The organism is Ancylobacter lacus (assembly GCF_018390635.1).
In the GTDB taxonomy this organism is placed as follows: domain Bacteria; phylum Pseudomonadota; class Alphaproteobacteria; order Rhizobiales; family Xanthobacteraceae; genus Ancylobacter; species Ancylobacter lacus.
The window spans coordinates 57,672-112,265 of sequence record NZ_JAHBGE010000078.1; the positions used below are offsets into that span (position 1 = coordinate 57,672).

57 protein-coding genes (1 of these 57 cut by a window edge) are annotated in these 54,594 nt (G+C 70.6%); 35 read left to right on the top strand and 22 right to left on the bottom strand.

Annotated features, from left to right (window positions below; translation table 11 throughout):
- Window positions 1–288: 288 nt before the first annotated feature.
- Window positions 289–1,536, top strand: a complete 1,248-nt coding sequence (argJ, locus tag KHC27_RS19305; RefSeq protein WP_213341273.1) for a bifunctional glutamate N-acetyltransferase/amino-acid acetyltransferase ArgJ — start codon at window positions 289–291, stop codon at window positions 1,534–1,536.
- A gap of 28 nt (window positions 1,537–1,564) precedes the next feature.
- The gene (gene mutT / locus KHC27_RS19310; protein ID WP_343210945.1) at window positions 1,565–1,978 is read left to right on the top strand and encodes an 8-oxo-dGTP diphosphatase MutT; all 414 of its coding nucleotides are present in this window, start codon (window positions 1,565–1,567) and stop codon (window positions 1,976–1,978) included.
- A gap of 25 nt (window positions 1,979–2,003) precedes the next feature.
- On the opposite strand, the gene KHC27_RS19315 is transcribed toward mutT, so the two are convergent.
- Complete coding sequence (locus KHC27_RS19315; protein ID WP_246520092.1) at window positions 2,004–3,017, bottom strand: methyltransferase domain-containing protein; 1,014 nt, start codon at window positions 3,015–3,017, stop codon at window positions 2,004–2,006.
- Between the two features lie 86 nt (window positions 3,018–3,103).
- Between KHC27_RS19315 and KHC27_RS19320 the strand changes: the two genes are divergently transcribed.
- From KHC27_RS19320 to KHC27_RS19335, 4 genes are read left to right on the top strand one after another with little or no spacing between them, the layout of a single operon-like run.
- Window positions 3,104–3,976 (top strand): ComF family protein, encoded by an 873-nt coding sequence (locus KHC27_RS19320; protein WP_213341277.1) that lies wholly within the window; start codon window positions 3,104–3,106, stop codon window positions 3,974–3,976.
- A 27-nt stretch (window positions 3,977–4,003) separates the two neighbouring features.
- Window positions 4,004–4,261 carry a glutaredoxin 3 gene (gene grxC / locus KHC27_RS19325; protein WP_213341279.1) on the top strand — a complete coding sequence of 86 codons (258 nt, stop codon included), beginning with the start codon at window positions 4,004–4,006 and terminating at the stop codon, window positions 4,259–4,261.
- 40 nt (window positions 4,262–4,301) lie between these two features.
- The gene (locus KHC27_RS19330) at window positions 4,302–5,219 is read left to right on the top strand and encodes a carbon-nitrogen hydrolase family protein (protein WP_213341281.1); all 918 of its coding nucleotides are present in this window, start codon (window positions 4,302–4,304) and stop codon (window positions 5,217–5,219) included.
- Window positions 5,216–5,680, top strand: coding sequence for a DUF1178 family protein (locus KHC27_RS19335; protein ID WP_213341283.1), 465 nt, complete (start codon window positions 5,216–5,218; stop codon window positions 5,678–5,680). The genes KHC27_RS19330 and KHC27_RS19335 overlap by 4 nt, the downstream gene beginning before the upstream one ends.
- 28 nt (window positions 5,681–5,708) lie before the next feature.
- Here KHC27_RS19335 and KHC27_RS19340 read toward each other — a convergent pair whose 3' ends face one another.
- The 3 genes from KHC27_RS19340 to KHC27_RS19350 form a co-directional block, all read right to left on the bottom strand.
- Window positions 5,709–6,296 carry a DsbE family thiol:disulfide interchange protein gene (locus KHC27_RS19340; RefSeq protein WP_246520108.1) on the bottom strand — a complete coding sequence of 196 codons (588 nt, stop codon included), beginning with the start codon at window positions 6,294–6,296 and terminating at the stop codon, window positions 5,709–5,711.
- A 92-nt stretch (window positions 6,297–6,388) separates the two neighbouring features.
- Window positions 6,389–6,562 (bottom strand): heme exporter protein CcmD, encoded by a 174-nt coding sequence (gene ccmD, locus KHC27_RS19345; RefSeq protein ID WP_213341287.1) that lies wholly within the window; start codon window positions 6,560–6,562, stop codon window positions 6,389–6,391.
- Between the two features lie 9 nt (window positions 6,563–6,571).
- Window positions 6,572–7,306, bottom strand: a complete 735-nt coding sequence (locus KHC27_RS19350; protein ID WP_213341289.1) for a heme ABC transporter permease — start codon at window positions 7,304–7,306, stop codon at window positions 6,572–6,574.
- A gap of 409 nt (window positions 7,307–7,715) precedes the next feature.
- On the opposite strand from KHC27_RS19350, the gene KHC27_RS19355 reads away from it, so the two are divergent.
- A complete protein-coding gene (locus KHC27_RS19355; protein ID WP_213341291.1) occupies window positions 7,716–8,300 on the top strand; it encodes a GNAT family N-acetyltransferase in 585 nt (194 codons plus the stop codon).
- Between the two features lie 66 nt (window positions 8,301–8,366).
- Here KHC27_RS19355 and KHC27_RS19360 read toward each other — a convergent pair whose 3' ends face one another.
- Both KHC27_RS19360 and KHC27_RS19365 read right to left on the bottom strand, forming a co-directional pair.
- Window positions 8,367–9,848 (bottom strand): GGDEF domain-containing protein, encoded by a 1,482-nt coding sequence (locus KHC27_RS19360; RefSeq protein WP_213341294.1) that lies wholly within the window; start codon window positions 9,846–9,848, stop codon window positions 8,367–8,369.
- Window positions 9,849–10,130: 282 nt separating this feature from the next.
- Entirely contained in the window at window positions 10,131–11,636 is a 1,506-nt protein-coding gene (locus tag KHC27_RS19365; protein WP_213341296.1) for a pyruvate kinase, read from the bottom strand.
- Between the two features lie 301 nt (window positions 11,637–11,937).
- Here KHC27_RS19365 and ffh point away from each other — a divergent pair, with 301 nt between their 5' ends.
- The 5 genes from ffh (at window position 11,938) to rplS (ending at window position 15,892) form a co-directional block, all read left to right on the top strand.
- Entirely contained in the window at window positions 11,938–13,485 is a 1,548-nt protein-coding gene (ffh, locus tag KHC27_RS19370) for a signal recognition particle protein (RefSeq protein WP_213341298.1), read from the top strand.
- Window positions 13,486–13,583: 98 nt separating this feature from the next.
- Complete coding sequence (rpsP, locus tag KHC27_RS19375; protein ID WP_213341301.1) at window positions 13,584–13,949, top strand: 30S ribosomal protein S16; 366 nt, start codon at window positions 13,584–13,586, stop codon at window positions 13,947–13,949.
- Window positions 13,950–14,075: 126 nt separating this feature from the next.
- Window positions 14,076–14,654, top strand: coding sequence for a ribosome maturation factor RimM (gene rimM / locus KHC27_RS19380; protein WP_213341303.1), 579 nt, complete (start codon window positions 14,076–14,078; stop codon window positions 14,652–14,654).
- A 5-nt stretch (window positions 14,655–14,659) separates the two neighbouring features.
- Complete coding sequence (gene trmD / locus KHC27_RS19385; protein WP_213341305.1) at window positions 14,660–15,379, top strand: tRNA (guanosine(37)-N1)-methyltransferase TrmD; 720 nt, start codon at window positions 14,660–14,662, stop codon at window positions 15,377–15,379.
- 102 nt (window positions 15,380–15,481) lie between these two features.
- Complete coding sequence (rplS, locus tag KHC27_RS19390; protein WP_213341306.1) at window positions 15,482–15,892, top strand: 50S ribosomal protein L19; 411 nt, start codon at window positions 15,482–15,484, stop codon at window positions 15,890–15,892.
- 161 nt (window positions 15,893–16,053) lie between these two features.
- Here rplS and KHC27_RS19395 read toward each other — a convergent pair whose 3' ends face one another.
- Window positions 16,054–16,293 (bottom strand): hypothetical protein, encoded by a 240-nt coding sequence (locus tag KHC27_RS19395; RefSeq protein ID WP_213341308.1) that lies wholly within the window; start codon window positions 16,291–16,293, stop codon window positions 16,054–16,056.
- A gap of 252 nt (window positions 16,294–16,545) precedes the next feature.
- On the opposite strand from KHC27_RS19395, the gene KHC27_RS19400 reads away from it, so the two are divergent.
- Window positions 16,546–16,722, top strand: coding sequence for a hypothetical protein (locus tag KHC27_RS19400; RefSeq protein WP_213341431.1), 177 nt, complete (start codon window positions 16,546–16,548; stop codon window positions 16,720–16,722).
- 99 nt (window positions 16,723–16,821) lie between these two features.
- On the top strand, window positions 16,822–18,243 hold the full coding sequence (leuC, locus tag KHC27_RS19405; RefSeq protein WP_213341310.1) for a 3-isopropylmalate dehydratase large subunit: 1,422 nt from the start codon (window positions 16,822–16,824) through the stop codon (window positions 18,241–18,243).
- A gap of 45 nt (window positions 18,244–18,288) precedes the next feature.
- Here the strand turns inward: leuC and KHC27_RS19410 are convergent, their stop codons facing one another.
- On the bottom strand, window positions 18,289–18,852 hold the full coding sequence (locus KHC27_RS19410; protein WP_213341312.1) for a hypothetical protein: 564 nt from the start codon (window positions 18,850–18,852) through the stop codon (window positions 18,289–18,291).
- 381 nt (window positions 18,853–19,233) lie between these two features.
- Here KHC27_RS19410 and KHC27_RS21930 point away from each other — a divergent pair, with 381 nt between their 5' ends.
- The 9 genes from KHC27_RS21930 to leuB all read left to right on the top strand — a co-directional run bounded on the left by KHC27_RS21930 (window position 19,234) and on the right by leuB (window position 25,325).
- Window positions 19,234–19,368: a hypothetical protein gene (locus KHC27_RS21930; protein WP_281417110.1), complete on the top strand. Its 135-nt coding sequence runs from the start codon at window positions 19,234–19,236 to the stop codon at window positions 19,366–19,368.
- 7 nt (window positions 19,369–19,375) lie between these two features.
- Window positions 19,376–19,792, top strand: coding sequence for a metallopeptidase family protein (locus KHC27_RS19415; protein ID WP_213341314.1), 417 nt, complete (start codon window positions 19,376–19,378; stop codon window positions 19,790–19,792).
- An 87-nt stretch (window positions 19,793–19,879) separates the two neighbouring features.
- Window positions 19,880–20,485, top strand: coding sequence for a 3-isopropylmalate dehydratase small subunit (leuD, locus tag KHC27_RS19420; protein ID WP_213341316.1), 606 nt, complete (start codon window positions 19,880–19,882; stop codon window positions 20,483–20,485).
- Between the two features lie 55 nt (window positions 20,486–20,540).
- Entirely contained in the window at window positions 20,541–20,927 is a 387-nt protein-coding gene (locus KHC27_RS19425; protein WP_213341318.1) for a RidA family protein, read from the top strand.
- Between the two features lie 80 nt (window positions 20,928–21,007).
- The gene (locus KHC27_RS19430; RefSeq protein ID WP_213341320.1) at window positions 21,008–21,352 is read left to right on the top strand and encodes a ribbon-helix-helix domain-containing protein; all 345 of its coding nucleotides are present in this window, start codon (window positions 21,008–21,010) and stop codon (window positions 21,350–21,352) included.
- A gap of 103 nt (window positions 21,353–21,455) precedes the next feature.
- A complete protein-coding gene (locus KHC27_RS19435) occupies window positions 21,456–21,851 on the top strand; it encodes a VOC family protein (RefSeq protein ID WP_213341322.1) in 396 nt (131 codons plus the stop codon).
- Window positions 21,852–21,920: 69 nt separating this feature from the next.
- Entirely contained in the window at window positions 21,921–22,454 is a 534-nt protein-coding gene (locus KHC27_RS19440; RefSeq protein WP_213341324.1) for a twin-arginine translocation signal domain-containing protein, read from the top strand.
- 12 nt (window positions 22,455–22,466) lie between these two features.
- Window positions 22,467–24,038: a GMC family oxidoreductase gene (locus KHC27_RS19445; protein ID WP_213341326.1), complete on the top strand. Its 1,572-nt coding sequence runs from the start codon at window positions 22,467–22,469 to the stop codon at window positions 24,036–24,038.
- A gap of 177 nt (window positions 24,039–24,215) precedes the next feature.
- A complete protein-coding gene (gene leuB, locus KHC27_RS19450) occupies window positions 24,216–25,325 on the top strand; it encodes a 3-isopropylmalate dehydrogenase (RefSeq protein WP_213341328.1) in 1,110 nt (369 codons plus the stop codon).
- Between the two features lie 182 nt (window positions 25,326–25,507).
- On the opposite strand, the gene KHC27_RS19455 is transcribed toward leuB, so the two are convergent.
- Window positions 25,508–25,798: a hypothetical protein gene (locus tag KHC27_RS19455; RefSeq protein WP_213341330.1), complete on the bottom strand. Its 291-nt coding sequence runs from the start codon at window positions 25,796–25,798 to the stop codon at window positions 25,508–25,510.
- Between the two features lie 93 nt (window positions 25,799–25,891).
- The gene (locus KHC27_RS19460; RefSeq protein WP_213341332.1) at window positions 25,892–26,803 is read right to left on the bottom strand and encodes a polyprenyl synthetase family protein; all 912 of its coding nucleotides are present in this window, start codon (window positions 26,801–26,803) and stop codon (window positions 25,892–25,894) included.
- 141 nt (window positions 26,804–26,944) lie between these two features.
- On the opposite strand from KHC27_RS19460, the gene mtgA reads away from it, so the two are divergent.
- From mtgA to KHC27_RS19475, 3 genes are all read left to right on the top strand, one after another.
- Complete coding sequence (gene mtgA / locus KHC27_RS19465) at window positions 26,945–27,619, top strand: monofunctional biosynthetic peptidoglycan transglycosylase (protein WP_343210946.1); 675 nt, start codon at window positions 26,945–26,947, stop codon at window positions 27,617–27,619.
- A gap of 158 nt (window positions 27,620–27,777) precedes the next feature.
- Complete coding sequence (gene rpmF, locus KHC27_RS19470) at window positions 27,778–27,963, top strand: 50S ribosomal protein L32 (protein ID WP_213341336.1); 186 nt, start codon at window positions 27,778–27,780, stop codon at window positions 27,961–27,963.
- A 492-nt stretch (window positions 27,964–28,455) separates the two neighbouring features.
- Window positions 28,456–30,129, top strand: a complete 1,674-nt coding sequence (locus KHC27_RS19475; protein ID WP_213341338.1) for a bifunctional diguanylate cyclase/phosphodiesterase — start codon at window positions 28,456–28,458, stop codon at window positions 30,127–30,129.
- A gap of 117 nt (window positions 30,130–30,246) precedes the next feature.
- Here the strand turns inward: KHC27_RS19475 and phaR are convergent, their stop codons facing one another.
- Window positions 30,247–30,840: a polyhydroxyalkanoate synthesis repressor PhaR gene (phaR, locus tag KHC27_RS19480; RefSeq protein ID WP_213341340.1), complete on the bottom strand. Its 594-nt coding sequence runs from the start codon at window positions 30,838–30,840 to the stop codon at window positions 30,247–30,249.
- A 211-nt stretch (window positions 30,841–31,051) separates the two neighbouring features.
- Between phaR and KHC27_RS19485 the strand changes: the two genes are divergently transcribed.
- The 3 genes from KHC27_RS19485 to yddG all read left to right on the top strand — a co-directional run bounded on the left by KHC27_RS19485 (window position 31,052) and on the right by yddG (window position 34,172).
- Complete coding sequence (locus tag KHC27_RS19485; RefSeq protein ID WP_213341342.1) at window positions 31,052–32,230, top strand: acetyl-CoA C-acetyltransferase; 1,179 nt, start codon at window positions 31,052–31,054, stop codon at window positions 32,228–32,230.
- A 164-nt stretch (window positions 32,231–32,394) separates the two neighbouring features.
- Window positions 32,395–33,120 (top strand): acetoacetyl-CoA reductase, encoded by a 726-nt coding sequence (phbB, locus tag KHC27_RS19490; RefSeq protein WP_213341344.1) that lies wholly within the window; start codon window positions 32,395–32,397, stop codon window positions 33,118–33,120.
- 161 nt (window positions 33,121–33,281) lie between these two features.
- Window positions 33,282–34,172, top strand: a complete 891-nt coding sequence (yddG, locus tag KHC27_RS19495; protein WP_213341345.1) for an aromatic amino acid exporter YddG — start codon at window positions 33,282–33,284, stop codon at window positions 34,170–34,172.
- 3 nt (window positions 34,173–34,175) lie between these two features.
- Here yddG and KHC27_RS19500 read toward each other — a convergent pair whose 3' ends face one another.
- From KHC27_RS19500 to thpR, 5 genes are all read right to left on the bottom strand, one after another.
- Complete coding sequence (locus tag KHC27_RS19500; protein ID WP_213341347.1) at window positions 34,176–34,631, bottom strand: cupin domain-containing protein; 456 nt, start codon at window positions 34,629–34,631, stop codon at window positions 34,176–34,178.
- 2 nt (window positions 34,632–34,633) lie between these two features.
- Window positions 34,634–35,407 (bottom strand): hydroxyacylglutathione hydrolase, encoded by a 774-nt coding sequence (gene gloB / locus KHC27_RS19505; RefSeq protein WP_213341349.1) that lies wholly within the window; start codon window positions 35,405–35,407, stop codon window positions 34,634–34,636.
- A 156-nt stretch (window positions 35,408–35,563) separates the two neighbouring features.
- Window positions 35,564–36,082, bottom strand: a complete 519-nt coding sequence (locus KHC27_RS19510; RefSeq protein ID WP_213341351.1) for an invasion associated locus B family protein — start codon at window positions 36,080–36,082, stop codon at window positions 35,564–35,566.
- A 202-nt stretch (window positions 36,083–36,284) separates the two neighbouring features.
- Window positions 36,285–36,665, bottom strand: a complete 381-nt coding sequence (locus KHC27_RS19515) for a YkvA family protein (protein ID WP_213341353.1) — start codon at window positions 36,663–36,665, stop codon at window positions 36,285–36,287.
- 74 nt (window positions 36,666–36,739) lie between these two features.
- Entirely contained in the window at window positions 36,740–37,273 is a 534-nt protein-coding gene (gene thpR / locus KHC27_RS19520) for an RNA 2',3'-cyclic phosphodiesterase (protein ID WP_213341355.1), read from the bottom strand.
- 372 nt (window positions 37,274–37,645) lie between these two features.
- On the opposite strand from thpR, the gene KHC27_RS19525 reads away from it, so the two are divergent.
- A complete protein-coding gene (locus tag KHC27_RS19525; RefSeq protein WP_213341357.1) occupies window positions 37,646–38,476 on the top strand; it encodes an MOSC domain-containing protein in 831 nt (276 codons plus the stop codon).
- Window positions 38,477–38,568: 92 nt separating this feature from the next.
- Here KHC27_RS19525 and KHC27_RS19530 read toward each other — a convergent pair whose 3' ends face one another.
- The 5 genes from KHC27_RS19530 to KHC27_RS19550 form a co-directional block, all read right to left on the bottom strand.
- Window positions 38,569–39,675, bottom strand: coding sequence for a DUF4167 domain-containing protein (locus KHC27_RS19530; RefSeq protein ID WP_343210947.1), 1,107 nt, complete (start codon window positions 39,673–39,675; stop codon window positions 38,569–38,571).
- Window positions 39,676–40,304: 629 nt separating this feature from the next.
- Entirely contained in the window at window positions 40,305–41,171 is an 867-nt protein-coding gene (gene prmC, locus KHC27_RS19535; RefSeq protein WP_213341360.1) for a peptide chain release factor N(5)-glutamine methyltransferase, read from the bottom strand.
- 64 nt (window positions 41,172–41,235) lie between these two features.
- Window positions 41,236–42,327 carry a peptide chain release factor 1 gene (gene prfA / locus KHC27_RS19540; RefSeq protein WP_213341362.1) on the bottom strand — a complete coding sequence of 364 codons (1,092 nt, stop codon included), beginning with the start codon at window positions 42,325–42,327 and terminating at the stop codon, window positions 41,236–41,238.
- 4 nt (window positions 42,328–42,331) lie between these two features.
- Window positions 42,332–44,596, bottom strand: coding sequence for a phosphoenolpyruvate--protein phosphotransferase (gene ptsP / locus KHC27_RS19545; protein ID WP_213341364.1), 2,265 nt, complete (start codon window positions 44,594–44,596; stop codon window positions 42,332–42,334).
- A gap of 83 nt (window positions 44,597–44,679) precedes the next feature.
- Window positions 44,680–45,930, bottom strand: coding sequence for an aspartate kinase (locus tag KHC27_RS19550; protein ID WP_213341366.1), 1,251 nt, complete (start codon window positions 45,928–45,930; stop codon window positions 44,680–44,682).
- 139 nt (window positions 45,931–46,069) lie between these two features.
- Between KHC27_RS19550 and ubiG the strand changes: the two genes are divergently transcribed.
- The 3 genes from ubiG (at window position 46,070) to clpB (ending at window position 51,072) form a co-directional block, all read left to right on the top strand.
- Window positions 46,070–46,834 carry a bifunctional 2-polyprenyl-6-hydroxyphenol methylase/3-demethylubiquinol 3-O-methyltransferase UbiG gene (ubiG, locus tag KHC27_RS19555; protein WP_213341368.1) on the top strand — a complete coding sequence of 255 codons (765 nt, stop codon included), beginning with the start codon at window positions 46,070–46,072 and terminating at the stop codon, window positions 46,832–46,834.
- A gap of 146 nt (window positions 46,835–46,980) precedes the next feature.
- Window positions 46,981–48,258 (top strand): MFS transporter, encoded by a 1,278-nt coding sequence (locus tag KHC27_RS19560; protein WP_213341370.1) that lies wholly within the window; start codon window positions 46,981–46,983, stop codon window positions 48,256–48,258.
- Window positions 48,259–48,450: 192 nt separating this feature from the next.
- Entirely contained in the window at window positions 48,451–51,072 is a 2,622-nt protein-coding gene (gene clpB / locus KHC27_RS19565) for an ATP-dependent chaperone ClpB (RefSeq protein WP_213341372.1), read from the top strand.
- A gap of 109 nt (window positions 51,073–51,181) precedes the next feature.
- Here the strand turns inward: clpB and galU are convergent, their stop codons facing one another.
- Window positions 51,182–52,072: a UTP--glucose-1-phosphate uridylyltransferase GalU gene (gene galU, locus KHC27_RS19570; protein WP_213341374.1), complete on the bottom strand. Its 891-nt coding sequence runs from the start codon at window positions 52,070–52,072 to the stop codon at window positions 51,182–51,184.
- Between the two features lie 338 nt (window positions 52,073–52,410).
- Between galU and KHC27_RS19575 the strand changes: the two genes are divergently transcribed.
- Together KHC27_RS19575 and KHC27_RS19580 are read left to right on the top strand one after the other, a co-directional pair.
- Window positions 52,411–53,793 (top strand): lytic murein transglycosylase, encoded by a 1,383-nt coding sequence (locus KHC27_RS19575; RefSeq protein WP_213341376.1) that lies wholly within the window; start codon window positions 52,411–52,413, stop codon window positions 53,791–53,793.
- Between the two features lie 92 nt (window positions 53,794–53,885).
- Window positions 53,886–54,594: the beginning of an SGNH/GDSL hydrolase family protein gene (locus KHC27_RS19580; protein ID WP_213341378.1), read on the top strand. It continues 1,247 nt past the right edge of the window; 709 of the gene's 1,956 nt are visible here — the first part of the coding sequence; its start codon is at window positions 53,886–53,888; the stop codon falls past the right edge of the window.

Consider the following 54,594-nt stretch of genomic DNA (forward strand, 5'->3'; position numbering starts at 1 on the left):
CGCCGGAAAGGCTTCGTAACGACGCAAGGAGGGGCCGCCCGCGAGGGCGGCCCTTTCGCGTCCGGCCCTCCCGGGTCCGGTCCTCCCGGGTCCCCTGCCGTCCGGCGTCTGTGTCGCCACGGCTCGCGGCCGGCCACGCGCGGCCGGGCCCCGGCGGCGGCGCGTGCCGGTGTGTTCGGCCGCGCCGTGCGACACCACCTTCGGCCTCTTGCGTGTGACGGCGCCTTCCGGCACACCCTTGGCGCCCTCCGGTGCCCTGGCGCCTTCCTGTCCGCAGAGACCTTTCCGATGGCTCACGACGCTCCGCTCTCCCCGCTCGCGCCCAAGCACACGCCCGAGGTCGGGCCGGTGGAAGGGGTGCGCTTCGCCACGGCCGAGGCCGGCATCCGCTACAAGGGCCGCACCGACGTGCTGCTGCTGACGCTCGACCCCGGCACCACCGTGGCCGGCGTCTTCACCCGCTCCAAATGCCCGTCCGCCCCGGTGGAGTGGTGCCGCGAGCAGCTCGGGCAGGGCACCGCCCGGGCGCTGGTGGTGAATTCCGGCAACGCCAACGCCTTCACCGGCTCGCGCGGCCGGGCGGCGACGAAGCTCACCGCCGAGATCGCGGCCCGGGCGCTCGGCTGCGCCGAGCACGAGATCTTCCTCGCTTCCACCGGCGTCATCGGCGAGCCGCTCGACGCCACCAAATTCGAGGGCGTGCTGAGCGAGACCGCGACCCGGCTGGCGCCGCTGCCCTGGCTGGACGCGGCCCGCGCCATCATGACCACCGACACCTTCCCCAAGGTGGCGACCGCCACGGTCGAGATCGGCGGCGTCGCGGTCACCATCGCCGGCATCGCCAAGGGCGCCGGCATGATCGCCCCCGACATGGCCACCATGCTGTCCTTCGTCTTCACCGATGCCCCGATCGCCGCGCCGGCGCTGCAGGCGCTGCTCTCGGCCGGTGTGGTGGACAGCTTCAACGCCATCACCGTCGACGGCGACACCTCCACCTCCGACACGCTGATGCTGTTCGCCACCGGCGCGGCGGCCAGGCGCGGGGCGCCCGCGATCGCGGACGCCGCCGATCCCCGCCTCGCCGGTTTCGCCGCCGCGCTGGACGGCGTGCTGCTGGACCTCGCCGAGCAGGTCGCGCGCGATGGCGAGGGCGCCCGCAAGCTGGTGCGCATCCATGTCACCGGCGCGGTCTCGAAGGAGAGCGCCCGCCGCATCGGCATGTCGATCGCCAATTCCCCGCTGGTGAAGACCGCGGTGGCGGGCGAGGACGCCAATTGGGGCCGCATCGTCATGGCGGTGGGCAAGGCGGGCGAGCCGGCCGAGCGCGATCTCCTCGCCATCCGCTTCGGCGCCATCCGGGTTGCCGCCGAGGGCATGCGCGACCCCGCCTATGACGAGGCCGAGGTTTCCGCCTACATGAAGAACGACGTCATCGACATCGGCGTCGACATCGGGCTGGGCGAGGGCGCGGACCGGGTGATGACCTGCGACCTCACCAAGGAATATGTCGCCATCAACGGCGACTACCGCTCGTGAGCGGCGGCCGGAGCGGGGAGACGGCACGGTGAAGCTGGTCCTGGTCGCCGCCGCGGCGCTGGTCGATGCCGACGGGCGCGTGCTGCTGGCCGAGCGGCCGGCGGGCAAGCAGCTCGCCGGCATGTGGGAGTTTCCCGGCGGCAAGGTTGAGCCGGGCGAGCGGCCGGAGGACTGCCTCATCCGCGAGCTGGCGGAAGAGCTTGGCATCGCGGTGAAGGAGGCGTGCCTCGCCCCTCTCACCTTCGCCAGCCACAGCTACGACACCTTCCAGCTCCTGATGCCGCTGTGGATCTGCCGGCGCTGGGAAGGCGTGGTGCAGGGCCGCGAGGGCCAGCGCCTCGCCTGGGTGAAGCCGGGCAGGCTGCGCGACTACCCCATGCCCCCCGCCGACGAGCCGCTGATCCCCGCCCTCATCGACCTGCTCGGCCCCGGCCGCGACTGAACCGCCCGGGCCGGGACTTCCGGCCTCAGCCCGGCTCGAAGGGCAGCCTGCGCTCGGTCGCCTTCAGCGCGTCCGCCAGCCGCGCCTTGGCCGAGCCCGGCCGCAGCGGCTGCTGCTGGCTCTCATGGGGCGCCCAACCGGAAATCCACGCGATCTCGAAGGTGGCCCGCACCCGCCCGTCCGGGTCGGCGAAGCGCTCGGCATAGACCTCGAGCAGCCGCGTCAGCGTGGCCCGGCGCAGCGGGGTGCGCAGCCGGTCGGCGAGCGGGTTGGTGGCGCCCATCCGGCGCAGATCGGCGAACAGCGCGAGCGGGTCGGCATAGCGCACCACGACGCGGTCGATATCGGTGACCGGCAGGGCGAGGCCGGCGCGCTGCAGCAGCCCGCCGAGGTCGCGCAGGTCGGCGAAGGGCGCGACCCGGGGCGAGATGCCCCCGGTGGTCTCGCTCTCGGCAATGGCGAAGGATTCGCGCAGCTCCGCCAGCGTGCCGGCGCCGAACAGCGCGGCGAGCAGCAGCCCGTCCGGCTTCAGCGCCCGGCGGATCTGGGCGAGCAGGCCCGGCAGGTCGTCGATGGTCTGCAGGGCGAGCGCGGACACCACGAGGTCGACCGAGCCCGGCGCCAGCGGCAGCGCCTCGCCCGCCATCACCGCGTCGATGTCCGCCCGCTCCGCCGGGCCGACGGCGACGAGCTGGTCGATGGCGGGGTGGCCGGCCAGCGCCCGGCGCAGCTCGCCGGAAGGGGTGCCGATGTCCGCCGCCAGCGCGAAGCGGCGGTTCACGGCGGAAAGCCGGTCGGCAAGGTCCTCCGCCACGCGCTCCAGCAGGAAGGGCTCCGGCCCCAGCGCCAGCGCACGGCGGCGGTGGGCCGCCAGCGCGGCGGCATCGAAGACGCGGTGGGGACCGTCCTCCGGCGCCACGCCGGACGCGGGGGATGCGGCCGCGAAGGGAGCGCTCGCGGCTCGGCCGGCGACGGCGACGGCGTCGGCCGGCGGCTCGGCGCCGGCAGGCATGTGGGGGCTTTGCCGCGTGTCCGGCATGGTGGCGTCTCCGTTCGTGGCCCGTGGCTCATGTAAGGCGTCGCGCGGGGAATGTCGCGGGGGGCCGGTCGTGCTAGCCTCGCGCCATGCACGCCTCGCCCACCGGTTCCCACGAGGAATGGCGCCCCGCCGAACCCGGCGCGGCCGTCACGCCGGTGCGCGCCGGCCGGCCGGCGGCGGCGCTGCGGCGGGTGCTGGCGCTGGCGGGCGGGCTCGGCCGGGCGCTGGTGGATGGGGTGCTGCCGCCGCTCTGCGTCGCCTGCCGCGCCGATGTCGACACCCCCGGCTGCCTGTGCGGGGCCTGCTGGAGCCGCATTCCCTTCATCGCCGCGCCGCTCTGCGACCGGCTGGGCACGCCCTTCGACGCCGGTCCGGCAACGGGCGGGCCGGGGCGGCCGCTGGTCTCGCCCCGGGCGCTGGCCGACCCGCCGGCCTATGGCCGGGCCCGCGCGGTCGCCCGCTATGACGGCGTGGTGCGCGACCTCGTGCACGGGCTGAAATATGGCGACCGGCTGGACATCGCGCCGCCGCTCGCCCGGCTGATGGCCGGGGCCGGCGCCGAGCTGCTCGCCGGGGCCGACGCGCTGGTGCCGGTGCCGCTGCACGCCCGGCGGCTGTGGCGGCGGCGCTTCAACCAGTCGGCGCTGCTGGCGCAGGGCATCGCGCGCGAAAGCGGGGTGCCGGTGCGGACGGGCTGGCTGGAGCGGCGCCGCGCCACGGCCCCGCAGGTGGGGCTGGAGCGCGGCCCCCGCGCCGCCAATGTCGCCGGTGCCTTCGCCGTGCCGGCGCCGATGGCGGCCGAGCTGCGCGGGCGCCGGCTGGTGCTGGTGGACGACGTGCTGACCACCGGCGCCACCCTCGACGCCTGCACCAAGGCCCTGCTGCGGGCCGGCGCCGGGGCGGTCGACGTGCTGGTGTTCGCGCGGGTTGTTGACGGGCCGCACCGGCCCATATCATAGGTTCGAGCCAACGAGCGGGTACGCGCCATGTCGACGGTCGAGATCTACACCACCTCCACCTGCCCTTACTGCCACGCCGCCAAGGACCTTCTGCGCCGCAAGGGCGTCGCCTTCGCCGAGATCGACGTGACGGGAAAGCCGGTGGAGCGCTCCGCCATGTCGCGGCGGGCGAACGGGCGGACCAGCGTGCCGCAGATCTTCATCGACGGGAATCACGTCGGCGGCTGCGACGACCTCTATGCGCTGGACCAGGCCGGCGAGCTGGACCCGCTTCTCGCCGCGTGAAGCCGTGCCGGGCGCCATCGCCGGCCCTTTGGAGAGTGTCATGACCAGCCCGTCCAGCTCCGCCACGCCCGCGCCGCTCGGTGCCCCCTTCCGCGCGGCGCTGGTGCAGATGCGCAGCGGCCGCGACGTGGCGGCGAACGTCGCCGCGGCCTCCGCTTTCATCCGCGAGGCCGCCGCGGCGGGGGCGAGCTATGTGCAGACGCCGGAAATGACCGGCACCATGGAGGAGAGCCGGGAGAAGCTGTTCGCCGTGCTGCACGACGAGGAGAGCGACCCCGCGCTCGCCGCCTTCCGGGCGCTGGCGGCGGAGCTGCGCATCCATCTCCACATCGGCTCGCTGGCGATCCGGGCGAGCGAGCACCGCGCCGCCAACCGCGCCTTCCTGCTGGGGCCGGACGGGGCGATCCGCGCCCGCTACGACAAGATCCACATGTTCGACGTCACGCTGCCCAATGGCGACGTCTACCGCGAATCCGAGGCCTACCGCCCCGGCGACCTCGCGGTGCTGGCCGACCTGCCGCAGATCAGGCTCGGCTTCTCGATCTGCTACGATCTGCGCTTTCCCGCGCTGTTCCGCGCGCTGGCCGAGAGCGGGGCGGGGATGATCGCGGTGCCGGCGGCCTTCACCCGCACCACCGGCGAGGCGCACTGGCACGTCCTGCTGCGGGCGCGCGCGATCGAGACCGGCAGCTTCGTGCTGGCCGCCGCGCAGGGCGGCGTCCATGAGAATGGCCGCCACACCTTCGGCCATAGCCTCATCATCGACCCGTGGGGCGAAATCCTCGCCGAGGCCGGCACCGAGCCGGGCGTGATCCACGCCGAGATCGACCCCGCCAAGGTTCTGGCGGTGCGCGGGCGCATTCCCTCGCTGCAGAACGGCCGCCGCTTCGAGCTGATCGCCCCGTCCGAGGTGGAGTATCTCCACCTCGTGCCGCCGGCGGCGGGGGATGCGGCATGATCCTTTACCGGCTGGTCTGCTCCGCCGAGCACGAATTCGAAAGCTGGTTCCGCGATTCCGCGGCGTATGACGACCAGAAGGCCCGCCGGCTGGTGACCTGCCCGGTCTGCGCCTCGCCCGAGGTGGAAAAGGCCATCATGGCGCCCCGGCTCGGCCGCGCCCCGGCGGAAGCGGCGCCGGCCGCCGCGCCGCCGCCCGCCGCCGCCGAGGCGGCGCCGGTGGCGCTGCTGTCGGAGCCGGAGCAGGCGATGCGGGAAGCGCTGCGGGCGCTGCGCCAGCACGTGATCGCCCATTCGGACTATGTCGGCGACGATTTCGCCACGCTCGCCCGCCGCATGCATGAGGGCGAGGAGGAGCGGCGCTCCATCCATGGCGAGGCCAGCGCCGAGGAAATCCGCGGCCTGATCGAGGACGAGATCGAGGTCCACCCGCTGCCGCATCTGCCGGACGAGCGGAACTGACGCCCGAGCCGGGCGCCGGCCGGGCGCCTCAGTTCGACGGGGCGGCGGCCGGCGCCGCGTTTTCCGCCGGGGCCTGCATCGCCTTCTGCACCTCCGGCAGCAGCCGGGTCGCCGCGCCCTCCGCGTCGAGCGGGCCGATATATTTGTAGGCGATGCGGCCGTCCTTGCCGATGACGAAGGTCTCCGGCACGCCATAGACCCCCCAGTCGATCGCGGTGCGGCCGGAGGTGTCGACCCCGACCGCCGCATAGGGATTGCCGAAGCGGCCGAGGAAGCGGCGGGCGTTCTCGGCGTCGTCCTTGTAGTTGAGGCCGACGAGGCGGAAATCCCCCGCCAGCTTCGACAGCTCGACCAGGACGGGATGCTCGTCGCGGCAGGGCACGCACCAGGAGGCGAACACGTTCAGCACCGTGACCCGGCCCTTCAGCTCCGCCGAGGTGAGGCCCGGCACCGGCTGGCCGCCGGCATCGAGCCCGGCGAGCGGCGGCAGGTCGAGCGGGGGCGCCGCGCGCCCGATCAGCGCGGAGGGCAGCCGCGAGGGATCGCCCGAGAACAGCCGGCCATAGAACAGCGCCGCGAGCGCGGCGAACAGCAGGAGCGGCAGCAGCACCAGCAGCCGCGGCCGCCGCGCGGGCGCCGCACCTTCCTGCGCCCCACCGGCGGCGCTCTCCTGCGTCCCACCGGCGGGCGTGGTCGGCTCCGGCGCGCTCACGGCCGTCCGCCCCGGCTGTCGGAGCGGCGCCGCACGCCGCGGGCCTCCATCTCGTCGAGGCTGCGACGCAGCAGCCGGCCATCGACCGCGATCCACAGCACCAGCCCCAGCAGGACGACGGCGCTGCCGGCATAGGCGGCAACAATGAAGGAGGCGTGGTCGCCGAGCATGGGCTCTCCTCAGGCGAAGGCGGCTTCGGCCGCGGCCCGCGCCTCGAGCGCCCGCAGGCGCCGGCGCAGGATCTCGTTGCGCATGGCGGCGAGATGCAGCGTGACCATAAGCAGGGTGAAGCCCACCGCGCTCAGCAGCAGCGGCCACAGCAGGCTGGGGTCGATGGTCGGCCCGCCCATGCGGAACACCGAGGCCGGCTGGTGCAGCGTGTTCCACCAGTCCACCGAGAACTTCACGATCGGCACGTTGACGAAGCCGACCAGCGTCAGCACCGCCGCGGCACGGCCGGCCTGGCCGGCATCCTCGATCGCCGAGCGCAGCGCCAGCAGGCCGAGATAGAGCAGCAGCAGCACCAGCATCGAGGTGAGGCGGGCGTCCCACACCCAGTAGGTGCCCCACATCGGCCGGCCCCACAGCGAGCCGGTCAGCAGGCAGAGAAAGGCGAACACCGCGCCGATCGGCGCCATCGCCTTGTGCGCGACATCGGCCAGCGGGTGGCGCCAGACCAGGATGCCGAGCGCCGACACCGCCAGCGCGGTGTAGCCGGCCATGGCCAGCCAGGCGAACGGCACGTGAATGTACATGATCTTCACGGTCTCGCCCTGCTGGTAGTCCGCCGGGGCCTGGAAGGCGAGCCAGAGGGCGACCAGCAGCACCGCGGCGGTGAGCGCGGCGAGCCACGGCAGCACGCGCCCGGCGAGGCCGAGAAAGCGCGTGGGATTGGCGTAGTCCATGATCGCCATGGCGGCCCGGTCCTCCTGCGGCGCTCGCGCGGCGCCGTCCGGCGGTTCTAGTCGTCGCGGCCGGCCGCCGCAACACGGCAGGGTGCGGCACAACGCTGATGTGAAACCGCCGCGGCCGCGGCGAAGGGTGGCGGCGTGCGGCGCGGCGCAGGGGGCGCGGCGGGCAGCGCGCGGCCTGCCGCTCGGTCACGGCACGGTTCCGTGATCGCCGGATCCGGGCCGGACCGACGAAAGCCCGATGAATGCCCGGTGAATGCCACGTTCAGCGCCGATTCCTCGGCTGTCACTAGAGTGCGATCCCATCGGGGCGTGCTCTCGCGTGCCTTCAGGAAGCGCGTCGCCGTCCGGGATGCGCATTGCCGCGACCAGGGCGCTCCGGGACCGGAGGCCCGTCCGAGGGAGGGACAGCATGATCGACGCCGCGCCCATCTACCCCGCCGTGCTCGCTTCGGCCGGTTTGCGCATCCGCCGCGCCACCGCCGGCGACCTCCCGGAAATCCGCCGCCTGCAGGCGGACGCCCTGCGCAGCGCCGCCATCCGCCTGCACGGGGCGGAGCTGGAGGAGACGCTGCCGCGGCTCGACGTGCTGGAACCGGAGCCGAGCGAGGCGGGCGGCTTCTTCATCGCCGAGATCGAGGGCGAGCCGGTCGCCTGCGGCGGCTGGTCGTGGCGGGCGCCGGCGGGCGGTGGCGAGGGCATCGAGCTTCCGGCGAAGGACGGCCGGGCGGTGTGCCGGGTCCACGGCTTCTGCGTGCACCCGCTGTTCATCCGTCACGGCATCGGCGCCACGCTGATGGCCCGAATCGACCGCGACATGCGGGCGAGCGGGGTGGTCCGGGCGCAGGCGGCCATCGCCTTCGGCGCGGTGGGCTTCTTCGCCGGGCGGGGCTGGCAGTCGCGCGGCGCGGTGTTCGGCATGCTCGACGGCGGCATGGTTTTTCTGGGCGTGCAGATGGAGAAGCGGCTTCCGGCCGCGAGCTACCAGGCGGCGTGAAGGCTGGCCTCGGGGGCGCGTCGCGGCGGGCGCCACGCCTCCCCGGGCGGCGGCCTCCGGGCGTTTCTAGCCGATCGAGCCGGCGGCGATGTAGTCGCAGGCCTCCCAGCGGTTGCGGCCGGACTGCTTGGCGCGATAGAGCGCCTCGTCCGCCACCATCAGCAGCGGCCCCAGCTCGGGCGGCGCCTGCCAGGCGGTGGCGACGCCGATGCTGACCGTCACTTCGAGGCGCCGGTCGTGGCCGATCTCGACCGGTGTCGTCGCGAACACCCGGCAAATGCGCTCGGCCACCGCGGCGGCCTCCGCCGCCGTGCAGGCGGACAGCAGGACGGCGAACTCCTCGCCGCCCATGCGGGCGAGGGTGTCGCGCTCGCGCACATTCTGCTCCAGCAGCCGGGCGAAGGCGACCAGCACCCGGTCGCCGGCGACATGGCCGTGGGTGTCGTTGATCGATTTGAAGCGGTCGATGTCCAGCATGAGCATCGCCACCGGGGCGCGCTCGATCACCAGCCGGTCGAGCGCCTGGGTGGCGCGCTCGCCGAAGGCGGTGCGGTTCGGCAGGCTGGTGAGCGGGTCGTGATTGGCGAGAAACCGCAGCCGCTCCATCAGCGCCACGTTGGACTGCATCGAGCTCGCCACCATCAGCGGCGCGAAGGCGATGAGGGTGACGCCGAGCCGGATCGACAGCAGCGCCTGCGCGCTGTGCACGTCCACCGTGATGTCGAGCCCGCCATTGGCGATGGCGATGAGGCTCGATGCGGCGAAGCCGAGCGTCAGCAGGCAGCTCGTGAACATGGAATAGCGGATGGCGCACCAGAGCAGCGCCGGCACCGGGAAGGCGACCGCCCCCGGGCCTCCCACGATCATCGCCCCCGCCCCGGACGCCGCCAGCGCGAAGGCGGGCAGCAGATCCCAGCCCGCCACCGGCCCCGCCGCCCGGCGGGCGCCGCCTTTCACCACCGCGCGCAGGCCGCGCGGCAGGGTGAGCATCACCGGCAGGATGACCATGTAGTTGAGCAGTTCCGTCAGGAACCAGAACACCCACGCCTCGCCGAACCCGCCGCCATAGAGCGCGATCGAGATCACCGCCCCGGTCAGCGCGGCGGCGGCCGAGGCGGCGGCGGCGACGAGGCCGAGATTGAGCACGGAGCCCGGCCGGGCAAGGCGCCGGTCCTCCTCGCCCACCATGCCGAAGGCGATGTAGCCCACCGCGACGCCGGACAGATTGGCGGCGCTGAGCAGCATCGTCAGGTGGAAGCTGCCGCCGCTCGCGAGGTCGGCGAGCACGAAGCCCAGCGCCGCGAACACCCAGGAGAGCGGGTTGGCCAGCATGGGAAACCGCACCATCGCCCCCAGCATCAGCGCATTGGCGGGCCAGAACGCGGCGAGATGGCCGGCGGTGCGGGTGACGATGCCGAACATCGCCCACACGAAGACGGCGAGCCCCAGCAGCGCGGCATAATAGAGGGTGTCGAGTTCGATCCATGACGCCGCGATGCGCCTGGCGGGCGCGGGCTCCCGCTCGGTGGTCAAGTGCCGATGTGGCATCGCGCGTCTCAAGTGTTCTGCGAGGCTGGAATATCCAGGGTGCGTGGCCAGTCGGCCGGTACACGAGAAAACCGCAACAGTAGAAAATTGCAACAAAATAGAAGTAATGTGCATGCATATTATGCGTAATGGCCTTTTCATTGGGCATCATGCCCACAGGTCATGGCGCAACGGCATACCACCCGGCGGTTGCGCCGGGTGGTCTGGGAGACCGGTCGGGTTGTCTGGCTGGACGGCGTGCATAGGCGCCGTGCGCGGCGCGCTGGCAGGGCGGGCCGGACCCTACCAGGACTGCAGCGCGCGCAGCGTCGGCGTCTTCTTGTCCAGATGCGCGCTCATGCGGCCGAGCAGGCGGTCCAGCAGGTCGATCGCCTCTTCCACCGCCGGGCCCTTGTTGAGCATCACGCATTCGGCCCGGGCCGCCATGGCGGCGTCGGTCATCTCGCCGCGCGAGGGGGTGCCGTCGCGCACGAGGTCTTCCAGCACCTGCGTCGCCCAGATCGCCGGAACGGCGGCGGCCTCGCAGATCCAGAGCAGTTCCTCCTGCATCTCCGCCATCCGCTCGAAGCCGATCTCGGCGGCGAGATCGCCGCGCGCGATCATCACGCTGAAGGGGCCGCGCCGGGCGGCGCGGGCGATGAGGTCCGGCAGGTTGGCCAGCGCTTCCGGCCGCTCCACCTTCGCCATCAGCCCCAGCGGGCGGCCGGTGCCGAGCCGCGCGATGGCGGCGTCGAGCAGGTCGATGTCCTCCGGCCGGCTGACGAAGGAGTAGCCGAGCAGGTCGGCGCATTCGAGCACGGTGGCGAGATCGTCCGTATCCTTCGCCGTCAGCGGGGAGAGGCCGAGCGCGGTGTCGGGCAGGTTGATGCCCTTCTCCGGCTTCAGCCTGGTGCCGTCGGCGCGGGCGTGGCGGATGCGGATGATGGCCTCGTCGCCGGAAACGCTCTCGACCACGCCCTCCACCTTGCCGTCGTCGTAGCGCACCCGGTCGCCCACCGTCAGCCGGGTGACGATCTCCGGCAGCGAGACGGCGGCGGAGAAGGCGGCGTCCTCGTCGATGCGCGGCGCGCCATGGGCGACGAGGCGCAGCGCGTCCCCGGTCCGCAGCCGTCCGTCCGGCTTGCCTTTCTTCATCGGCAGCACCGCGCCGGTGCGGATCTTGGGGCCGGCAATGTCCATCAGCACGGTGATGCGGCGGCCGAGCGCCTCGCCGGCGGCGCGGACATGCCCGGCCATGGCGCGCCACGCGGCGGCGTCGTCATGGGCGCAGTTGATGCGCGCGACATCCATGCCGTGGCGGGCGAGGGAGAGCACATAGGCGGGGTCGCCGGCCGCCTCGCTCGGCAGCGTCACCATGATGCGGGTGTAGCGGCCCGCCGGCTCGGCGCCGAAGATCGTCTCGCTGGCGGCATCGAGCCGGTTTTCCCCGGCAAAGAAGGTGGCGGCGTCCGGCGGGACGGTGGGGGAGGGGCGGCCTTCCAGCGCGCTCGCGGCGGCGATCACCGAGTCCAGCGTGGGCAGCACCCGGCCCTCCAGCCGGCCGAGGGAGGAGAGGCCGCGCCGCATGAGCTGCCGCTGCAGCGCGCGCAGGTCGTGGTGGCGCAGCGCGAGGTAATGGGCGAGATTGGCGAGGGCGTCGTCCTCCCGACCCGCCAGCGCGGCGAAGCGCGCCGCCAGCGGCGCCGCCTCGTCCAGCACCGCCCGGCGCAGCGCCTCCAGCGCCTCGCGCAGCGCGGTGTCGCCCACCGTGTCCTCGAATGCCGCCGGCACGCTGTCCTGAACGTTCATCATCGCCTCCGCAGATGTCGGCGCGAAGCTAGGGGCGCGCTGTTACGGCGCCGTGACCTGGGTCAAGCCGGCGCGGGCGGGGCCGGCCGGGCGCTCCTCGCGGCGGCGCCAAAGCCGGCCGGGGCCCGCCAATCTTGACTTCGCGGGGCGCCGCGCGTATCTCCCGCCCATCCTCGCACTCTCCGCGAGCCGTCCCGCCGCCCGGTCCCTGAGGCCGGAGGTCCACGCCCGACAGCGCTGAGCGCCCTCGGGCGCGTTCGGCATTGCGCAGATCGCAGGAACCGATGGAGCGAGCGAACGCATGTTCGATTCACTGAGCGACCGCCTTGGCGGGATACTCGACCGGCTGAAGCGGCGCGGCGCCCTGACCGAGGGCGACGTGAACGAGGCCATGCGCGAGGTGCGCCGGGCCCTGATCGAGGCCGACGTCGCGCTGGACGTGGTGCGCTCCTTCACCGACCGGGTCCGCGGCCGGGCGATCGGTGCCGAGGTGGTGAAGTCGATCACCCCCGGCCAGATGGTGGTCAAGATCGTCCATGACGAGCTGGTCGCCATGCTCGGCTCCGACGCCAAGCCGATCGACCTCGACGCCGCCCCGCCGGTCGCGGTGCTGATGGTCGGCCTGCAGGGCTCGGGCAAGACCACCTCCACCGCCAAGATCGCCAAGCGCCTCACCGAGCGGAGCAACCGCAAGGTGCTGATGGCCTCGCTCGACACCCGCCGCCCCGCGGCGATGGAGCAGCTCGCCACGCTCGGCAAGCAGGTCGAGGTCCAGACCCTGCCGATCATCGCCGGCCAGAGCGCGGTGCAGATCGCCCGCCGGGCCATGGACGCCGCCCGGCTCGGCGGCTTCGACGTCGTGATGCTCGACACCGCCGGCCGCGTCACCCTCGACGAGGCGCTGATGGCCGAGGTCGCCGAGGTCAAGCAGGTCACCCGCCCGCACGAGGTCATCCTCGTCGCCGACAGCCTCACCGGCCAGGACGCGGTGATCACCGCCAAGGCCTTCGACGAGCGGGTCGGGCTCACCGGCATCGTGCTGACCCGCGCCGATGGCGATGGCCGCGGCGGCGCCGCGCTCTCCATGCGCGCCGTCACCGGCAAGCCGATCAAGCTGCTCGGCACCGGCGAGAAGATGGACGCGCTGGAGGATTTCGATCCCCGCCGCGTCGCCGGCCGCATCCTCGGCATGGGCGACGTCGTCTCGCTGGTCGAGAAGGCGGTCGAGAACATCGACGCCGAAAAGGCGATGGCCGCTGCCGAGCGGATGCGCAAGGGCACCTTCGATCTCGAGGACCTGCGCATGCAGCTCGAGCAGATGGAGAAGCTCGGCGGCCTCGGCGGGCTGATGGGCATGCTGCCCGGCGTCGGCAAGATGAAGAACCAGATGGCCGCCGCCGGCCTCGACGACAAGCTGGTCAAGCGGCAGAAGGCCATCATCGATTCGATGACCCGCAAGGAGCGGCGCAACCCGAAGCTGCTCGACGCCTCCCGCCGCAAGCGCATCGCCGCCGGCTCCGGCACCAAGGTCGAGGACATCAACCGGCTGATGAAGCTGCACCGCCAGATGGCGGACATGATGAAGATGATGGGCGGCGCCGCCGGCAAGCGCGGGCCGATGGCCGGCCTCGCCTCCATGTTCGGCCTCGGTGGCGGGGGCGGCATGCCCAGCCCCGAGCAGCTCAAGCAGATGGCCGAAAAGATGCCGGGCGGGCTGCCCGGCGGCATGCCCGGTGGCGGGCTGCCCTCCAAATTCCCCGGAAACCTGCCCGGCCTTCCCGGCCTCGGCAAGCCGGGCGGGCTGCCCGGCCTGCCGGGCTTCGGCAAGGGCCCGGAGAAGAAGAAGTGACGACCGCCGGTCGTCATCCCGGACGGCGCCGCGGTGCCGCCCGGGATGACGGCGGGTGCCGACAAGCCGACTGACAGACTGTACTGAAAGGAAAGACCATGTCCCTGAAGATCCGCCTCGCCCGCGGCGGCGCCAAGAAGCGCCCCTACTACCGCATCGTCGTCGCCGACTCGCGCTCCCCGCGCGATGGCCGCTTCATCGAGAAGATCGGCACCTTCGACCCGCTGAAGCCGAAGGACGCCGCCGATCGCTTCACCCTCGACGCCGAGAAGGCCAAGGCCTGGCTTGAAAAGGGCGCCCAGCCGACCGACCGCGTCGCCCGCTTCCTCGACAGCCTCGACCTGGTGAAGCGTCCCGCGCGCAACAACCCCGAGAAGGCCGTGCCCGGCAAGAAGGCGCAGGAGCGCGCCGCCGCCGCCGCGAAGGCCGCCGAGGCCGCTGCCGCCGCCGCGTCCGCCGAGTGAGGTCCTGGCCGGGCGTTCGCGCCCGGCCTGCCCGTCGCGATGCCGGGGCGAGGGCGCCCGTGCCGGCGCCCCGCCGCTCTTCCCGCTTCCGAGCCGCTCGCGAGGCGTGCCGAGAGGTCGAACGCCATGCCCGCCGACCGCATCCTGCTCGCCCGCATCGGCGCTCCTCACGGCGTGAGGGGCGAGGTGCGGCTGTTCGTGTTCGCGCAGGACCCCGCGAGCCTGCTGGACTACCCCTTCCTCACCGACGAGACCGGCGCCCGCCGGCTGCGCCTGCTCGCGCTGCGGCCGGCCAAGGACCATTTCGTCGCGCGGCTCGAGGGCATCGCCACCCGCGAAGCCGCCGAGGCGCTCACCAATCTCGGCCTGCATGTCAGCCGCGATGCGCTGCCCCCGACCGAGGACGAGGACGATTTCTACCACGCCGACCTCATCGGACTGGCGGCGGTGACGCCGGAGGGCGCCGCGTTCGGCACCGTGCTGGCGGTGCATGATTTCGGCGCCGGCGACATTGTCGAGATCGCGCCGGAGGGCGGCGGCAAGACCGTGCTGGTGCCCTTCACCCGCGCGGCGGTGCCGGTGGTGGACCTTGCGTCCGGCCGCGTCGTCGTGGACGCCACCGGCTGGGTGGGCGAGGACGAGCCGCCGGCGGAGGCCGATCCCGACAGGGAGCCGGACCGCGAGGCCGGCGCCGGCAAGGACTGAGCCGCATGTGGCGTGCCGGCATCGTCACCCTGTTTCCCGAGATGTTTCCCGGCCCGCTCGGCCTCTCGCTGGCGGGGCGGGCGCTCGGCGCCGGCACCTGGGCGCTGGAGACGGTGGACCCGCGCGACCACGCCACCGACCGCCACCGTTCCGTGGACGACACCCCCGCCGGGGGCGGGCCGGGCATGGTGATGCGCGTCGATGTGCTGGCGCGGGCCATCGATGCCGCCGCCCCGGCGGGCGATGGCCGCCCGCGGCTCGTCATGACACCGCGCGGCCGCCCGCTGACCCAGGCCCGCGTGCGGGAGCTTGCGGCGGGCGAGGGGGTCGTGGTGGTGTGCGGCCGCTTCGAGGGCATCGACGAGCGGCTGATGGCGGCGCGCGGGCTGGAGGAGGTCAGCGTCGCCGATGTGGTGCTCTCCGGCGGGGAGATCGGCGCGCTGCTGCTGCTCGACGCCTGCGTGCGTCTGCTGCCCGGGGTGATGGGCCATCCCGATTCGGGCACGGAGGAGAGTTTTTCCGCCGGGCTGCTGGAATACCCGCAATACACCCGGCCGGCGCTGTTCGAAGGGGTGGGCATCCCGGAGGTGCTCACCTCCGGCGATCACGCCCGGGTGGCGCGCTGGCGCCGCGCGCAGGCCGAGGCCGCCACCCGCGAGCGGCGGCCGGACCTGTGGGCCGCCCATTGCGCCCCGCATGACGGTTCCGCGACCGAAAAGGCATGACAAGCCACCCGGCATCGCGTATAGGGCGCGCCATCACTGTTCCAACTGACAACAGCAAGATGCGTATGCCGGCTTGCCGTGACATGCGCCTGAGGTGATCCTATGGTCGATATCATTCAGCAGCTCGACAACGAGCAGATCGAGAAGCTCTCGGCGGTCAAGACGCTGCCCGACTTCCAGCCCGGCGACACGGTGATCGTGAACGTCAAGGTGAAGGAAGGCGAGCGCACCCGCGTGCAGGCCTATGAAGGCGTGGTGATCGCCCGCTCCGGCGGCGGCATCAACGAGAACTTCACCGTTCGCAAGATTTCGTATGGCGAGGGCGTCGAGCGCGTGTTCCCGCTCTACTCCCCGAACATCGACAGCCTGAAGGTGGTGCGTCGCGGCAAGGTCCGCCGCGCGAAGCTCTATTACCTGCGCGACCGTCGCGGCAAGTCGGCCCGCATCGCCGAGCGTCAGGAGAAGCCGGGCGAGCGCGCCGCGAAGAAGGCGGCCAGCACCGCGGCCGAATGAGGCGGCGCCGGACCGCGTCCGGCTCCCTCCATGTGTGATTCGACGGCCGGGACACGCTCCCGGCCGTTTTGTTTTGTCCAATTGTTTCGGATGGCTGCCGTGCGCGATCGCCGTGCGCCCGACGCGGCCAGCGGCGGGACGGGACCTATGCCGCGCCGGACTCAGCAATCCTTGATGTGGCGGACGCGGGTGCGGGTCTGCTGTTCCACGATCAGCGTGCCGTCGCCGAGGAAAGCCGCCTGCATCACGGTGGCGAAGTCGGGCTGGCGCAGCGGGCAGGTGATCATCTTCGGCTCGTCCGCACGTGCGGAGGCGACGGTGAGGTCGGTGCGGTTGCGGCCCTCATAGAGGAAAAGGGCCCCAAGCGTCGCGATCACAAGGCCGATATCGCTGACACGCATGGCAACTCCGCTCGCCTTTCCTCTACGTCGTATGACGTAGCGAAAACTCTAGCGCAGCGTAGCTGTTCCGGCCATCTCTTCTTGACCCTAAGTCAGGTGCGACAAAAGGGGAGAGCTGTCGTCCTGGAATACTTTATTCAAGTCGGCGGCGCTTGAATCGCGCGCGCCGGCCCCCGATCTAACGGCGAAGACACCGGCGCGGCGATGGCCGGGCCGATTGTGTTGGCGCCGGCTCCTTGGTAGAAACGTTCCATGATGACGGTCAGGTTCTTCGGTGGCGGCAGGAATCGGGAGAGCGCGTGCGCGCGTCCCGAGCGACGTCGTCGCCTGCCGACCACGATCGGTTTTGCCGCCGTGCCGGACCATGTGCGCCTGCCGGCCCGGTTCTTCGGTCGCTTCACGGCCTGCGCGGTGGCGGGCCTTCGCTGAGCGCATCCCGGAGGCTCGCCTCCCGGCTGCGCCTGCCCGCGGTGCCCTGTGGCCCGCCCGCGCCCGTTTTCCTGTTTTCCCTGCGATGAGACGCCCGAGATGAGCCCGTCCGCTCCGCGTACCCTGTATGACAAGATCTTCGACGACCACGTCGTCGACCGCCAGCCCGATGGCACCTGCCTGCTCTACATCGACCGCCACCTCGTCCACGAGGTGACCAGCCCGCAGGCCTTCGAGGGGCTGCGCATCGCCGGCCGCAAGGTGCACGCGCCGCAGAAGACGCTGGCGGTGGTGGACCACAACGTCCCCACCTCCGACCGCCGCTTCGGCATCGACGATCCCGAGAGCCGCACCCAGGTCGAGACGCTGGCCGAGAACGCCCGTGACTTCGGCATCGAGTATTTCAACGAACTCGACCGCCGCCAGGGCATCGTCCACGTCATCGGGCCGGAGCAGGGCTTCACCCTGCCGGGCACCACCATCGTCTGCGGCGACAGCCACACCTCCACCCATGGCGCGTTCGGCGCGCTGGCCCACGGCATCGGCACCTCGGAGGTGGAGCATGTGCTCGCCACCCAGACGCTGATCCAGCGCAAGGCCAAGAACATGCGCGTCATCGTCGACGGCACGCTGCCCGAAGGCGTGACCGCCAAGGACGTGACGCTGGCGATCATCGGCGCCACCGGCACCGCCGGCGGCACCGGCTACGTCATCGAATATGCCGGCGAGGTGTTCCGCGCGCTGTCGATGGAAGGCCGCATGACGGTCTGCAACATGTCGATCGAGGGCGGTGCCCGCGCCGGCATGGTGGCTCCCGACGAGAAGACCTTCGCCTATGTGAAGGACCGCCCCCGCGCGCCCAAGGGCGCGGCATGGGACGCCGCCCTGCGCTACTGGGAGACGCTGCACACCGACGACGACGCCTTCTTCGACCACATCGTGCGGCTCGACGGCGGCGCCCTGCCGCCCATCGTGAGCTGGGGCACCAGCCCGGAGGACGTCATCTCGGTCGAGGGCGCGGTGCCGGACCCCGATCTCATCGAGGACGAGGGCAAGCGCGAGGCCAAGCGCCGCGCCCTGGCCTATATGGGCCTCAAGGCCGGCACCAAGATCACCGACATCGCCATCGACAAGGTGTTCATCGGCTCCTGCACCAATGCCCGCATCGAGGATCTGCGCGCCGCCGCCGCCATCGTGCGCGGGCAGAAGGTGCGCGAGGGCGTCTCCGGCATGGTCGTGCCGGGCTCGGGGCTGGTGAAGGCGCAGGCCGAGGCCGAGGGATTGGACGCCGTGTTCCGCGCCGCCGGGTTCGACTGGCGCGAGCCGGGCTGCTCCATGTGCCTCGCGATGAACGCCGACAAGCTCGGCCCGGAGGAGCGCTGCGCCTCCACCTCGAACCGCAATTTCGAGGGACGCCAGGGCTATAAGGGCCGCACCCATCTCGTGTCGCCGGCCATGGCGGCGGCGGCGGCCATCGCCGGCCGTTTCGTCGACGTGCGGAACTGGCCGAAGGTGGCCTGACGGGCCGAGCCCGGCCGACGGCCGGGCTCGTTCGCGTCGCCGGTCCTACCAGCAGCGCCAGCGCTGCACATAGACCTGCTGGCCATAGCGCCAGCGCGGCACCGCGACGTAGCCGCAATTGCCGCCCTGGGCATAAGGCGCGGCGGTCATGGCGCCGAGGGCAAGGCCGGTGACGAAGCCCGCTCCGGCGCCGGCGCCGTTCCAGCCGTTGCCGTAATAGCCGCCGCCGTAATAGCGGGGGCCGTAATAGCCGGGTCCGCGCCCGTAATAGCGCGGGCCGCCACCGTAATAGCCGCCGCGACCCCAGCGCGGACCGCCGTTCCAGCCGGGACCGCCGCGGTTCCAGCCCGGGCCGCGCCCGTTCCAGCCGGGGCCACGGTTCCAGCCGGGCCCGCCGCCGTTCCAGCCCGGCCCGCCGCCGTTCCAGCCCGGCCCACCGCCGTTCCAGCCGGGTCCGCCATTGTCGCGCACGTCCATGGCGAGGGGTGGGGCCTCGTCGGCGGCGGCGCCGATCGCCTGCGGCTGCAGCGGGGCGGCTTCCGCCGGCGCGAGACTGAAGAGGGCCAGCGCCATGGCGACAGAGGCGCCGATCTTGAGGGTGGAAGTCATGCCGAGCACTCCTCGAACGGTGTGGTCCTCCGGGGCCGGCCGCGCAGTGCGGGCGGTGGGAGGAGATGCGGTCGCCGCGGTCGTGGCGCTGCATCGTCTTCTGATCCCGGCAACGCCGGGGAGGGACGGTGCGTTCCGGCCTGCCCGCCATGTCCCGCGCCAGTCTGTCGGGCGGGGGCTGGCGGCGGGACGGAGCGTGAGGACGGCGTCACGATCGGGCCTGACGCAAGAGAAGGCCTCTGGGCATGAACGAGGCTTGAGGGGGCGGTTCAGGCGGCGTTCAACATGCGGGCGCCGGTGCGGCGGTGCCGTTCCGCCGCCGCAATGCCCCGGGATGGCGGCGGTTGCCGCCGGGATGGCGTGCCGGCCGGGGGGGACGCCATGAGCCCGGATTCACAGGGTTCCCCGCCGCCGGACGACTGGGCCGAGCGCTGGGGGCGCCGCATCGGGCGCGGCCTTGCCGTGCTGGCCTGCCTTGTTCTCGCCTATCATTTTATCGCCACCTACCTCAGATGAGGCGCCGATGACCGACGAGATTGCCGCCCTGCGCCGCCTGAAGGCGCCGACCCTCGCCGAAATCGAGGTGATGGCCGAGGCGGCCTTCGCCCGGCTTCCCCGCCGTTTCCGCGACATGTGCGGGAACATGGTGATCCGGGTGGAGGACTTCCCCACCGAGGACGTGCTGGAGGAGCTGGAGGCGGAGAGCGAGTTCGACCTGCTCGGCCTGTTCCAGGGCGTCGGGCTGGCGCAGGCGGGCGAGAGCGCGTCCTTCGCCATGCCGAACATGATCCACCTCTACCGCCGGCCCATCCTCGACTACTGGGCCGAGCACGAGGAGACCCTTGGCCGGATCGTGAGCCATGTGCTCATCCACGAGATCGGCCACCATTTCGGCCTCTCCGACGACGACATGGAGCGGGTCGAGCGCGAGGCGGGCTGAGCCCCGCCCTTTTGCATCGACCCGCCGGACCGACTAGAAACGCCACAAAGGGCGGCCCCCGCGCCGCCCGAGCCGGGAACCCAGACGATGGACAAGTTCACCACCCTCACGAGCGTCGCGGCGCCGCTGCCGCTGGTCAATGTCGACACCGACATGATCATCCCCAAGCAGTACCTGAAGACGATCAAGCGCACCGGCCTCGGCAAGGGCCTGTTCTCCGAGCTGCGCTATCTCGACGACGGCTCCGACAATCCCGACTTCGTGCTGAACAAGCCGAGCTACAAGGGCGCCTCGATCCTGATCGCCGGTGACAATTTCGGCTGCGGCTCCTCCCGCGAGCACGCCCCGTGGGCGCTGCTCGATTTCGGCATCCGCTGCGTGATCTCCACGTCCTTCGCCGACATCTTCTACAATAACTGCTTCAAGAACGGCATCCTGCCGATCAAGGTGACACCGGAGCAGCTCAAGGCGCTGTTCGACGACGCCTCCCGCGGCGCCAATGCCCGGATCACGGTCGATCTTGAGAGCCAGACCATCACCGGGCCGGACGGCGGCACCATCGGCTTCGAGATCGATGCGCACCGCAAGCACTGCCTGCTGAACGGGCTCGACGACATCGGCCTCACCAAGGTGAAGGAAGACAGGATCGCCGCCTTCGAGAGCCGGCTCGAGGCCGAGCGGCCGTGGGCGTGAGCCGGCTGGGCGCGAGCCGGGCCGGCGTCGGCGGGCCTAAAGGGCAGGCGCGGTCATGAGCGAGCGCCGCCTCATCTCCTCCGGCTCGCCCTTCGAGGCGGTGGCGGGCTATTCCCGCGCCGTTGTGGAGGGCGACTTCATCTTCGTCTCCGGCACCACCGGCTACGACTATGCCGACATGTCGCTGCCGGAGGATCTGGCCGAGCAGACCCATGGCTGCTTCCGCAACATCGCGGCCGCCCTCGCCGAAGCCGGTGCCAGCCTCGATGACGTGGTGCGGGTGCGCTACATCGTGACCCGCGCCGACTATGCCGACACCGTGTTCCCGATCTTCGGCCAGTACTTCAGGACCGCGCGCCCGGCCGCGACACTGATCGTCGCCGGCCTGCTGCAACCGCAGATGAAGATCGAGATCGAGGTGACGGCCCGCCGCCGCGGTTGACCTTTTTCTGACTTTACACCCGGGCGCTTCGGGAGTGGAATCGTTCGAAACAAAACAACGAACGTTCCGGGAGACGTCCCATGTGCCACATCTTCGCGGGCCAAGCGCCCGAGACCTATGACAGCCAGACCCGCTCGGTGCGGATCGGCGGCCATTCGACCTCGATCCGGCTGGAAGCCGCGTTCTGGACCATTCTCGAGGAAGTCGCCGCCCATCAGGGCATGAGCCTCGGCAAGTTCGTCACCACGCTGCACGACGAGGTGCTGAACCTGCATGGCGAGGTCAGGAACTTCGCCTCGCTGCTGCGCTGCTCCTGCCTGATCTATCTCGGCGAGGTCCGCGGCAGCCAGAAGATGCCGACCCCGCGCGAGGCCGCCCGGCGCATCTGCGACACCCGCATGGTTCATCTGACGGCGGCGGAATAGCGCGTCGGCCGGTTGCCGCCATGTGCTAGCCGTCTACCACCACGCCGCCGCGCATCGGCCTAGCATCCCTTGGCGATCCTGTTTCGCTCAAGGGAGATGCCGGTTGGCCAAGGCCATACACATGATGATCCGCGTGCTCGACGAGGCGCGGTCGGTTGCGTTCTACGAGAAGGCGTTCGGCCTCGCCATTGCCGACCGCTTCGCGTTCGACGGTTTCACGCTCGTCTACCTCCGCAATGCGGACGCCGATTTCGAGATCGAGCTGACGATCAATCACGGCCGCTCGGAGCCCTACCAGCTCGGCGATGGCTACGGCCATGTCGCCTTCGCGGTGGATGACCTCGAGGCCGAGCATGCCCGTTTCACGGCGCTCGAACTTTCCCCCAATCCGGTGAAGGAGTTCTTCCGCGACGGCGCGCTGCTCGCGAAGTTTTTCTTCGTCACGGATCCCGATGGCTACAAGATCGAGGTTCTTCAAAAGCACGGGCGTTATAGATAGTCTCATATAAGGCGCCGTAACCGGTTAAACCGGCGGCGAATACATAATAATACTAAAAGGAGGAAGCCCATGACCACCCTGATCGACAAGCGCGGGCCGTCGCGGCGCGCGCTTCTCGCCGGCATCGGCGCCGCGGGCGCCCTGCTGGTTGCCGGCCCCGCCGTCATGAACCCGCGCGAAGCGTGGGGGCTCGAGGTCACGAACCTGAAGCCGGAGACGATGCGCACGCTCATCATCATGGCGCGCGACATCTATCCCCACGACCGCATCCCCGACCGCAACTATGCCGTGGCGATGAAGCCCTACGAGACCGGCGCCAGCGACCCCGCGCTGAAGGCGCTGGTCGAGAACGGCGTCGCCACGCTCGACACCCTCGCCCAGGCCAAGCACGGCGTGCCCTATGCCGATGTCGGCTGGGAGGAGCAGCGTGTCGCCATCCTCCAGCAGATCGAGGGCGGGCCCTTCTTCGAGAAGGTGCGTGGCGGTCTCGTGGTCGGCCTCTACAACCAGGAGGAGGTGTGGCCGATCTTCGGCTACGAGGGCTCCTCGGCCGACAAGGGCGGTTACATCGACCGCGGCTTCAGCGACATTTCCTGGCTGTGAGGGGAGGCGGACATGGCAGCTCCTTTCGATCTCAACGACGATTCGCTGGTGGTGATCGTCGGCTCGGGTGCCGGCGGCGGCACGCTCGGCACCGAACTCGCGCTGAAGGGCATCAAGGTCGTCATCCTTGAGGCCGGCAGGCGCCACAACATGGAAGACTTCGTCAACAACGAGTGGGAGAGCTTCGCCCAGCTCGCCTGGACCGACATGCGCACCACCTCGGGTTCGTGGCGCGTGCACAAGAATTTCCCGAACCTCCCGGCGTGGATCGTGAAGTCGGTCGGCGGTTCCTCGGTGCACTGGGCCGGCGCCTCGCTGCGATTCCAGGAGCACGAGTTCCGCACCCGCACCGTCTATGGCGACATCGAGGGTGCCAACCTCATGGACTGGCCGATCACCCTCGCCGAGCTGGAGCCGTGGTACGCCAAGGCCGAGGACCGCATGGGCGTCACCCGCACCAACGGCATTCCGGGCCTTCCCGGCAACAACAACTTCAAGGTGTTCGAGGCCGGCGCGAAGAAGATCGGCTACAAGGAGGTCTCCACCGGGCACATGGCGATCAACAGCCAGCCCCGCCACGATCGCGGCTCCTGCCAGCAGATCGGCTTCTGCTTCCAGGGCTGCAAGTCCGGCGCGAAATGGTCGACCCTCATCGCCGAGATTCCGGTCGGCGAGGCGACCGGCAATCTCGAGGTGCGGCCGGAATGCATGGTGCTGAAGATCGAGCACGACGCGACCGGCAAGGTCACCGGCGTGGTCTATGTCGACGGCGAGGGCAAGACCCAGCGCCAGAAGGCGCGGATCGTCGCGGTGGCGGGCAATTCCATCGAAAGCCCGCGCCTGCTGCTCAACTCCGCCAGCAACATGTTCCCGGACGGCCTCGCCAACTCCTCCGGCCAGGTCGGGCGCAACTACATGCGGCACATGACCGGCTCGGTCTACGGCATCTTCGAGAAGCCGGTGCACATGTATCGCGGCACCACCATGGCCGGCGTGGTGCGGGACGAGGCGAAGTTCGACAGCTCCCGCGGCTTCGTCGGCGGCTACGAGATGGAGACGCTGTCGCTCGGCGTGCCCTTCATGGCCGCCTTCCTCAATCCCGGCGGCTGGGGCCGCTCCTTCACCTCCGCCATGGACGGCTATGTCAACATGGCCGGCATGTGGCTGGTGGGCGAGGACATGCCGCAGGAGACCAACCGCGTCACCCTCAACACCGAGGTGAAGGACAAGAACGGGATGCCGGTGGCGAACGTGCATTTCGACGATCACCCCAACGACGTCGCGATGCGCAACCACGCCTATCGGCAGGGCATGGCGATGTACGATCTCGTCGGCGCCACCCGCACCATGCCGACCCCGCCCTATCCCTCCACCCACAATCTCGGCACCAACCGGATGAGCGAGAAGGCGCGGGACGGCGTGGTGAACAAGCACGGCCAGACCCACGACATCCCGAACCTGTTCGTGTCCGACGGCAGCCAGTTCACCACCGGCGGTGCGGAGAACCCGACGCTGACCATCGTGGCGCTGGCGCTGCGGCAGGCCGACTTCATCGCGGGCGAAATGTCGAAGAAGACGATCTGACCCCGCGTGGGCCTCTCCCGGGCTTCCCGACCCGTTCCTTCATGCCGCCGGCCGCGAGGCCGGCGGCTTTCTTTGGTGGCATCTGCTTGCCATGCGCGCCGCCAGCGACTAGCACTCCCGCGCCTGAATTTTCTGCCCAACACAGCCTGATCACAGGCACACAGCGAGGGAACGGACATGGCCACCCACAAGCTCCTGCTTCTGCCCGGCGACGGCATCGGCACCGAGGTGATGGCGGAGGTAAAGCGCATCCTCGCGTGGCTCGAAAAGGCGGGGGTGGCCTCCTTCGCCGTGGAAGAAGACCTGGTCGGCGGCGCCGCCTATGATTCCTGCGGGCTGGCGATCTCCGAGGAGGCGATGAAGCGGGCCTTTGCTGCCGATGCCATCCTGCTGGGCGCGGTGGGCGGTCCCAAATGGGCGAATGTGCCGTATGAATCGCGCCCGGAAGCGGGTCTTCTGCGGCTGCGCAAGGATCTCGAGCTGTTCGCGAATCTGCGCCCCGCGCTGTGCTACCCCGCGCTGGCGGGCGCCTCCAGCCTCAAGCCGGAGCTGGTCGAGGGTCTCGACATGCTGATCGTGCGCGAGCTGACCGGCGGCGTGTATTTCGGCGAGCCCAAGCTCATCCAGGACCTCGCCGACGGGCAGAAGCGCGGCATCGACACCCAGGTTTATGAATCCTACGAGATCGAGCGCATCGCCCGCGTCGCCTTCGAACTCGCCCGCACCCGCCGCAACAAGGTGGTGTCGGCCGAGAAGCACAATGTGATGAAGACCGGCGTGCTGTGGAAGCAGGTCGTGAGCGAGGTGCACGGCGCCGAGTACGAGGATGTCGTGCTGGAGCATCAGCTCGCCGATTCCTGCGCGATGCAGCTCGTCCGGGCGCCCAAGCAGTTCGACGTCATCGTGACCGACAACCTGTTCGGCGACATCCTCTCCGACGTGGCGGCGATGCTCACCGGTTCGCTCGGCATGCTGCCCTCCGCCTCGCTGGGCGCGGTGGAGGAGATTTCCGGTCGCCGCCGGGCGCTTTACGAGCCCGTGCATGGCGCTGCGCCCGACATCGCCGGCAAGGGCGTCGCCAACCCGATCGCGATGATCGGCTCGCTTGCCATGGCGCTGCGCTATTCCTTCGGCCTTGCCGAGGCCGCGGATCGCATCGAGGCGGCGATCGCCGGCACGCTGGCGGCAGGCTTCCGCACCGGCGACATCGCCAGCCCCGGCACCACGGTGGTCGGCACCTCCGGCATGGGCGACGCGGTCATCGCGCAGCTTGAGAAGGCGGCCTGAGCGGCCGTGACGGGGCGGCCGCCCCGTCCGTGATCGGTAGAAAGGCCGAACCCGCGAGGGGTCGGCCTTTCTGATTCGCTGAAGGCCGGACGCGGTCCGCGATGTCCTCGCCAGCCGGACAGCAAAACGCCGCGCCGACGAGTGTCGGGCGCGGCGTTTCGGAACGCGAAGGGTGCGGGCGGTCAGCGGCTCGGCAGGTAATATTTGTCGGGCAGCGGGTAGCGGATGCCGGTGATGGTGCTGTCGTCGCCATATTGCGGGTAGCGCGACACGGTGGCGTCGACATAATTGAGGTCGCGGGAGGTGCCGGGCTTCACCATGGTGCCGGGGTCGAGATAGGACCGCTCCGGCTGCTTGCGGATGATGATGCGGGTGGACGAATCCTGCGCGGAAGCGGGGAGCGCCGCGCCAGCGACGATTGCCGCAGAGACCAGAGCCCCCAGGGCGGCCGGGGCAAGCGTGACAAAGCGCATTTCAACCTCCACACGGCGTATCGCCGCAAAACCGACGCTTAAGCCACCAAGAAGATGGTGGCAAGTTGGTTCCGCGTCGAGAGCGGGGCAGCGTTAATTCTGCCGTTCCGCGATGAACCGCGCCGCTTTGGCAAGACGTGTGGCACGGCTGCCGAAGGGCGCCAGCGCGGCTTCGGCCTCTTCCACCAGCCGCGACAAGGCGTGCCGGGCTCCTTCGAGGCCGAGCAGGCCGACGAAGGTGGCCTTGCCGGCGGCGGCGTCCTTGCCGACCGCCTTGCCGACCGTCCCCGCTTCACCCTCCACATCGAGGAGATCGTCGGCGATCTGGAAGGCGGTACCGATTGCGGCGCTGTAGGCGGCGAGGGCGGCGTGTTCAGCCGCCGAGGCGCGCCCGAGCCGGGCGCCGGCCTCGCAGCCAAAGCGCAGCAGCGCGCCGGTCTTGAGGCCCTGCATCCGCCGGATATCCTCGATGCCAAGGCCGGGCTGCCGACCGCCGTCGAAACGCCCCTCGGCCGCAAGGTCCAGCATCTGGCCGCCGACCATGCCGTCGGCCCCGGCGGCACGGGCGAGGCCGAGCACCAGGGCCGCCCGCACCGCGGGGTCGGGATCAGTCTCCTCGCCGCCGAGAATCTCGAAGGCGAGGGTCAGCAGCGCGTCGCCGGCGAGGATCGCGGTCGCTTCGTCATAGGCGCGGTGCACGGTGGGCTGGCCACGGCGCAGGTCGTCATTGTCCATCGCCGGCAGGTCGTCATGGGCGAGGGAATAGCAGTGCACGCATTCCAGCGCCGCCGCCGCCGGCAGGGCCGCCGCACGCGCGACGCCGAACAGGGCGGCGCTTTCGACCACGAGGAAGGGCCGCAGCCGCTTTCCCCCGCCGAGCGTGGCGTGGCGCATCGCCCGCGCAAGGCGCGCGGAGGCGGTGGCGCTTGCCGCGATGGTGCGGTCAATATAGGCAGCAACGGCGTCTGCTGTTTCCGCAAGGGCGGCGGGCAGGTCATCATGCATGACAGGGGTCCGGGAAGAGGCCGCTTCCGTGCCCGAGAGACGGTGGCGGGTCAAGTCCGCTGGGGAACAGGGCAGCGTGCCCTGCCGAACCGGGTGGGGCATGGGCTGTTATGGGTGCGACAGGTTTTCGGGGGAGGCTGCGTGCGTTTCGTCGTCAGGCTGGTCGTTCTGCTGGTGCTGGCGGTGGCGGCGCTGGGGCTGCTCTATACCGTGGTCAACCCGGTCTCGACGCTGATGCTGGCGCGCTACGCCACCGCAAGGCCGGTCGAGCGCGCGTGGGTGGGGCTGGACGCGGTGGCGCCGGCGCTGGTGCGCAGCGTGCTGGCCTCGGAAGACGCACGGTTCTGCCAGCATTTCGGCGTCGATCTGGTGGAGCTCAACAACGCCATCGACGATTCCGAGGATGGCGAGCCCTCGCGCGGCGCGTCCACCATCACCATGCAGCTCGCCAAGAATCTGTTCCTGTGGAATGGCCGCAGCGTGGTCCGCAAGGCACTGGAGATGCCGCTTGCCGTCTATCTCAACCTCATCCTTTCCAAGCGGCGGCAGATCGAGATCTATCTCAACGTCGCGGAGTGGGGGCCGGACGGCCAGTTCGGCATCGAGGCGGGGGCGCAGCGTGCGTTTCGCAAGAGCGCGGCGCAGCTTTCGCCCCGGGAAGCCGCGCTGATGGCGGTGATGCTGCCCAATCCCCGCACCCGCGACGCCGGCAAGCCGGGGCCGGGGCTCCAGCGGCTCGCCGCGCGGCTGCAGAATCGGATGCTTCGGGAGGGGCCGGAACTGACCGCCTGTCTTGGTCCGCTCGGAGGGTCGTGAGGTGGCGACGGCGTGTGGATTCAACGCCCGCCGCCCCCTTTCGCTTCGCGGCCCGAGCCTGTATAAGCGCGCCTTCCAAGACACGAGCTATCCGGCACCGGCTCGCCCGCATGGGCGCCCGTTTGGGTGCGGAGGCAGCCGGCACAGGAGTTGATACAATGGCCGTTCCGAAGAAGAAGACCAGCCCGTCGCGTCGCGGCATGCGCCGCTCGGCGGATGCCCTCAAGCAGCCGACCTATCTCGAGGACAAGGATTCGGGCGAGCTGCGCCGCCCCCACCACCTCGACCTGAAGACCGGCATGTATAAGGGCCGCCAGGTCCTCAAGGTGAAGGCCGAGGCCTGATCCGCGATCGCCCGGCTTGCCCCCGTCGGGTGAGCCGGGCCGCCCGCGGCCCCGGCCGGGGCTGGATTGACGTGCGGTATGCAGGCGCCTGCCGGCCCGCTCCGTCCCCCGCCTGAACGAGGGCTCCCGGTCCTGCGGCCGAGCCCGTTCTCCGCCGCGGATGTCCCTGCCGACTTTTGATATGCCCGGTCCGGCAATGCCCTCATGGCCTGCTGCCACGAGGGCATTGCCGATTCGCGTCCGTGACCTCGCTTTTTGCCCGTGCGCGAGATCAGGTCACGGCCGGAGTCGCCGTGTCAGGCCCCGCCCCAGGCGGCGAGAGGGCGGTGGCGGCGCTGTTGTTTGTCTTGATTTATATCTATTTTCGAACTATTTCTGCCTCATCAGGGTGCCGTTAGGTCCGTTCGCGGCTATCGTTCGGAGCGCCCGGAACAGGTGAGGATGCCATCCGTGCACTCAGATGCCGCAAGCACGCCCTCGGCTGAGTCGTCCTTGCGCCATGAGACGGTGACGGCCATTCTCCACGGGCTGGGCCATACGGCCTATAGCTGGTCGCTGAACGACGATCGTCTGCAGTGGTGCTCCAATGCGCCCCAGGTTCTCGGTCTCGACAACGTCGAATCGGTCCGCTTCGGTCGCGACTTCGAGCGCATGGTGGCGCTGGACGCCGGGCATCCCCGCCGTCTGGCGGTGCATGGGGGCCGGCTCGCCGCGCCGGGCGCGAGCGTTGCCTTCGAGACGGTCTATCGCCTTCACCCGACCCGGCTTGGCGCCGGCTTCTGGGTCGAGGACAAGGGCGTGTGGCTGGCCGGGCCGACCGGGGAGCCGGTGGAAGTGCGGGGCATCGTGCGGCGGCTGGCGGAATCGTCCGTCGGCTCCGCCCCGGCGGCGGAGGCCTCGCCCGTGGTGCGGCTGGGGCGGGGGGAGGCCGGCTTTCCCTCCAACCGGCAGTATCTCACGCGGGTGCTGGAACACGGCTTCGCCGACCTCCGGCGGGGCGGCGGCGAGTTCGGCTTCCTGCTCTTCAACATCGACAATGTCAGCAAGCTAAACGACGCCTATGGCTATGCCGTGGCCGACGAGATCATCGAGCTCGCCGGTCATCGTCTGCGGGAGGCGGCCGGCACCCACGCGGTGGGGCGGTTCTCCAGCAACAAGTTCGGCATTGCGCTGATGGGCGGCTCTTCCGACACCCTGGCGGGCTGCGCCCAGCGCTGCCTGCGGGCCATCGCCGAGCGTCCGCTCCAGAGCACCCGCGGCGCCGTCGCGATAACCGCGACGGCGGGAGGGGTCTCGGTTCCCCGCCATGCCAGCGACGTGGCGGAGGCGTTCGCCCATGCGTTCGACGCGCTGGAACATGCCAAGTTCATCGGCCGCGGCAGCTTCTTCGCCTACACCCCCAGCCCGGAGCGCGATGCCCACCGCCGCGCCAATCTGCGGCTGACCGACGACATCGTGCTGGCGCTGTCGAATCGCGACGTCTGCCTCGCCTACCAGCCGATCGCCCATACGGCGTCCAGGCGGATCGACCTTTACGAGTGCCTCGTGCGCATCCGCGGCGCCGATCGCCACCTGCTGAGCGGCGCCGACATCGTGCCCGTGGCGGAGAGGTGCGGCATCATGCACCTGCTCGATCATCGCGTGCTCGAACTCGCGCTGGACACGCTCGAGGCCAACACGGCGGTACGGCTCTCCGTCAACATCTCGCCGAACACGATCCACGATGCCGGGTGGCTGTCGCTGCTGGAGGCGCGCCGGCGGGTCGGCGAGCGCCTCACCATCGAAATCACCGAGACCGCGGCGATCCACGATCTCGGCCGCACCCAGCGCTTCGTGAACCGCTTGCACGACTTCGGCTGCAAGGTCGCGATGGACGATTTCGGCGCGGGCTACACCTCGTTCCGCAATCTTCGCCTGCTCGGCATCGACATGCTGAAGATCGACGGCAGCTTCATCGCCCCGCTGCTCACCTCGCCGGACGATCAGGCCTTCGTGCGCACATTGCTGTCACTCGCCGCGCATCTCGGCATCACCACCGTGGCCGAATGGGTGCCGGACGAGAAGACCGCGGCGCAGCTGCAGGAATGGGGCTGCGATTATCTGCAGGGCGCCGTGATCGGTCTGGCCAGCCCCAGCTCGCCTGTCAACCGCATGGCGGCGTGCTGAGGAGGGCGGCTCCTCCGGCCCCCTATCGCTGCGTGCGCCGTATGGCAGGTCCCCGTGGCCGAAGCGGCGCCGCTCGGCCGCGGCGCCACCTCTTCACGTCCGACGTCGTCCCCGCCTTCAGCTTTTCGCGTCGTCCTTGTCGCCGATGCGGTCGAGCCGCTTCTGCATCTCGGCGACCTGCCGCTTCAGTTCGTCGAGGTCGCCGGAACGCTCGGCCGCCGGAGCCGCCGCCGGAGCCGCAGCCTCTTCCCGTCCATTGGCGCCGGGCAAGAACATCTTGAAGGTGCGGTCGAAGATCTCCATGTTCCGCCGCACCTGTTCTTCCATCGGCGCGAAGCTGGTGAAGCCGGGCATGCCGAAGGTCTTGAACTGGTCGCGGAACTTCTCCTGCTCGCGGGTGAAGTTCTCTATGGAGATGTCGAGATAGCGCGGAACCAGCATCTGCATGCTGTCGCCATAGAAACGGATGATCTGGCGCAGGAAATTGATCGGCAGCAGGTTCTGCCCCTTGCCTTCCTGCTCGAAGATGATCTGCGTCAGGACGGAGTGGGTGATGTCCTCGCTCGTCTTGGCGTCATAGACGACGAAGTCCTCCCCGTTCTTCACCATCAGAGCGAGGTCCTCAAGCGTGACATAGGTGCTCGTGCCGGTGTTGTAGAGTCGCCGGTTCGCGTATTTCTTGATTGTGACCGGTTCGGTGGATTTTGCCATCTATCCTATCGCCTTGGTCGTTTCCCGCGAGAACACTAGGACGTTTCCCGACGCCTCGCCAGAGAGATGTGATCCGCGCGGGGCGGTGCCCGACCCAACGGGTTCCTACCGCATTGACATCGATCATGCGGGGAAACCACGATGCAGCTACAACCGATCCATAATGGCCGCGTTCGCGGCGACCGGCCGAAACAGGCGGAGGACGAACCCCATGGCAGACAGCATCGTGATCGTCGGCGCGGCCCGCACGCCCGTCGGCGCCTTCAATGGCACGCTTTCGAGCGTGCCGGCCCATGAACTCGGAAAGATCGCCATCGCCGCCGCGCTGGAGCGCGCCGGTGTGGCCCCCGGCGATGTGTCGGAAACCATCATGGGGCAGATCCTCACCGCCGGTGCCGGGCAGAACCCGGCCCGCCAGGCCTCGGTCGCCGCCGGCATTCCGGTGGAAAGCCCGGCCTGGGGCGTCAATCAGCTCTGCGGCTCCGGGCTGCGGGCGGTGGCGCTGGGCTATCAGGCGATCATGAACGGCGACAGCGAGATCGTCGTCGCCGGCGGCCAGGAATCCATGAGCCAGGCGCCCCACGTCGCGCATCTGCGCAACGGCACCAAGATGGGCAATCTCGAGCTCGTCGACACCATGATCAAGGACGGGCTGTGGGACGCCTTCAACGGCTACCACATGGGCAACACCGCCGAGAACGTCGCCCGCCAGTGGCAGATCACCCGTGACGAGCAGGACAGCTTCGCCGTCGCCTCGCAGAACAAGGCGGAGGCCGCGCAGAAGGCCGGTCGCTTCAAGGACGAGATCGCCCCGGTGACCATCAGCTCCCGCAAGGGCGACGTGGTGGTGGCCGACGACGAGTATCCCCGCCATGGCACCACCATCGAGGCGGTCGGCAAGCTGCGTCCCGCCTTCGCCAAGGACGGCAGCGTGACCGCGGGCAACGCCTCCGGCATCAATGACGGCGCCGCCGCGGTGGTGCTGATGAGCGCGAGCAAGGCCGCCGCGACCGGCCGCACCCCGCTCGCCCGCATCGTCTCCTGGGCGCAGGCCGGCGTCGATCCCGCGGTGATGGGCTCGGGCCCGATCCCGGCGTCGCGCCGGGCGCTGGAGAAGGCGGGCTGGACCGTCGCCGACCTCGATCTGGTGGAAGCCAACGAGGCCTTTGCGGCGCAGGCCTGTGCCGTGAACAAGGACCTCGGCTGGGACACCTCCAAGGTGAACGTGAATGGCGGCGCCATCGCCATCGGGCACCCGATCGGCGCCTCCGGCGCGCGCATCCTCACCACGCTGCTGTATGAGATGCAGAAGCGCGACGCCAAGAAGGCCCTTGCGACGCTGTGTATCGGCGGCGGCATGGGCATCGCCATGTGCCTCGAGCGCGACTGAGGCGGCCTGCCGCCACTGCCCGGGCGCGGTTCCCGGGCGGTGGCCACGCGCGGGGGTGCGGCCCGATATTCCGGTCAACGCGCCGGTAAATACGTGCTTTTCCAGGACGTGCCTTTAAAAGACGTGAGCCGGCCAAGGCCGGGAGAAACGCCAAGGGGGGAGTTATGGGTCGAGTTGCGTTGGTCACGGGCGGCACCCGTGGCATCGGGGCCGCCGTGTGCAAGGCGCTTGCGGCGGGCGGCTATACCGTCGCCGCCAACTATGCGGGCAATGACGAGGCGGCGGCGGCCTTCACCGCGGAGACGGGCGTCCCGGCCTTCAAATGGGATGTTTCGGATTTTTCCGCCTGCAAGGCGGGAATCGCCGAGGTCGAGGCCAAGCTGGGCCCGGTGGAGGTGCTGGTGAACAATGCCGGCATCACCCGCGACGGCATGCTGCACAAGATGAGCCCGGAGCAGTGGCACGCGGTCATCAACACCAATCTCAATTCGGTGTTCAACATGTGCCGCAATGTGATCGAGGGCATGCGCGAGCGCAGCTTCGGCCGCATCGTCTCGATCTCGTCGATCAACGGCCAGAAGGGCCAGATGGGCCAGACCAACTATTCCGCCGCCAAGGCCGGCGAGATCGGCTTCAGCAAGGCGCTGGCGCAGGAGAACGCCCGCAAGGGCATCACCGTCAACGTGATCTGTCCCGGCTATATCGGCACCGAGATGGTGCGGGCCGTGCCGCAGGACGTGCTGGACAAGCATGTGCTGCCGCAGATTCCGCTCGGCCGCCTCGGCGAGCCCGAAGAGATCGCCCGCTGCGTGCTGTTTCTCGTCGCGGATGAGGCCGGGTTCATCACCGGCTCCACGATCACCGCCAATGGTGGCCAGTATCTGATCTGAGGCGTGGCCGGCGCGGTTTTCTGCCCGCGCCGTCCGTCGCCCGCTTCCGCGGCGGCGACGATCGGGGTACCAGATGGAGCGGCCCGCCGCCGCCTCTGGCCCACCGGCCGTTGTCGGGCCAGCCGGCGTTCCATCGCTCGCAAAGGCTTCAGCCGCGTTTCATGTCCCGTTCCGCTTCCCGTTCCCTGTCCCGATCCGCCGCGACCGTCATCGGCTTCACCGCGATCCTGCTGTGGTCGACGCTGGCGCTGGCTACCTCGGCGACTGGCGCTGTGCCGCCCTTTCTGCTCACCGCCCTGACATTCGCGATCGGCGGCGCCGTTGGCGTGGTCGCCGCGGTGGCGCGCGGTGCCGGCGTTGCCGTGCTGCGCCAGCCCTGGCCAGTGTGGCTGCATGGCGTGGGCGGCCTGTTCGGCTATCATTTTTTCTATTTCTCCGCGCTGAAGCTGGCGCCGCCGGCGGAGGCGGGGCTGATCGCCTATCTCTGGCCGCTGCTCATCGTGCTGCTGTCGGCGCTGCTGCCGGGCGAGCGGCTGAAGCCGGTCCACATCCTCGGCGCGCTGATGGGGCTGGCCGGCACCGTGGTGCTGCTGGGCAGCAAGGCCGGCGGCTTTGGCTTTGCCGCGCAGTATCTGCCGGGCTATGGCGCCGCGCTGGCCTGCGCCTTCCTGTGGTCGGGCTATTCCGTGCTGTCCCGGTGGTTCCGCGAGGTGCCGACCGAGGCGGTGGCCGGCTTCTGCCTCGCCACGGCGGCGCTGTCGGTGCCATGCCATCTGCTGTTCGAGCCGGCGATCTGGCCGGCCGGGGGCGGGGAGTGGCTGGCGGTGGCGGCGCTGGGGCTCGGCCCGGTGGGCATCGCCTTCTACACCTGGGACATCGGCATGAAGCAGGGCGACATCCGCCTGCTGGGCATCGCGTCCTATGCCGCGCCGGTGCTCTCCACCCTGCTGCTGGTGGCGGCGGGCTTCGCGACGGCAAGCTGGTCGCTCGTCATCGCCTGCGGCCTCATCGTGGGCGGCGCGCTGGTTGCGACTTTGCTGGGGCGGCGCTGAGTCTCAGCGCCCGGGCGACCAGCCCGGCGCCGCCAGCTCGAACCCGGCGAATTCGAAGCCGGGGGCGACGGTGCAGCCGACCAGCGTCCATGCGCCGAGGCTTTCCGCGGCCTGCCAGTGCCCCCGCGGCACCACGCGCTGGGGCAGGGCGCCCGTAGCGAGGTCGGGACCCAGCACGTTCGTCTCCACCGGCCCGGCGGCCTCCGCGGCAAGGCTCAGCGCCAGCGGAGCACCGGCATACCAGTGCCAGACCTCCACGGTGTCCACCCGGTGCCAGTGCGACCGCTCCCCCGCCGCCAGCAGGAAGTAGATGGCGGTCGACGCCGCGCGGCCGTCCGCCGTTCGGTGGGTGTCGCGGAAGGTCTCGCGGAAATGCCCGCCCTCCGGGTGTGGCGCGAGGCCGAGCCGGGCGATGATCTCGGCGGCGGTGGGTGCCGCCGGCTTGGGCGTGGCGGACATGGTCAGCCCCGGAAGCTGTTCTTCAATTCGCGAAGCTGGGTGAACACCGCCCCCGGCGCCGCGCCGGCAAGCCCGATGCGGGCGGCAAGCTCGGGGTCGTCGGCGTGAAGGAACGGATTGGTCGCCTTCTCCGCGCCGATGGTGGTCGGCACCGTCGGGGTGCCGGCGGCGCGCAGCGCTTCCACCTCGGCGAGACGCGCGGCCAGCGCGGCGTTGCCGGGCTCGACGCTCGCGGCAAACCGGGCGTTGGACAGGGTGTATTCGTGGCCGCAATAGACCACGATATCGTCGGGCAGCGCCCGCAGCCGCAGAAGTGACTCCCACAGCACCGGCGCCGGGCATTCGAAGGGGCGGCCGCAGCCCATGGCGAACAGGGTGTCGCCGGAGAACAGCAGGCGTTCCTCCTCGAACAGGAAGACGACATGGCCCTTGGTATGGCCCGGCGTCTCCATCACCCGGCCCACCAGCGAGCCCACGGCGACCGGGTCGCCATCCACCACCGCGAAATCGAGACCTGGAATGGTGTCGCGCTCCGCCTTGGGGCCGATGACGGTGGCGCCGAACCGGTCCTTCAGCGCCAGCACGCCGGCGATATGGTCGGTGTGGTGGTGGGTGACGAGGATGTGCGTCGGGGTCCACCCTGCGGCATCGAGCGCCGCCAGCACCGGGCCTTCCTCCGGCACGTCCACCACCGCGACGGCGTCGGTGGTGGGGTCGCGCAGCAGGACGGCGTAATTGTCGGAAAGGCAGGGAATCAGGCGGATTTCGGCGGCCATGGCAACTCGTGCTCCGGTGAACGAGCCGCGGGACGCTTCCGCATCCCGTCGGCTGGCACGCAATCGGCGGTGCCCCTCCGCCGTAGGATATGCGGCGGCCGCTCCCCAGCCAGCGGCCGCGCCGTCGTCAGCCCGCGCCCCGTGGGGCGGCGGTGTTCAGCGGCATTCCTGGGTCGCGCGATCGACAGCGGCCGAGATGCCGTTCAGCGAGTAGGTGTCGGTCGTCACATTGCCGCGCCGCGACGTGGTCTTCACCACCGCCGACTGGCCCTTGCGCATGGCATCGACCACCCGCGCCTCTTCCGCGACATTGCGCACCCAGGCGCCGGTGTCCCGGGTGTAGAGGGTGAAGTTGTTGGTGCCGATCGCCAGCGATGCGTCCGAGCCTTCCTTCAGCGGAAAGCCCGCGATCACGCTGATCTCGTTCTTGACGTTCTCGGCGGTGCGGGTGCTGATGAAGAAATAGGCAGGGTCGCGGCTGAGCCCCTCGGGCTCACGCTTCTTGGGTTGAGAGAGCGCGTAGCAGATCTTGCCGGAGCCGGCGGTGTCCACATACACGCCCCAGTCGCCGATCTGCGTGACCAGCTTGGGTGCGGCCTGTGCCGTTGCGAAGGCGGCGCTGCACATGGTGAGCGCAGCGCCGACGAATGCGGCGCGCACGAGCGGTCGTGCCATTCTGGATCTCCCCCGATTTTCTGCTTCGGTAGCAGGACGATGCAGTCGATTCCCAGTCATGGTTGCTAGGGATATCCGGCGGTGCTGCCGCTGTGAACCCATGGAGCGTTTCTCGGTTTCAGTTGCCGGTAATTTCGCACCCCAATCCACCTCTATTTTCCCAGCGAGCCGAAATAATGGCCGCGGTGCGGCAGGCTGTGGATCATGGCCGGCGCAGGCGCGCGAGGGCGGCCTCTGCCGCGGTGCGGTGCTCCGGGCGGATATGGCCGGCGAGCAGCTTGAGGGCGGTGGCGAGCACCGCGGCGTCATCCGTGAACCCGAGCATGGGGAGCAGGTCGGGCACCGCATCGGTGGGCATGATGAAATAGGCAAGGGCGCCGAACAGCACGGCGCGCACCTTCACGGGCGTGCGGCTGTCGAGGGCGCAGTAATAGGCGGCGGTGATGTCGGTGGCGAAGGGAATCCGGCTCGCGACTCCGGCCATCTTTCGCCAGAAACCCGCGCGCACCCGGCTTTCCTCGTCCCCATGAACGTCGTCCAGCCCGATCGGGTCATCCGAACCCGGAAAAGCCCCTGCCGCCATGTGCTAACCTCCGCTGGGCCAGACATGGTCGCGGACGGTGCGGGCCGCAAGCCCGCACGTTCGCGCGTCGGCCTTCACATCAGCGGATAGCTCGCTTCCACCGTGTAGGGGCCGCCCCCGACCGAATCGCGGGAGGAAAAGAGCACGAAACGCGGCACCTCGAAGGTCGGGCTGCGGAAATAGCCGCGCACGGCGAGATAGTCGGCGACCTGGCGGGGCGGGGTGTTGCGCAGCCGGGCGAGGGTGACATGGGGCCGGAAATTGCGTCCCTCCGGCGGCAGCCCGACCCGCTTCATCAGCCGCTCCTGTTCCGCCTGCAGCTCCGTCAGCGCGGGATTGGCCTTCACGGCTGCGAAAATGGCGCGCGGCTTGTGGTTGCCGAACTGGTCGACCCCGTCCAGCGTCAGCTCGAAGCCGAACCGCTCCACCTCGTCGAGCGCGGCGGCGACATCGCGGGCGACGACATGATCGACATCGCCGATGAAGCGCAGGGTGACGTGATAGAATTCCGGATCGATCCAGCGGGCCCCCGGTATGCCGCCGCGCAGCATGGACAGGGTGCCCGCGATGTCCCGCGGGATTTCGAGGGCGGTGAAAAGCCGCGGCATGGCCTGCCTCCATCGGTTCCCGCATGTCCGTCGCGGAGGTCGGTCCCGTCGGTTTCGCGGACACGCGGCGGGATACCGGAATTCATACGGATTCGCCCGGCGAGGGAAAGCCCCCGGCCGAAGCGTCGGAAGGCGCCGGCGAGGCTGACGTCGCGCATGCGAGGCGATAGACTGCCGGCCATGAGCGAATCGCCCGATGAGAATCCGGCCGGCGGGCCGATTGTGACGACGACGGGGCAAACCCCTCGTACCGAGCCGGCCCATGCCGATGATGGACCGTCCGTGCCGGCGGTGGAGCGATCCGCGGAGGCTGCGGGCGAGACGGTGACCGGTGCCGGCCCGTCCCTGGAGGAGGGGGAAGCCGTTCCGCCCATGGATGACGATGTCGACGCCCTTGCCGGGCCGGAGGAGGGTGACCTCTCCGTCTTCGCCCTTCCCTTTGCCCGCATCGCCAGTCTCTACCGCTACCCGATCAAGGGGCTCTCGCCGGAGCGGCTCGACATGGCCGATCTGGAAGCCGGCGGCTATTTCCCCGGCGATCGCCTCTTCGCGATCGAGAATGGCCCCTCGGGCTTCGATCCGAAGGCGCCGGCGTTCCAGCCCAAGATCAAGTTCCTGATGCTGATGCGCAACGAGCGGCTGGCGGCGCTGCGTACGCGCTACATCGACCCGACCTCGACGCTGGTCATCGAGCTGGACGGGGTCGAGGAGGTCCGCGCCGAGCTGCGCACGGAGGCCGGGCGCGCGGAGGTGGAGGCGTTCTTCAAGCGTTTCGCCCGCTACCAGCTCCGGGGCGAGCCGCGCGTGCTGGAAGCACCGCCCGCCTTCCGCTTCGTCGACACCACCGAAGGCTATGTCTCGCTGATCAATCTCGCGACCTGCCGGGCGCTGGCCGAGGAGATCGGCGCGCCGGTCGACCCGCTCCGCTTCCGCGGCAATCTCTATCTCGACGGGCTGGAGCCCTGGGAGGAGTTCGATCTGGTGGGTCACACCATCGCGGTGGGCGACTTCGTGAAGCTGCGTGTCACCGAGCGGATCAACCGCTGCGCCGCGACCAATGTCGACCCGGTGACGGCCAAGCGCGACATGGATATTCCCGGCACGCTGCTGCGCAGCTTCGGCCATGTGGATTGCGGCGTGTTCGCCGAGATTGTCGAAGGTGGGCTCATCAGCGCCGGCGACCCCATTCGCTTCGCCGGCTGAAGCGACTTCCCGCATCGGACCTAAAAAAGGGGCGTCCGTCTGGACGCCCCTTTTCTGTTTGAACACGCGACTTCAGCGCTGTCGCGCCGGCCTCACTCCCCGGCTTCGGCCGGGGTGGGGGCGGGCTCGCCGGCGGCTTCCTCGGTATCGGCGCGACGGTAGCGGCGCCGGCGCGGGGCGCGGGGCTTCGGTTCCGCCGCAGCTTCCGCCGCAGGGGCGTCGGCAGGTGTCTCGGCGGCTTCGGCCGCGGCCGGAGCCGGCTGGGCCGGCGCTTCGGCGACAGGTGCGGGCTCTGGCGCGGGAGCGGCCGGCGTCACCTCCACAGGCGCGGGAGCGACGGGCGGCGCGGCCTGCACCGGGGGCTGCGGCGCAGGGGCGGGAGCCGGGGCTGCGGGCTGGGCCGCGGTGGTACCGCCCTGGGTGATGAAGGCGGGCAGGCCGATCTCGCCTTCCGAGGCGAAGGCCGGCTGCGGGCCGAGCGAGGGCTGCGGCTGCTGGGCGGGATCGCGATACGGCTCGGCCGCCTCGTTCTGCTCCCGCTGGGCGCGGTTGCGCTGCCAGCGGCTTTCGCGGGGCTCCCGGCCCTCCCGGGGCTCACGATTCTCGCGCGGTTCACGGCTCTCGCGCGGCTCGCGATTCTCCCGGAATTCGCGCGGCTGCTCGCTGGCGTCGCGCGGGCCGCGGTCGCGGTTGTTGTCGCGGTCACGGTCGCGGCGGTTCTGGCCGTTGCCGTCCCGGCCGTTCGCCTCGCGGTAGTTGTCGCGCTGGCCCTGCTGGTCGCGGTCGCGCGGATCGCGGTCGCGATTGTCGCGGGGCTGCTGCTGGAAGTCGCGGTCGCGGTGGCCGTTGGCCTCGCGGGCGGGCTGGAAGGCCTGCTGCCCCTCGCCCGGACCGAAGCCCTGGCCGGTGTCCTCCATGTCGAAATCGTCGTCGTCGTCGTCCGGGCGCTGGAAGGGCTGCCCCTGAACGCCGAACTGGGCCTGCGCCGCGGCGATGATCCGGTAGTAGTGCTCGGCGTGCTGCAGGTAGTTCTCCGCCGCCACCGGGTCTCCCGAGGCCGTCGCATCACGCGCAAGCTGCTGATATTTCTCGGCGATGTGATGTGCCGTGCCGCGCACCTTCACATCCGGGCCGTTCGACTCGTAAACACGCGTCAGCGGATTCTGACTGCGCCGGTTATTGTTGTTCCGGCCACGCATACGCTTCTGCTGGTTATTATTTCGCATCGAGCTGATCTCTGAGGCCGGTGCGCCGCAGGTGGAAAAATCCGCCTTTCAGGCACGGGCGTGTCAATCGCCTTGTTGTTCCGATCTTCCGGCTTCCGCGTGGCCTCGCAGCCCACAGCCCGGTTGTCGGGGCACTCGCTATCCGCGGCGGCAGGGACAGCTCACCGCCGGAGCCCGTAAGGGCCCGGCCGGATCGCCGGCGCTGCCGACCATCGGACCTCTCGCCATGGGAGCGCATCCTGCGATGCATCGCGGCCGGCGTTTCAGGCGGCTGACGCTGCCGAAACACGTCCGAACGACCATACGGCCCGGGCGCAAACCCGCGACCTACCCCATGCTTCGTCGCGCAACCGCACTGCCGTTCGCGACAAACCGGTGAAGCATCCGACCGTTCCACACCCCGCCGCGCCCATATTGCGGGCGACGCTGCCAGTACCAGCTATGAACACCTGACGAGGCATACTCGTTCAAGGCGCTCCGGAGGCTCGTATTTTGGCAGATGAGGGGTAAGGTCGATTCCTGTCGAGGACACTAATCGGTTCGTCGGGGCGTTCCAAGCCTTTTTTTGCTGCAGGACGGTAGAGCCTTGCGCGGCGTGACTATTACGGCGCTTCGGCGACGATCGCGCGGGCGATGCCGGCGAGGTCGCGGCGGGCGGGGGTCGGGGTCAGGTTCCGGGCGCGGAGCAGGCCGGCGACCGCGGCTTCCTGGCCGGCGCCGAGTTCCAGCACCACCCGGCCGCCGGGGGCGAGCAGGCCCGGCAGGGCGGCGGCGATGGCGCGGTAGGCTTCCAGCCCGTCGGCCCCGCCGTCGAGGGCGAGGTGGGGGTCGTGCTCGCGCACCTCGCGCTCCAGCGTCGCGATGTCGGAGGTAACGATATAGGGCGGATTGGAGACGACGAGGTCGAAGCGGGCGCCGATGGCCTGCGCCCATTCCCCCACAAGAATCCCGAACCGGCCGGAAAAGCCCAGTCTTTCCAGATTGATAGAAGCCTGCCGGGCGGCGCCCTCGGCGCGGTCGACCCCCACGCCATAGGCGGCCGGGCGCTCCGCCAGCAGCGCGGCGAGGATGGCGCCGCTGCCGGTGCCGAGGTCGAGGATGCGCAGCGGGCTGTCGCGTTCCGGGAAGGCGGCAAGGGCCGCTTCCACCAGAATCTCGGTTTCCGGCCGGGGCACCAGCGTGTCGGGGGACAGGGCGAGGTCGAGGCTCCAGAACTCCCGGCGGCCGGTCAGGCGGGCCAGCGGCTCGCCTCCGGCGCGGCGGCTGGTCAGTGCGGTGAGGTGGACGATGTGTCCATCCTCGACCGCCACCTCGTCCCGCGCGATGAGGTCGGCGTCGGTCAGGCCGAGCGCCGCCTTCACCAGCAGCCGGGCCTCGCGGGCCGGCTCGTCGAGGCCCGCCGCGCGCAGCCGGGCGGTGGTGGCTGCGAGCAGGTCGCGCCGGGTGGTGGCGGAGGGGTGCGACGTCATGTCGCCCTCGGTCCGGCGGGGGACTTTCCGGCGGGGACGGGGCGGCCCGCCCCGCGATTCCCGCTCACGCCGCCCCCCGGTCGAGGCCCTCGGCTTCGGCGAGCAGGGCTGCCTGATGCTCGGTCACCAGCGCCTCGACCAGCTCGCCGAGGGCGTCGCCGGCGAGGACCTCCGGCAGCTTGTGCAGGGTCAGCCCGATGCGGTGGTCGGTCACGCGGCCCTGCGGGAAATTATAGGTGCGGATGCGCTCCGAGCGGTCGCCGGAGCCGACCTGCAGCTTGCGGTCGGCGGCGCGGGCGCTGTCGCGCTTCTCGCGCTCGGCCTCGTAGATCCGCGCCCGCAGCATGGCCATGGCCCGGGCCTTGTTCTTGTGCTGGGAACGCTCATCCTGCACCGCCACCACCGTGCCGGTGGGCAGGTGGGTGATGCGCACCGCGCTCTCGGTTTTGTTGACGTGCTGGCCGCCGGCGCCCGAGGCGCGGAACACGTCGATGCGCAGGTCGCCCTCGTCGATGGCGATGTCGACCTCCTCCACCTCCGGCAGCACCGCGACGGTGGCGGCGGAGGTGTGGATGCGGCCGGAGGCCTCGGTGTCGGGCACGCGCTGCACCCGGTGCACCCCGGATTCGAACTTCAGTTTCGCGTAGGCGCCCTTGCCGTGCAGGGCGGCGGCGATTTCCTTGAAGCCGCCGGCGGCGCCCTCGTTCATCGAGAGCACCTCGACCGACCAGCCATTGAGCGCGGCGAAGCGCTCATACATGCGGAACAGGTCGCCGGCGAACAGGGCGGCCTCGTCGCCGCCGGTGCCGGCGCGCACCTCCAGGATGACGCCGCGCTCGTCCATGGCGTCGCGCGGCAGCAAGGCGAGCCGCACCTCGCGGGTCAGCTCCTCGATGCGCCCGTCCAGCTCGTCGGCCTCGGCGCGGGCGAGGGCGGCCATTTCCGGGTCGCCGGCGGCGTCCTCCATCAGGGCGCGGGCGCCGTCGCGCTCGCGCTCGGCGGCGCGCAGCGCCTTCACCCGCTCGATCAGCGGGGAAAGCTCGGCGAATTCGCGCGACAGCCGGACATAGGCCTCCGCGTCCGGGCTGCCGGACAGCGCGTGTTCGATCTCGGCATGGCGCGCGAGAAGCTGGTCGAGGCGGGAGTCGGGGAGCATGGCTTTACAGGGGCAGGCCGCTGGCCTCGGCGAAGGCGGCGAGGCGCTGGCGGATCGAGGCCGATCCCCCCGCCTCGATCAGGGGCGCCACCACCGCGGCGACGGCGGCCAGGTTCAGCTCGCGCAGCATCGCCTTCACCGGGCCGAACGAGGCGGGCGAGACCGAGAGCTTGCGGTAGCCGATGGCGGCCAGCGCCAGCGCCTCCAGCGGGCGGGAGGCCAGCTCGCCGCACAGCGTGACGCTCTTGCCGTGGCGGGCGGCGGCGTCGGCGATGGCCTTCAGCGCCCGCAGCGCCGGCGGGGAGAGCGGGTCGAAGCGGTCCGCCACCCGGGAATTGCCGCGGTCGGCGGCGAACAGGAACTGGACGAGGTCGTTGGAGCCGACCGAGGCGAAGTCGATGCGGCTGAACAGCTCGTCGAGCTGGAACAGCAGCGAGGGCACCTCCAGCATCACCCCGACCAGCACCCGGTCCGGCAGGCCGTGGCCGTGGCGGCGCAGATGGGTGAGCTCGCGCTCGACGATGTGGCGGGCCTTGTCGAACTCCTCCACCACCGAGACCATCGGGAAGATGAGCCGCAGCTCGCGCCCGGTCGCCGCCTTCAGCAGCGCCCGGATCTGGCTGCGCAAGAGCCCCGGCCGGTCCAGCCCCAGCCGGATGGCGCGCCAGCCCAGCGCCGGGTTCTCCTCCTCCACCGCCCGCATATAGGGCAGCACCTTGTCGCCGCCGATGTCGAGGGTGCGGAACACCACCGGCCGCTCCCCCGCCGAATCGAGCACGGAGCGGTAGAGCCGCAACTGCTCGTTGGTGCGGGGGAAGGCCGAGGCGATCATGAACTGGAGTTCGGTGCGGAACAGCCCGATGCCGGTGGCGCCGGTCTCCTCGATGTGCGGCAGGTCCACCAGCAGGCCGGCATTGAGGTGCAGCTCGATGGTGACGCCGTCGCGGGTGACGGTGGGCAGGTCGCGCAGCGCGGCATACTGCTCCAGCCGCTTGGCCCGGAAGCGCACCTTCTCGGCATAGGCGGCCTCGACATCGGCGGGCGGGCGCACATGCACCTCGCCACCGACGCCGTCGACGATGATGGCGTCGCCGGGATCGACCTGCCCGACGATGTTCTCGACGTGGCCGACCGCGGCGATGTTCAGCGCCCGGGCGACGATGGTGAGGTGGCTGGTCGCCGCGCCCTCTTCCAGCACCAGGCCGCGGATGCGGCTGCGGTCATAGTCCAGCAGCGCCGCCGGGCTCATGTTGCGGGCGACGATGACGGCGTTCTCGGGAAGCTGGATCGGCTCCGGCCCGCCGGAGCGGCCGGTGAGCTGGCGCAGCAGCCGGTTGGCGAGGTCGTCGAGATCGTGCATCCGCTCGCGCAGATAGGGGTCGGTCATGCGCAGCATGCGGGCGCGGGTGTCCGACTGCACCCGCTCCACCGCGCCCTCGGCGGTGAGCCCGGTCATGACCGCCTCGCGCATGCGCGCGATCCAGCCGCGGTCATGGGCGAACATGCGGTAGGCTTCGAGAATCTCGCGGTGCTCGCCGACCCGGGCGACGCCCTCGTCCTCCAGCAGCATGTCGATGGAGGTGCGCAGCGTCTCCACCGCGTGGTCGAGCCGGGCCAGCTCGCTCTGCACGTCCTCGGCGATGACCTTGGTCACCTCGATGCGCGGCTCGTGCAGCACGACATGGCCGAGGCCGATGCCATCCGACAGGGCGAGGCCGTTGATGTGCAGCGGTCGGCGCGAGGCCGGCTCGGCGCCCGGCACCGCCAGCGCGGTGAGCTCGCCCGAGGCGATGATTTCCGCGAGCACCATGGCGGTGGTCTGGAGCGCCTCGACCTCCTCCTCGGTGTAGGTGCGGTGGGCGCGGTTCTGCACCACCAGCACCCCGAGCGTGTTGCCCGCCCGCAGGATCGGCACGCCGAGGAAGGAGTGGTAGATTTCCTCGCCCGTCTCCGGCCGGTAGGAGAAGGCGGGGTGGGCCTGGGCGTTGGAGAGGCTGATCGCCTCCGCCTCGCGGGCCACGGTGCCGACCAGGCCCTCGTCGATCCGCATCACGGTGAGATGCACCGCGGAGCGGTTCAGGCCCTCGGTGGCGTAGAGCTCCAGCGTGCCGTCGACCCGCAGCACATAGATCGAGCACACCTCGGCCACCATGTTGGCCGCGATAAGCACCACGATCTTGTCGAGGCGGTCCTGCGCGCTGACCGGCTCCGCCATCACTTCGCGAAGCCGTCTCAGGAGCACGCGCGGGCCGCCGAGCGCGCCTCGCATCGGCCGTCCTCGGTTTCCGGGCGCCGCTTGACCCGGCTGTCACTCAACCGGCGCGGGAATCGCCCGCGCCGTCTCCTCCGCCGTCAGGCGTCGAGCCCGTATACCGAATGCAGAGTCCGAACTGCAAGCTCGGTATAGGCGGCGTCGATCAGGATCGAGATCTTGATCTCGGAGGTGCTGATGGCGCGGATGTTGATGCCGCGCTCGGACAGCGCCTTGAAGGCCTTCGCCGCCACGCCGGCGTGCGAGCGCATGCCGATGCCGATGATCGAGACCTTCACCACGTCGGTGGCGCCCTCGATGGTTTCAAAGCCGATCTCCGACTTCACCACCGCCAGCGCCGCCTTGGCCCGCTCGAAATCGGTGTTCGGCACGGTGAAGGTGATGTCGGTGTGGCCTTCCGCCGAGATGTTCTGGACGATCATGTCGACATTGATGTGGGCGTCGGCGAGGGGCACGAAGACGCCGGCGGCGATGCCCGGCTTGTCCGGCACCCGGCGGATGCTGACCTGCGCCTCGTCCCTTGCGAAGGCGATGCCGGTGACGACTTCACTCTCCACGATTTCCTCCTCGTCGCAAATCAGCGTGCCGGGCGGGTCGCCCGCGGTCTTGAGTTCGGGGGCGTCCGGGTCGGTGAAGCTGGAGCGCACGAAGGTGCGCACCTTGTGCACCATGGCCAGCTCGACCGAGCGGACCTGCAGCACCTTGGCCCCGAGCGAGGCCATCTCCAGCATTTCCTCGAACGCGATCTTGTCCAGCCGCTTCGCCTTGGGGACGATGCGGGGGTCGGTGGTGTAGACGCCGTCGACGTCGGTGTAGATGTCGCAGCGGTCGGCCTTGATCGCCGCCGCCACCGCGACGGCCGAGGTGTCGGAGCCGCCGCGCCCCAGCGTGGTGATGCGGCCGGTGGGCAGGTGGATGCCCTGGAAGCCGGCGATCACAGCCACCTCGCCGCTCTCGAAGCGGGCGAGGATCTCGGCGCCGTTGACGTCGAGGATGCGGGCCGAGCCGTGGGCGTCGTCGGTCGAGACCGGAAGCTGCCAGCCCTGCCAGGAACGGGCGGGAATGCCCATCTCCTGCAGCGCGATCGCCAGCAGGCCGGAGGTCACCTGCTCGCCGGAGGCGACGATGGCGTCGTATTCGCGGGCGTCGTGCAGCACCGCGGTCTCGCGCACCCAGCCCACCAGCTCGTTGGTCTTGCCGGACATGGCGGACACCACGACCGCCACCTGGTGGCCGGCCTCGACCTCGCGTTTGACGTGGCGCGCGACGTTGCGGATGCGCTCCACGTTCGCGACGGACGTGCCGCCGAACTTCATCACCAGACGTGCCATGGGAAGGGTACCGTACCGAATTGTTCTTTTGTCGGGCCCGGGATGGGTCCCCCGGGCCGAAAGGCGGGTATACATACTGACCTCGCGCCCCGCCCGCAACGGCGGCGCGCCACCTTGGACCCGCTCCACGAGACGCATCATGCCGCAGCCCGCCGAGACGCTTTCCGCCCCGACCACGGTCGACCCGCGCGAGGTGGCGCGCTTCGCCGCGCTGGCCGCGGAATGGTGGAACCCGCGCGGCAAGATGAAGGTGCTGCACGTCTTCAATCCGGTGCGGCTGGCCTGGCTGCGCGAGGCGATGGTGGAGCGGTTCGGCCGCGATCCGCGCGCGCTGCGCCCGCTGGAGGGCCTCACCATCCTCGACATCGGCTGCGGCGGCGGCCTGCTGAGCGAGCCGCTGGCGCGGATGGGCGCCACCGTGCTCGGCATCGACCCGGCCGAGCGCAATGTGCGAATCGCCGCGCTCCACGCCGAGGATGCCGGCCTCGACCTCGCCTACCGCGCCACCACCGCCGAGGACCTCGCCGACAGCGGCGCCCGCTTCGACGTGGTGCTGGCGATGGAGGTGGTGGAGCATGTCGCCGATGTCGGGCTGTTCCTCAGCCGCGCCGCCGCGATGGTGAAGCCCGGCGGGCTGATGGCGGCGGCGACGCTGAACCGCACCAAGCGCTCCTTCGCCCTCGCCGTGGTGGGGGCGGAATATGTGCTGGGCTGGCTGCCGCGCGGCACCCATGACTGGCGCAAATTCGTCACCCCGGAGGAGCTGGGCGCGGCGCTGGAAGCCGGCGGGCTGGAGGTGATCGACCGCCAGGGCGTGGTGTTCAACCCGTTCCTCAACGAATGGCGCCGCTCGCCGGACCTTGCCGTCAACTACATGATGCTGGCCGCCCGCCCGCCGGCCTGAGCCGGAGCGGCGGGCGCCTCACCGGCAGGAGCCGGCGGGGCCGCTGCGTCAGCGGCGAAGAAAGCGGCAAGGCGCCGGCCGATCCCGGAACTGCGGTGACGTGTTCCGGCTTGTACGGTGCGATTTCACCAGCCGGGACCTCCTTCATGCGCGCCTCCGCGACCCGCTCCGCCGCCGTGCTGACCCCGCTCGCCGCGCTGGCGGCGGTGAACCTGTTCCTCTCCGATGTCCGCGACGGGCTTGGCCCGTTCCTCGGCGTGTTCCTGCAGCAGAGGCAGTGGCAGCCCTCGGAGATCGGCCTCGTCATGACCATTGGCGGGCTCGCCGGCATGCTGGCGACCATGCCGATGGGCGCGCTGGTGGATGCCAGCCGGGCCAAGCGGGGCATCATCGTCGCCGGTTCGGCGGTGGTCATCGCCGCCTCCTTCGCCATCCTGCTGATGCCGGACTTTCCGGTGGTGGCGGTGGCGCAGGCGGTGAACGGCATCGCCGCCGCGGTGCTGCTGCCGGCCATCGCCGGCCTCACCCTCGGCCTCGTCGGCCCCGCCGGCTTCGACCGCCAGCTCGGGGTGAACGAGGCGTTCAACCACGGCGGCAACATCCTCGCCGCGGTGCTGGCCGGCGGGCTCGGCTGGTGGTTCGGTCTGCCGGCGGTGTTCGCGCTGATGGCCGGGATGGCGCTGTTCGCGGCGCTGTCGGTGCTGATGATTCCGCCCGCCGCCATCGACCACGAGGCCGCGCGCGGCGCCGCCCCCGCCGGGGCCGGCTCCCCCGCCGGGCGCGAGGGCATCGGCACGCTTTTGCGCGAGCCGGCGCTGATCACCGCCGCCGTCACCTTCGCGCTGTTCCACCTCGGCAACGGGGCGATGCTGCCGCTGTTCGGCCAGGCGATGGTGGCGCGCGCGGGCGCCGATCCCAGCGTGTTCACCGCGCTCACCGTGGTGGTGGCGCAGGCCACCATGATCCCGATGGCGCTGCTGGCGGCCCGGCTCGCGGAGAAGCGGGGCTACCGTCTGGTGCTGCTGCTGGCGCTGGTCGCCCTGCCGCTGCGCGGGGTGATCGCCGCCGCGGCGGTGTATCATGACGCTTATTGGGGGGTGATCCCGGTGCAGATGCTGGACGGGGTGGGCGCCGGCCTGCTCGGGGTGGCGACGCCCGGCGTCGTCGCCCGCATCCTCGCCGGCTCCGGCCGCTTCAATCTCGGCCTCGGCTTCGTGATGACCGCGCAGGGGGTGGGCGCCTCGCTCTCCACCACGCTGGGCGGCATGGCGGCGCAGGAGATCAGCTATCCCGCCGCCTTCCTCGTGCTGGGCGGCGTGGCGGCGCTGGCGGCCGGCGCCTATGTGATCGGCGGCTGTCCGGGCGGCGCACGCAAGGGTGGCACGCCGGCGCCGGGGCTGCCCGCCGGCGGCGCGCCGGCCTGACCGGCGGGCCACCGCGCACAAAGTGCGGTTGATCGGGGTCAAGGCTCTTCCGTTGCCTCAAAGCCACACTACATGAGGAAGCGGCGGGCTGCCTGAGGGGGCCTGCCGCGGCGGCCGGGATACGGGCGCCGTTCGTCCCGCATGACCGCTCGCGCCTCGGGGAGGGCGGGCGGGGGGCCAGGAGGCAGGCACATGAATTTCGACATCTATACCGAACGGGCTCGCGGTTTCGTCCAGTCGGCGCAGGCGCTGGCGCTGCGCGAGGGGCACCAGCAGTTCACGCCCGACCATCTCCTGAAGGTGCTGCTCGACGACCCGGAAGGCCTGTGCGCCGGCCTGATCCGCCGTGCCGACGCCGATCCGCGGCTCGTGCTGGCGGAAACCGAGGCGTCGCTCGCCAAGCTGCCGAAGGTGCAGGGCTCGGGCGCCGGGCAGGTCTATCTCGCGCCCGCCACCGCGCGCGTCTTCGAGGCCGCGGAGAAGGCGGCGAAGAAGGCTGGCGACGGCTATGTCACGGTCGAGCGCATGCTGCTCGCGCTGGCGCTGGAAAAGGACAGCGACGCCGGCCGCACCCTCGCCAAGGCGGGCGTGACGCCGCAGAAGCTGAACGCCGCCATCGAGGAGCTGCGCAAGGGCCGCACCGCCGACAGCGCCACCGCCGAGAATGCCTATGACGCGCTGAAGAAATACGCCCGCGACCTCACCGCCGCGGCGCGCGAGGGCAAGCTCGACCCGGTCATCGGCCGCGACGAGGAGATTCGCCGCACCATTCAGGTTCTCTCCCGCCGCACCAAGAACAACCCGGTGCTGATCGGCGAGCCGGGCGTCGGCAAGACCGCGATCGTCGAGGGCCTCGCCCTGCGCATCGTCGATGGCGACGTGCCCGAGAGCCTGAAGGACAAGAGCCTGCTGGCGCTCGACATGGGCTCGCTCATCGCCGGGGCGAAATACCGTGGCGAGTTCGAGGAGCGGCTGAAGGCCGTGCTCTCCGAGGTCGAGGCCGCGGAAGGCGGCATCATCCTGTTCATCGACGAGATGCACACGCTGGTCGGCGCCGGCAAGACCGACGGCGCGATGGACGCCTCCAACCTGCTGAAGCCCGCGCTGGCGCGCGGCGAGCTGCACTGCGTCGGCGCGACCACGCTGGAGGAATACCGCAAGCACGTCGAGAAGGACGCCGCGCTCGCCCGCCGCTTCCAGCCGGTCTTCGTCAGCGAGCCGACGGTGGAGGATACCGTCTCCATCCTGCGCGGCATCAAGGAGAAGTACGAGCTGCACCACGGCGTGCGCATCACCGATTCCGCGCTGGTGGCGGCGGCGACGCTGTCCAACCGCTACATCACCGACCGCTTCCTGCCCGACAAGGCGATCGACCTCGTCGACGAGGCGGCCTCGCGGCTGCGCATGCAGGTCGATTCCAAGCCGGAGGAGCTCGATTCCATCGACCGCGAGATCGTGCGCCTGCGCATCGAGCAGGAGGCGCTGAAGAAGGAGAGCGACGCCGGCTCCCGCGACCGGCTGAAGAAGCTGGAGAAGGAGCTGGCCGACCTCGAGGAGCGCTCGGCCTCCATCACCTCGCGCTGGAAGGCGGAGAAGGAGAAGCTCGGCGACGCCCAGAAGCTGAAGAGCGACCTGGAGAAGGCCCGCGCCGACCTTGCCATCGCCCAGCGCAGCGGCGAGTACCAGAAGGCCGGCGAGCTGGCCTATGGCACCATTCCGGCGCTGGAGAAGAAGCTCGCCGCCATCGAGGCGCAGGACGGCCGCAAGGGTGCGGGCGCTGGCGCGGGCACGATGATGGAAGAGGCGGTGACGCCCGACCACATCGCCGGCGTCGTCTCGCGCTGGACCGGCGTGCCGGTGGATAAGATGCTGGAGGGCGAGAAGGACAAGCTGCTGCGCATGGAGGAGGTGCTCTCCTCCCGTGTGGTGGGGCAGGCGGAGGCCGTGGAGGCCGTCTCGACCGCGGTGCGCCGCGCAAGGGCCGGGCTGCAGGACCCCAACCGGCCGATCGGCTCCTTCATGTTCCTCGGCCCCACCGGCGTCGGCAAGACCGAGCTGACCAAGGCGCTGGCCGCCTTCCTGTTCGACGACGACACCGCGCTCGTGCGCATCGACATGTCGGAATACATGGAGAAGCACGCGGTCTCCCGCCTCATCGGCGCGCCTCCGGGCTATGTCGGCTATGAGGAGGGCGGCGCGCTGACCGAGGCGGTGCGGCGCCGGCCCTATCAGGTGGTGCTGTTCGACGAGATCGAGAAGGCGCACCCGGACGTGTTCAACGTCCTGCTGCAGGTGCTGGACGATGGCCGCCTCACCGACGGCCAGGGCCGCACGGTCGACTTCCGCAACACGCTGATCATCATGACCTCGAACCTCGGTTCGGACTATCTGGTGAACCAGCGCGACGGCGACGACAGCGAGGCGGTGCGCGAGGAGGTGATGGCGGTGGTGCGCGGGCATTTCCGGCCCGAGTTCCTCAACCGCGTCGACGAGATCGTGCTGTTCCACCGGCTGCGGCGCGAGCAGATGGGCGCCATCGTCGACATCCAGATGGCCCGGCTGCGCAAGCTGCTGGAGGAGCGCAAGATCGTCATCGAGCTGACGCCGGAGGCGCGCGCCTTCATCGCCGAGAAGGGCTACGACCCCGCCTATGGCGCCCGTCCGCTGAAGCGGGTGATCCAGAAGCTGCTGCAGGACCCGCTTGCGGGCCGCATCCTCGCCGGCACGGTGAAGGACGGCGACACGGTGCGGGTGGAGCTGGGGGCGGGCGAGCTGCTGTTCGACACCGTCCACCCGGTGGAAGAGGCGGCCTGAGCGCCGCCTCCCGTTCCCGAGACGACAACGGCGCGGCCCCAGGGCCGCGCCGTTTCTGTTTCTGTCTCTGGCAGGCGGTGGCGGCCGGGCTCGGCCGGCCGCGCCGGCCTCACGCCTGCGCCAGCAGCGCGTGCAGCTCCGGCAGGAAGGTCTCCGCGATGTCCGGCCGGGCCAGCGCATAGGCGACATTCGCCATGAGGAAGCCGAGCTTCGAGCCGCAATCGTAGATCGAGCCGTCGAAGGTGACGCTGTAGAAGTCCTGCTTCTTCGCCAGCTTCAGCATGGAGTCGGTGAGCTGGATCTCGTTGCCGGCGCCGCGCTCCTGGCTGGCCAGCAGCTCGAAGATCTCCGGCTGCAGGATGTAGCGGCCGGAAATGGCGAGGTTGGAGGGCGCCACCTCCTTCTTCGGCTTTTCGACCATGCGGGCGATGCGGTGCACGCCGTCGGCGATCTGCTCGCCCTGGCCGACGATGCCGTACTGGTCGGTCTGTTCGCGCGGGACCTCGTAGACCGCGATGTGGTTGCCGCCGCCGGTCTTCTGGTAGGCCTCGACCATGCGGGCGAGGCAGCCCTTGCCGTTGCGCGGCTTGTGCAGCATGTCGGGCAGCAGCAGGGCGAAGGGCTCGTTGCCGATGATGTCGCGGGCGCACCATACCGCGTGGCCGAGGCCGAGCGGGAGCTGCTGGCGGGTGAAGCTGGTCTTGCCCGGGCCGAGGGTCTCTTCCCGCAGCACGTCGAGAAGCTGGTGCTTGCCGCGCTCGGCAAGCGTCGCCTCCAGCTCGTACTGGCGGTCGAAATGGTCCTCGATGACGCCCTTGTTGCGGCCGGTGACGAAGACGATGTGCTCGATGCCGGCGGCGCGCGCCTCGTCGACCACGTGCTGGACCACGGGGCGGTCGACCACGGTCAGCATTTCCTTCGGCACGGCCTTGGTGGCCGGCAGGAAGCGGGTGCCGAGGCCGGCGACGGGGAGGATCGCTTTACGGATAGGGCTTGCCATGGGGAGAGACGCCACGTTGCGAAGGAGGAAGTGGTGGGACGGCGGGAGAACAGCCGGGCGAACCGGCAGACGGGCTCCTGGGCCGGAATGATGACAGGATCGTGAAGCGTACCCTACGTGATCCCGGAGGGCGGGTCACGCGTCGGGCCCGGCCTGCCATGCGGTCTCCAGCGTTGATATCGTTTGCCTGTCATCAGACTAGCCGGCCGCGGCGGCGTTGAACAATCGTCTTTTGCGGCACTGCACACAGTCGGGCCTCGTCCTAACGTCGAAGCGTTAAGGCCGTTTCAACGATGACGGGGCGTAAATGGACCCAGCCACTCGCACGGGATGGGTTCATGCGTAATCGAGCGAACGGCAGGGCGGGGGTGCTCCCCGTCTTCGCGCTGCTTCTGGCGTCGGGATTCGGCCTAGCCGGCTGTTCGGCCGGGCCGGACTTCACCGGCGCGCTTGCCGCGCCCGAGCGCCCCGCCAGGCCGGCCGCCCGCCAGGCCGTGGCCGCCCGGCCCGCCGCCGCGCCGGTGCGCTCGTCCCACCCCGCCATGACGCCGGCCGCGCTCGCCGCCGACGAGGCCAATTTCCCGCGCTGTCTCGCCGAGCTCGGCCAGCGGGCGCAGGCGCGCGGGGTTTCCGCCGCCGGGGTGCGCCGCTACACCGCCGGCCTCAAGCCCGACATGAGCATCATGTCGAAGCTGGAGACCCAGCCGGAATTCTCCCGGTCCACCGGCGATTATGTCGAGATGCTGGTGTCGGAGACCCGCATCCAGCGCGGCCGCGAGGCGATGGCGCAGAACGCGGCGGTGTTCGACGCGGTGGAGCGGACCTATGGCGTCGACAAATACGCCGTTGCCGCGATCTGGGGCATCGAGACCAATTACGGCAATGCCCGCGGCTCCTACTCCGTGATCGAGGCCACCGCGACGCTGGCCTGCGTCGGCCGGCGCAAGGCCTATTTCGCCGACGAGTTCATCGCCGCGCTGCAGATCGTCGACCGCGGCGACATTCCCGAGAGCCATCTGCGCGGCTCCTGGGCCGGGGCGTTCGGGCTCACCCAGTTCATGCCCACCGCCTTCCAGCGCGACGCGGTGGATTTCGACGGCGACGGCCACCGCAACGTGGTGGATTCGGTGGCCGACGCCATGGGCTCCACCGCCGCCAAGCTGAAGCGCGGCGGCTGGGTGGCCGGGCGGAGCTGGGGCTATGAGGTGGAGCTGCCGCGCGGCTTCAACTATCTGCTCGCCGACAAGAACGTGGTGAAGCCGATGGCCGAATGGTCGGCGCTCGGCGTCCGCCGGGTGGCGGGCCGGCCCTTCGCCAATGGGGCGGAGACCGCCTATCTCCTGCTGCCCGCCGGCGCGGAAGGCCCCGCCTTCCTGATGACCGGCAATTTCAAGGCGCTGCTGAGCTACAACCCCGCCGACGCCTATGCGCTCGCCATCGGCCATCTGGCCGACCGCATCCGCGGCGGCGAGCCCTTCGTGCACCCCTGGCCGGCCGACCAGCGCCCGCTGGCGCGGGCCGAGCGCATCGAGCTGCAGCAGCGGCTCGCCGCCATGGGCTATGATGTCGGCACGCCGGACGGGGTGATGGGGCTCAAGACCCGCGTCGCGGTGCGCGATTTCCAGGCCCGCGCCGGCATGGTGCCGGACGGCCTGCCCGATGTCGCGGTGCTGGACCGCATGCGCGCCGCCTCCGCCGGGGTGCAGCAGGCCCGGCTGTGAGCACCCCACCGGCCCGGTGGTGTCGGGCGGGGTCTTGAATCGGCCGCGTTCCTGAGGCACCGCTGACGCATCGACATCCCGCGGGGCGACCCATGCCGGAACAGCCGAGCCCCCGAGGCCAGAACCGCCCGGCGCGCCCTGCGCCGGCGCGCGCGCGTGCGCCCTCCGGCGCCGGGCGGCTTGGGGCCGGTGCCGGGGCTCTCCTGCGCGGGGTTCTCCTGCGCGGGCTGGCCGGCCTCGCTGCCCTGTGCTGGGCGCTGCTCGGGGCGCCGCTGGTCTCGCCCGCGCTGGCGCAGCAGGACTGGTTCCGCCCGCCGGCCGATGTCGGCTCCTCCAGCGCGCCCGCCCGCCAGCCGACGCGCCCGCCGGCCCAGAGCCAGGGCCAGCCGCGCCAGGCCGCCCGCCCGGCGCCGCAGCGCTCCGCCCCGCCGCCGCAGCAGGAACAGCGCTGGCGCCCGCTCTTTCCCTTCTTCGGCCTGTTCGAGCCCGCCCCGCCCGATGGCGACGCCGCCCGCCGGGCCCCGCGCGAGCTGCCGCCGGCCACGGACGAGCCGGCCCGCCCGCGTGTCGCCAAGCCCGCGCCGGAAGGCCCGGCCGAGCCGCGCGGCGCGGTGTATGGCTCGCTGGAGGCGGCCCGCAAGGACGCGGAGAAGCAGATCACCGCCTCGGTGCTGGTGCTCGGCGACCAGTATGCCGGCACGCTGGCGCAGGGCCTCGCCGACATGTTCGCGCCCGACCGCTCCACCATCGCGGTCATCGGCAATGAGCAGGACGGCTCCGGGCTGCTGCCGGGCGGCTTCG

Coding starts and splice junctions, on each gene's coding strand:
- argJ (WP_213341273.1), top strand. CDS start 289: ATGGCTCACGACGCTCCGCTCTCCCCGCTCGCGCCCAAGCACACGCCC.
- KHC27_RS19315 (WP_246520092.1), bottom strand. CDS start 3,017: ATGCCGGACACGCGGCAAAGCCCCCACATGCCTGCCGGCGCCGAGCCG.
- KHC27_RS19320 (WP_213341277.1), top strand. CDS start 3,104: ATGCACGCCTCGCCCACCGGTTCCCACGAGGAATGGCGCCCCGCCGAA.
- grxC (WP_213341279.1), top strand. CDS start 4,004: ATGTCGACGGTCGAGATCTACACCACCTCCACCTGCCCTTACTGCCAC.
- KHC27_RS19330 (WP_213341281.1), top strand. CDS start 4,302: ATGACCAGCCCGTCCAGCTCCGCCACGCCCGCGCCGCTCGGTGCCCCC.
- KHC27_RS19335 (WP_213341283.1), top strand. CDS start 5,216: ATGATCCTTTACCGGCTGGTCTGCTCCGCCGAGCACGAATTCGAAAGC.
- ccmD (WP_213341287.1), bottom strand. CDS start 6,562: ATGCTCGGCGACCACGCCTCCTTCATTGTTGCCGCCTATGCCGGCAGC.
- KHC27_RS19350 (WP_213341289.1), bottom strand. CDS start 7,306: ATGGCGATCATGGACTACGCCAATCCCACGCGCTTTCTCGGCCTCGCC.
- KHC27_RS19355 (WP_213341291.1), top strand. CDS start 7,716: ATGATCGACGCCGCGCCCATCTACCCCGCCGTGCTCGCTTCGGCCGGT.
- KHC27_RS19360 (WP_213341294.1), bottom strand. CDS start 9,848: ATGCCACATCGGCACTTGACCACCGAGCGGGAGCCCGCGCCCGCCAGG.
- KHC27_RS19365 (WP_213341296.1), bottom strand. CDS start 11,636: ATGAACGTTCAGGACAGCGTGCCGGCGGCATTCGAGGACACGGTGGGC.
- ffh (WP_213341298.1), top strand. CDS start 11,938: ATGTTCGATTCACTGAGCGACCGCCTTGGCGGGATACTCGACCGGCTG.
- rpsP (WP_213341301.1), top strand. CDS start 13,584: ATGTCCCTGAAGATCCGCCTCGCCCGCGGCGGCGCCAAGAAGCGCCCC.
- rimM (WP_213341303.1), top strand. CDS start 14,076: ATGCCCGCCGACCGCATCCTGCTCGCCCGCATCGGCGCTCCTCACGGC.
- trmD (WP_213341305.1), top strand. CDS start 14,660: ATGTGGCGTGCCGGCATCGTCACCCTGTTTCCCGAGATGTTTCCCGGC.
- rplS (WP_213341306.1), top strand. CDS start 15,482: ATGGTCGATATCATTCAGCAGCTCGACAACGAGCAGATCGAGAAGCTC.
- KHC27_RS19395 (WP_213341308.1), bottom strand. CDS start 16,293: ATGCGTGTCAGCGATATCGGCCTTGTGATCGCGACGCTTGGGGCCCTT.
- KHC27_RS19400 (WP_213341431.1), top strand. CDS start 16,546: ATGATGACGGTCAGGTTCTTCGGTGGCGGCAGGAATCGGGAGAGCGCG.
- leuC (WP_213341310.1), top strand. CDS start 16,822: ATGAGCCCGTCCGCTCCGCGTACCCTGTATGACAAGATCTTCGACGAC.
- KHC27_RS19410 (WP_213341312.1), bottom strand. CDS start 18,852: ATGACTTCCACCCTCAAGATCGGCGCCTCTGTCGCCATGGCGCTGGCC.
- KHC27_RS21930 (WP_281417110.1), top strand. CDS start 19,234: ATGAGCCCGGATTCACAGGGTTCCCCGCCGCCGGACGACTGGGCCGAG.
- KHC27_RS19415 (WP_213341314.1), top strand. CDS start 19,376: ATGACCGACGAGATTGCCGCCCTGCGCCGCCTGAAGGCGCCGACCCTC.
- leuD (WP_213341316.1), top strand. CDS start 19,880: ATGGACAAGTTCACCACCCTCACGAGCGTCGCGGCGCCGCTGCCGCTG.
- KHC27_RS19425 (WP_213341318.1), top strand. CDS start 20,541: ATGAGCGAGCGCCGCCTCATCTCCTCCGGCTCGCCCTTCGAGGCGGTG.
- KHC27_RS19430 (WP_213341320.1), top strand. CDS start 21,008: ATGTGCCACATCTTCGCGGGCCAAGCGCCCGAGACCTATGACAGCCAG.
- KHC27_RS19440 (WP_213341324.1), top strand. CDS start 21,921: ATGACCACCCTGATCGACAAGCGCGGGCCGTCGCGGCGCGCGCTTCTC.
- KHC27_RS19445 (WP_213341326.1), top strand. CDS start 22,467: ATGGCAGCTCCTTTCGATCTCAACGACGATTCGCTGGTGGTGATCGTC.
- leuB (WP_213341328.1), top strand. CDS start 24,216: ATGGCCACCCACAAGCTCCTGCTTCTGCCCGGCGACGGCATCGGCACC.
- KHC27_RS19455 (WP_213341330.1), bottom strand. CDS start 25,798: ATGCGCTTTGTCACGCTTGCCCCGGCCGCCCTGGGGGCTCTGGTCTCT.
- KHC27_RS19460 (WP_213341332.1), bottom strand. CDS start 26,803: ATGCATGATGACCTGCCCGCCGCCCTTGCGGAAACAGCAGACGCCGTT.
- rpmF (WP_213341336.1), top strand. CDS start 27,778: ATGGCCGTTCCGAAGAAGAAGACCAGCCCGTCGCGTCGCGGCATGCGC.
- phaR (WP_213341340.1), bottom strand. CDS start 30,840: ATGGCAAAATCCACCGAACCGGTCACAATCAAGAAATACGCGAACCGG.
- KHC27_RS19485 (WP_213341342.1), top strand. CDS start 31,052: ATGGCAGACAGCATCGTGATCGTCGGCGCGGCCCGCACGCCCGTCGGC.
- phbB (WP_213341344.1), top strand. CDS start 32,395: ATGGGTCGAGTTGCGTTGGTCACGGGCGGCACCCGTGGCATCGGGGCC.
- yddG (WP_213341345.1), top strand. CDS start 33,282: ATGTCCCGTTCCGCTTCCCGTTCCCTGTCCCGATCCGCCGCGACCGTC.
- KHC27_RS19500 (WP_213341347.1), bottom strand. CDS start 34,631: ATGTCCGCCACGCCCAAGCCGGCGGCACCCACCGCCGCCGAGATCATC.
- gloB (WP_213341349.1), bottom strand. CDS start 35,407: ATGGCCGCCGAAATCCGCCTGATTCCCTGCCTTTCCGACAATTACGCC.
- KHC27_RS19510 (WP_213341351.1), bottom strand. CDS start 36,082: ATGGCACGACCGCTCGTGCGCGCCGCATTCGTCGGCGCTGCGCTCACC.
- KHC27_RS19515 (WP_213341353.1), bottom strand. CDS start 36,665: ATGGCGGCAGGGGCTTTTCCGGGTTCGGATGACCCGATCGGGCTGGAC.
- thpR (WP_213341355.1), bottom strand. CDS start 37,273: ATGCCGCGGCTTTTCACCGCCCTCGAAATCCCGCGGGACATCGCGGGC.
- KHC27_RS19525 (WP_213341357.1), top strand. CDS start 37,646: ATGGATGACGATGTCGACGCCCTTGCCGGGCCGGAGGAGGGTGACCTC.
- KHC27_RS19530 (WP_343210947.1), bottom strand. CDS start 39,675: ATGCGTGGCCGGAACAACAATAACCGGCGCAGTCAGAATCCGCTGACG.
- prmC (WP_213341360.1), bottom strand. CDS start 41,171: ATGACGTCGCACCCCTCCGCCACCACCCGGCGCGACCTGCTCGCAGCC.
- prfA (WP_213341362.1), bottom strand. CDS start 42,327: ATGCTCCCCGACTCCCGCCTCGACCAGCTTCTCGCGCGCCATGCCGAG.
- ptsP (WP_213341364.1), bottom strand. CDS start 44,596: ATGCGAGGCGCGCTCGGCGGCCCGCGCGTGCTCCTGAGACGGCTTCGC.
- KHC27_RS19550 (WP_213341366.1), bottom strand. CDS start 45,930: ATGGCACGTCTGGTGATGAAGTTCGGCGGCACGTCCGTCGCGAACGTG.
- ubiG (WP_213341368.1), top strand. CDS start 46,070: ATGCCGCAGCCCGCCGAGACGCTTTCCGCCCCGACCACGGTCGACCCG.
- KHC27_RS19560 (WP_213341370.1), top strand. CDS start 46,981: ATGCGCGCCTCCGCGACCCGCTCCGCCGCCGTGCTGACCCCGCTCGCC.
- clpB (WP_213341372.1), top strand. CDS start 48,451: ATGAATTTCGACATCTATACCGAACGGGCTCGCGGTTTCGTCCAGTCG.
- galU (WP_213341374.1), bottom strand. CDS start 52,072: ATGGCAAGCCCTATCCGTAAAGCGATCCTCCCCGTCGCCGGCCTCGGC.
- KHC27_RS19575 (WP_213341376.1), top strand. CDS start 52,411: ATGCGTAATCGAGCGAACGGCAGGGCGGGGGTGCTCCCCGTCTTCGCG.